The sequence below is a fragment of the Leptolyngbya iicbica LK genome (assembly GCF_004212215.1).
GTDB classification, from domain to species: Bacteria; Cyanobacteriota; Cyanobacteriia; order Phormidesmidales; family Phormidesmidaceae; genus Halomicronema; species Halomicronema iicbica.
On sequence record NZ_QVFV01000002.1, the window covers coordinates 209794 to 267464 of the forward strand.

The following is a 57671-nucleotide window of genomic DNA, read 5'->3' on the forward strand; positions in this document are numbered from 1 at the left end:
GGGAGCCGGAAAGCTTTGTCTGGCCTCCCCCTCGCCCATTTTTGGGAGAGGGGGACTGAGGGGGTGAGGGCCGAGATGTGTATACACAGGAGCTGGTTTTGGGGATGGCTGGGTAATTGGGACCATTGCTGGTCAGATATGGGGGCCGCAACAGGCAACTTGTAATGTGCCGAACTAAAGGTAAAAATGCTGCCCAATCACGCTGTTGGTGGTAATGGCTGGCTGCACCTAAGCGCAAATCGTGAGATCTCAAGGGCGTTCTGAGGTTGCCTTGATGCGGGGATTTTGGCTAATCTGCCCAGTAGTTTTATCGGCTGTCTCGACCTTATCCATGACTGCGTTTACCCAGTGCCCCTGTGGGAGTCAACGACCGTTGCTCCGCTGCTGCGAACCTTATCTCTCTGGGCAACAGGCTGCGCCCACCGCCGAAGCACTGATGCGATCGCGTTACACCGCCTATGTGCAGCAAAATATCGACTATCTCATGGCGACGCACCATCCCACCCAGCGCCGCTTGAGCGATCGCGCCACCCTGCGCCAGAGTATGCAAAACACGACGTGGCTCGGGTTAACCATTCTCTCGACTCAGCAGGGACAGCCAGATGACGATACTGGCATCGTCGAATTTGTCGCCCGGTTTCAGGCCGACCAACCCGGACAAATCCACGAGCGATCGCGCTTCCAAAAGCAGAAAGGGATCTGGTTTTACCTTGATGGCGAGCACTTGCCGCCCGTAACACCCAAACGCAATGAACCCTGCTGGTGCGGCAGCGGCAAAAAGTACAAACAATGCCACGGCAAGGCTTAGCTTTACCACTGCGGTCAATGGCTAACGTCAGGCCCCCGGTCCCTGGGGCATAACTTCAAACTATCGTGTTACCCAACAAGGGGCCGGGTTGCTTTTACCGGCTAGTTACCGATCAGAAGCGTCCTGATGCGGTTGTTGCGCCCTGGATAGATCGGATAGAACAGACATACAGCTCTTCGCCAACTTTTCTCCCCGTTCTCCCAGTCGCATGATCAATCCCAACAAGATTCTCGGTAACGCTTTTGTTGCCGAACTGCGGTCCAATTACACCCAAACCTACGGTGGGCTCAAGCCTGACTACGCCGACATCATTGCCTGGGTCGGCAACATGGGAGTGGAAACCATCGCCAACAGCAATGCCCTCTATCACGACGTTGAACATGCCATCTTCGTAACTTTGGTGGGCCAGCAAATTTTGCGGGGCAAGCACATTCGCGAAGGGCGAGTCTCCTGCGAAGACTGGCTGCACTTCACGATTTCGCTGGTGTGCCACGACATTGGCTACGTCAAAGGGGTGTGCCGTCGAGATGTCATTTCTGGCCGAACCTATGCCACCGGCAGACAAGACGAAACCGTACAGTTTCCCGAGGGACACACCGACGCCAGTCTCACGCCTTACCATGTCGATCGCGGCAAACTCTTTGTGCAAGAGCGTTTTGGCGGCCATGCCTTGATCAACGCAGAAGTCATCAAACGCAATATTGAGCTCACGCGGTTTCCCGTGCCATTGGATGGGGATCATCAAGACACGACGGAGTTTCCAGGGTTAGTGCGAGCGGCTGACCTGATCGGGCAGCTATCAGATCCTCGCTATTTGCACAAAATTCCCGCCCTGTTTTATGAATTTGAGGAAACGGGCGTCAATCAGCAGTTGGGATATCGTCATCCCGAAGACTTGCGGCGCAACTATCCCCGCTTTTATTGGAAAACGGTGTATCCCTTCATCAAAGATGCGATCGCCCACTTGAAACTCACCCAAGAAGGTAAACAGATCCTCTCTAGCCTGTATGGCCACGTCTTTGAAGTGGAACATGAATCTCACCCCGAGCCATTCCCTCCGGATGAGCCGGGGGCGAACCTCTAGCCCAAGGCAATATCCAGGCACATCATCACCACAAAGCCCGCCATGACGCCCAGGGTGCCGCTCTGGCCCAGGCTCTTTTGGGAGATGTCGGGAATAATTTCATCCACAATCACAAACAGCATGGCACCGGCGGCCAAAGCCATGCCCCAGGGCAAAGCTTCTTGAGCGATGCTGACAAGGCCCGCCCCCACCAGGCCGCCCACGGGTTCGACCAGTCCCGTCAGGGTCGAAATGCCGAGGGCATAATAGGGAGAATATTGCAGGCTCTTGAGCGACCAGGCGACAACCAACCCTTCCGGCATATTTTGCAACGCGATGCCCAGGGCCAGCGTTAAGCCTTGGGTTGTATCACCAGAACCAAACCCGACTCCGACGGCCAAGCCTTCGGGAAAGTTGTGCAGGGTAATCGCGGCGACAAACAGCCAAATCCGCTTCAAATTTTTTGCTGCTGGTCCCTCCAGCCCTTTAAAGACGTGCTCGTGGGGAAAGCGGTTGTGGACGAGCCAGAGCAAGCCGCTCCCCAGACAAATGCCGAGACCCATAATCAGCGCCGCGATCGCTTCGGAATAGCCTAACTCCATCGCTGCGGCAGTGCCTGGCACGACGAGCGAAAACGAGGTTGCCGCCAGCATAATGCCGCCGCCAATGCCCAACAACACGCCTTCCACCTTTGCGTCGGGCATCCAGGGCAGTAAGACTGGCAAAGCACCGATGCCGGTGCCGAGTCCGGCGATGAGGCTCGCACTCGCCCCTAACGCTACTGTGTCCACGCGGGTCGTCTCCTTTTCCAGGCTGGATGGGTGGGTCTCCTACAGGCTAGTCGATCTTGGCCATCCTGCCCGATCGCGTTTAGGGGCGACTAGTTGGCGAGGGTTCTAAGCGGGCGCGATCGCCCACCGCAGTGGCTTCCCCGATTTCCTGTGCCCATGCCGAATCAAGAATGTTATTCTGGCAAGACTCGCTCACCGAGTGGCCGCGATCGCGCGTCCATCCCTGCCCTTCATTGGTTGACCTATGAATCCTGCCCTGACCCAATTTGGCGATCAAATGTCTCACCTAACGGGGGTGAGAGCCATTATGAAAGACATTATTGAAACCTTGCGAGCGGGCCAGGGGCAGTCTTTCATTAATTTGAGTGCCGGTAATCCGGTGATTTTGCCCGAGGTCGAGCAACTCTGGCGCGACTGCACGGCTGACCTGCTGGCCAGTGCCGAATATGGCGAGGTCGTTTGTCGTTATGGCTCTAGTCAGGGGTATGAACCACTCATTGAGGCCGTGCTGGTAGACTTTAATCAACGCTACGGGCTCAATTTGACCGAGCGCAACATCCTCATTACACCGGGCAGTCAATCGCTGTACTTTTTTGCGGCCAACGCCTTTGGCGGCTACACAGCGGACGGGCAACTACGGGAAATTGTGCTACCGCTGAGTCCTGATTACACCGGCTATGGCGGCGTCTCGCTGTATCCAGAAGCGCTGCGGGCCTACAAACCGACGTTGGATATTGATGTCGCCGCTCACTCCTTTAAATATCGCCCTGACTTCAGCCAGCTAGAAATTACCGATCGCACCGGATTCGTCTTATTTTCGCGACCCTGCAATCCCACGGGGAATGTGTTGACGAATGACGAAGTCCACCGTATTGCTGACTTGGCTGCGCCCCACAACGTGCCCGTCTTTGTGGATTCGGCCTATGCGCCACCGTATCCAGCGCTCAACTTTACGGAAATGACGCCGATTTTCCGCGACAACATGGTGCATTGCCTCAGTTTGTCGAAGGCGGGGCTGCCGGGGGAACGGATTGGGATTGCGTTGGGCGATGAGTCGATCATTCAAATCTTGCAGTCGTTCCAGACCAATTTGTGTATCCATTCGTCGCGCTATGGTCAAGCGATCGCGGCCCGAGCGATCGCCTCGGGTGCCCTCGCTCACCTATCAGAAACGGTGATTCGTCCCTATTACCAGAATAAATTTGCCGTCCTTGCCGACAGTCTGGATCGGCATATGCCTGGAGATGTGCCCTGGTATTTGCACCGCGGTGAAGGGGCCATCTTCGCTTGGCTCTGGTTTGACCAACTGCCTGTGACCGATCGCGAACTGTATCAGCAGCTCAAGCAATATGGGGTGATCGTGGTGCCCGGTGATCCGTTCTTCCCCGGCTTGCAAGAAGATTGGTCTCACACTCGCCAGTGTATTCGTATTAGCCTGACAGCGGCCGATGGCGAAATTGACCAGGCGATTCAACATTTGGCGAGTGTGGTGACGGCTCTGTATCAACCCAGTCTGACCGCAGTGGGTGCTTGAAGACGGTGATGAACGAAGCATTGTCCGATGACTGGATTGAAATTGGTCGCATCGTCGCCCCCCAAGGACTGAATGGCGAGATGCGGGTGTATCCTGACACCGACTTTCCGGAGCGGTTTTTGGAGCCGGGCGATCGCTGGCTCCTGAAACCGGGCCACACCGAGCCTGAAACTGTAAAGCTGATCTCCGGTCGCTATTTAGCGGGCAAGGGGCTGTATGTCATCAAGCTCAAAGGGGTAAATTATCGCGACCAGGTGGAAGCTCTGCGAGAAGCACGTCTATTAATTGCGGCGAGCGATCGCCTGGTTCTCGAACCGGGGGAATTTCATGTGGCTGATTTGGTGGGACTCACCGTTCGCCTCCAGACAACGGATGAGGACATCGGCACAGTGGTCGATATTTACTCAGCGGGGAACGATTTACTCGCGATCGAACTCTTCTCCGACCTGGCGGCGGTCACCGCAAAACCTGACATTGGTCAGACAAAAAAGCACAAATCCAAATCGGCTCCGCCTGTCCTCATTCCTTTTGTCGAAGAGATTGTCCCCGTCGTGGATATCGACGCTGGCTATGTCGTGATCAACCCGCCGCCAGGGCTATTGCCCGGTTAATCATTAACTACACTCACCATGGAATCAGGCTTCTGTCAAGATAGGTGGTTCCCTACTTAACCGGAGTCGCTAGATTGGGTACGTTAAGGCAGTAAATGCTAACCATTGCGTCAAGCAAAGTTGGCGCAGCTTCAGCATACGCAGTCTTTTTCAGGGTAATGGTTATGGATTTGATACTGGCCGCGATCGTCTTTGGCGCTATTCTCGTTCTCTTCACCAAAGAAGTGTTCGGCATTTAGACAGTTTCGGAAGCTGACTGTCGAGTGCCAAAAAAGTCAATGCGATATTCAGTAATCTTAGTGCCTGTTTGTGCTTCTACCTGACGAATCAGCTCAGGGGGCAACTCGACGCGCACATCGATAATTTGCTCGGTATCCAGGCAGTTAACGTGGCTATGGGCGTCGTTGATGTGCCCATACAGCCTGCCATCGGAGCGCTCGACGCACTCAATAATATTGTGCTCAGAGAGGGCTTCCAGGTTTTGATAGACCGAGGTGTGGCCGATCTCGCACCCCTGACGATTAAGGCGATCGTAGATCTCGCGGGCCGATAAATGCTCTTTGGCTTCCCACAGCAGTTCTAAAATGTAGCGGCGTTGTCGGCTCAGGCGCATTTTCAAGACCTGACAGCGCTCAAAAGCATCTTCTAAAGAACGGATCGGTTTAGCAGCTGTCGGGCTCTCCATCTTACGTGTACTCCACAGATCGACAACAGATAGGGAATGCCATGGGTTTAGCTAAGTTACTGCTGGTTATTCACCCTAGAGGCAAGGAACAGCAAGTAGGGCATCCCATCACTGACATGAGTACAGGGGAGATAAGTATTCCATAATCCGTACTCAGTACCACTTTAGCTTGTGCTGACCCAAATTTGCCACGCCTACAATAGCGCTGCCCTCGATTCGTGTCATCCCCGAGCTAAGGAAATTTACGGTGCCGAGCGAGGCGATCGCACAATTACGCGACCGTCCGCTAAGTCAGGATATTGAACCGGACTCTCTGGAAAAGCGATTTTCCCTCCCCGATCAGCGACTTAGTAGGTCGTCTAGCGCGGTTAATTTGGGAGCGGTAATAACGGAAAATCGCTTTGTTGCGCCGCTATTTTGAAGCATAGGGATTAGTCCTGCACTAATGCTCCAAGGCGATACCCGGCAATTTTGGCAATCTCGGCCAAGGCGGTTTGACGCTCCGTTGCCGCGTCGTGGGTCAAGCGCTGACGAAAGGCAGCCAAAATTGAGGTTTTGGTGTGTTCTTTGACGGCGACGATAAAGGGAAAATGGAAGCGATCGCGATACGCCTGATTCAACTCCGAGAAAGTGGCAAACTCCTCTGGCGAGAGGCGATCAAGGCCAACCCCGGCTTGCTCTTGCACGGATGAGTCGGCCATTTTGGCTTTAGTGCCCAGATCGGGATGCGCTCGGATTAGCCGTAACTGATCTTCGGTTGGCAGGGCTTGCATCACTGTCACCATCGCCTGATGCAATGCTTCCACCGTCGCAAAGGGACGCTGGGGCCAAGCCTTTTGAGCGATCGCGGGCGTGTGCTCAAAAATATCGCCTAATGCCTGGGTGAAATGCACTTCATCCATTTCGTTCAACGCCGCTAAAGTAACTTGCCCCATTGCTGCTAGCTCCCCCGATAGGTACTGTAAGACCAGGGCGAGACTAACAGCGGCACGTGATAGTGTGCCTCGACATCCGCAATGCCAAACCGCAGCGTCACTTCGCCTAAAAAGGCTGGTTCTGGTAGCTCCATCCCTCGCCGCCGAAAGTAAGCATCAACTTCAAACACCAGTTCATACTGGCCGACCTTGAACTCTTCGGGGCTCAGCATTGGCGCATCCGTGCGTCCATCGGCATTGGTGAAGGTGTGCTTGAGCAAAACGGATTGCTGCGTAGCGGGGTCGATAAACCGCAGGCCCACCCCCATTGACGCGGCTGGACAACCATTCGCTGTATCCAGCACATGCGTCGTCAATTTTCCTGTCATAAAAATGCCTCTCAAAATTGTTTAGGGCCAGACTCATGCTCGATTTAAGAGCGGCTCGTCTGGCTGAGAAAGTGGCCCTTTGACTACCGCATCGGGCCCCCTAAGATGACCTTGGCTAAGGCCCCAGTCACCGCCTCGGGTGATTCCTGTTTGAGTTCTTCATACCAGGCTTCCGTCAGTGCCGGATCTTTGCCATAAATGGTGTCCGTCCGCTTGCGGGCTTTGAGCACGAGGGCAGCGGTGCGGTCTTTGCGCTCCTGTTCGTAACGCTGCAAGGCATCCGACACGCTGATGTTGGTGGTGACCAGATAGCGGGTGAGCACCTCGGCATCTTCTACCGCTTGGCAGCCCCCTTGCCCCAGAGTCGGAGTCGTCGCGTGGGCAGCATCACCAATCAGCACCGTTCGACCGCGAGCTAAGTGATGGGGCGGATCGATATCGTGAATTTCAAGACGATTGGTGTTGAGCGGATCCAAAGCTTGAATCAAGGTTTGGACAGGAGCGGGCCAACCCGCAAAAATTTCGGCTAATTCATCTCGGCGCTGGGCCGGTTCGACGTGAGTGCCTTTGGGCATGGGCGCCCCAAAAAAGAAGTAAAAGCGATCGCCCCCAATGGGCATCATCGAGGCGCGTTTGCCCTGTCCTACATAGATCACCCAGTTATCAGCCTCACAGAGACCGGGTTGGGCATCGACAATGCCGTTCCAGTTGACGTAGTTGGCATAGCGTGGGCTGATCGATGTCTCCAAAACATACTCCCGCACGCGGGAATGAATGCCATCCGCTCCGACGAGCAGATCCCCCGTCGCACGGTGACCGTTTTCGAAAATTGCGGTGACCTGATCAGCAGTTTCTTCCACCTCCACGCAGCGCATCTGCAACTGCACCTGGTCACGTCCCACTGCGTTCAGCAACATGTCCTGCAAGTCGGTGCGCGAGACCGGGTAAGGTCGCTGCCCCACCTGATGAACCAGCGGCATCAGGTCGATGTGGCTAAGCGGTTCGTCTTGGTGGCTGCGATATTCCATCCGGTTCATGGTGCCACCCAAGGCCGCTAGCTGCTCACCCAAACCCAGGCGGTTTAGCACTTTGACCCCGTTCGACCAGAGCGAAATGCCCGCCCCTGCAGGGCGTAAGGCGCTGACTTTGTCGTAAATTTCGACCGTGTAGCCGGCTTGTTTGAGGGCGATCGCGGTCGTGAGTCCCCCAATGCCAGCCCCCACCACAATAGCTTTCAAGTTATACATAGTTGCGTTTGCAATAAACTCAGTGAGAATCCAAAAGTCAATAGCGCAGCGCTTGGCTACCAAACAGCCTGCTTGCCGCTTAGGGTAGTCTATTCATCCTAAAACTAAAAACCTGTGAAACACCGTTGAGGCTGAGGCCATTTCGGCTCAAATCTCCCCCCATCAGAACAATTTGAGTCTGAGATTTTTTTGCCTTGCCAAATGTGGTTAAAGAATTATCTCGACCTCTGAAACAGCCGCTCTCTGCTTGCCCGTTTTCTTAGGCGCACTGTCTAATCGCGACCAGTGGTGAGCAAGCTAGCTTCGTTGCGCCTGGTTATCGCTGTCGCTCATCTCAAACTGGCGACTACCCTGCATGATGCAAGTCATTGAGGGGAAACTGGCCCACCGCCTTGATCACAATGGCAATTTCGCCCTGGCGGTGTCACAACTGTTAAAGATCGTTTATCAAACGCATAATCACGACTCAACTTGTAGCGAACGGTGCGACACTGAAAAAGATTATTTGTGCTGAGGTTTCATGGTCGCTACTGCTGCCCACTCCATCATGGATCGCTTGCCCCAATTGATTGACGATATGCCGCCTCTCGCGGGGTGGAGCGATCGCCTTCAAGCCGCTACCCAGGGCACCGATCCGCTGTATTTAGAGCACACCAATCTGCGGTTATCCGATATTTCGGCGGGGTTTGCGATCGCCCTCCACATGCACCAACCGACGATCCCCGCTGGGCAAAATGGGCAACTCATCAGCAACCTGCAACATATGTTTGAGCACCCCTACGACGGGGATAACCATAATGCTGGGCCATTTGCCTATTGCTACGCTCGCATGGGCGACTTCATTCCCGAATTGGTGGAGCAAGGCTGCAATCCCCGCATCATGTTGGATTACTCCGGCACGTTGCTGTGGGGCTTCCAGCAGATGAATCGCCACGACATTCTTGACAAGCTGAAGCGCATTACCTGTGACGCTAAATATCAACCCTATGTGGAATGGCTCGGCACTTTTTGGGGCCATGCGGTGGCGCCCTCGACCCCCATTCCGGATATTGCGTTACACATTCGCGCTTGGCAACATCATTTTGCGGCCCTATTTGGCTGGGAAGCGCTCTCTCGAGTGCGGGGCTTTTCGCCGCCAGAGATGCACCTGCCAAACCACCCCGATACCCTTTATGCCTTGGTTAAAGCGCTGAAGGACTGTGGCTATCAGTGGCTGATGGTGCAAGAGCACACGATCGAAACCCTAGAAGGCCACGGCATTCCTCAACCCCATCTCCCGCATCGGCTGGTGGCCAAAAATTCTCAGGGCGAAGTAGCAGAAATCACGGTGCTCATCAAAACCCAGGGATCGGACACAAAACTGGTGGGCCAGATGCAGCCGTTTGCTGAAGCCAAGACGCTGCAACCAATGACGCTGGGGAATCAATCGGTGCCACCGCTAGTCTCACAGATCAGTGATGGCGAAAATGGTGGGGTCATGATGAATGAGTTTCCCAGTATGTTTAAGCGCTGCTGGCATGAAATGCGGCAACATGGCTGTGGTCGTGTCGGTACGGTCGGCTTCCTTGCTACAGAATACCTGGAACTGTTGGCCGCCGCTGGTGTCACGGAAGCAGACTTCCCAACCTGTCAGGCGATTGGGCAACATCGGCTGTGGCAGCTGGTGGGCGATCGCCCTACCCCCGAAGCCGTGCAGACCGCGATCTCCTCTATCCAAGCAGAAGATGGCAACTTCCACATGGAAGGTTCATCTTGGACGAGCGATCGCAGCTGGGTTGAGGGGTATGGCAATGTCATGCAACCTATGCAGCAGCTCAGCGCTCGCTTTCACCAAGCAGTGCAAGCGGGCAAGTTGGGAGATGAGCGATCGCCCGCCTATCACCGCGCACTGCTGCACAATTTGCTGTTAGAGACGAGCTGCTTCCGCTATTGGGGGCAGGGCGCTTGGACAGAATACGCTCAAACCATCTACCGCCGGGGATTGGCAGCCCTGACCAGTCACTAGACCTCATCTCACCCTGAGCATGAGGTATTCGTGGTGCAGTTTCAGTGTCTGCTTAGCGTCAGGTTGCTACTGATCTCCCTAAATCCCCCTTAACAAGAGGGACTTTGAGCCGGGATACTCTGAGCCCCCTTACCAAGGGGGCAGCGACAGCTGGGGATCCCAAGCCCCACTAAACAGATATCGGTTTCAACCTGCATCACGGTAACGGTTTCGGTCCTTAGCCAGGCGCGATCGCCGGACGCGGCACTGGCTGCATCCGGTCAATATCTCGCTGCTAAGGTCAACCGCAACCGCGCGCGATATTGATGGCGGTGTGAGGAATGCTAAAGTAGCCCGGCTTCCTCATCAGTGTCTGCGGCAACGGCGAGTTCTTCTAACGCGAACTGGAGGAATTGAGTGGCGACTTCGATACTGTCATTGTGGGCTGAAAATACCAGCAACATGCTGGAATCCTCACCCCCGGTGTAACACAAGATGCGAAAAACGCCGTCGTCGAAGTAACCAGTCCGGTCAATATCTCCCGCTTCGTTCGGCACATTCAGTTCGCGGATAAAGTCATCGGCACGACTGAGACACTGTTCTTGGTCGACACCTTCGAGCCATTGATCGCCACTCGCGATTTCGGGGCGGGCCTCAGCTGGCAAACTCACAGCGGCTAAACTTAAGCCGACAATACTGGCTGCAAAATATCGTAAAACCATTGAATCTATGACAGAGAACTAAAGGGTGTAGACGCACAATTGAGGTGCCAGGTTGCTGATCAGACAAAAGTCTGTGGCCCGCACATGTGCTTATCCTCAATAGACTAACTGTTACCGTCCACAAAAGGCGCAAACCCGATCGTTACAGCAGTTAGCCACGAGCTTTATTGTTTACGGGATTATGTCCTTCCCATCCGGAGGTGTTGGGCGTCAGTCCTGAGAAATAACTCTTTTGTCAGGTGCCAAATCTAGACATAATCAGTTATCAAGAAGCTTATGGATGTCATCCCAGCAGGGTCTGTGCGAGTCGTTGGCAACCATCACCGCTGAAATTGAGGATCGCCAACATGTTCATCGCACCCGGATTTGAGCAACGCTCTATCGTCACCGACTTAGGCGCGATCGCCTATGCGGCTCCCCAGCCAGAGTTTTGGCCGGTGGCTGATCATCCCGACCAAACCCTGCTCTTTCTACACGGTTTTGGTGGCGGGTCATCCTCCTATGAATGGTCGAAGGTTTATCCGGCGTTTGCAAGTGATTATCGGGTGTTTGCCCCTGATCTCATCGGGTGGGGCCAGTCTGATCATCCTGAACGCAGCTATCAAATCAGCGATTACGAAACGACCATTGTCCAACTGTTGCAAAAATTAGCCCCGCAAGGAGCGATCGTCATTGCCTCGGCCTTGACTGCCGCCATCATGGTGCGGGTGGCGGTGCAGCAGCCTGAACTGGTGAAGGGGCTAATTTTGGTCACCCCAGCAGGACTGTCAGATTTTGGTAAAGATTTTAGCGAGAGTTGGTTACCGCAAATTTTGCGCGTCCCCCTGCTGGATAAAGTGCTTTATCAGAGCGCGATCGCGACTTCGGCGGGCATTAGTGGTTTCTTGAGTAATCGCCAGTTTGCTAACCCTGACCTGATCACAGGTGAAATGGTGGAGGCATATCTGGCTTCCGCTACCCAACCCAATGCGGAGTATGCGGCGTTGTCATTTGTGCGCGGCGATCTGTGTTTTGATCTGGCGGAGTGGCTACCACAACTGACGGTGCCGACGGTCGTGTTTTGGGGCCAAGCAGCGCAATTTACCGATGTGGAATTGGGCAAACGTCTGGCAGCACTGAATCCTGAGGCTATCCAGCAATTCGAGATCATTGAGAACGTGGGGCTGACGCCGCAGTTAGAACAACCTAGCTTGACGATCGCCCTGATTCAGCGATCGCTGCGGCAGCTCTTGGCTATCCCAGATCCGGCTACCAGTGCTCACTGATTTAGTTGATGCGGTCAAAATTCAGGCTATTCCAGTGATTCAATCAGGCCTGCGATCGCAAACAAACTCATCAATCCGGCAGTGAGCCGCAAAAACACTGGCATCACTACTCGCATCAGCGCTTCTGTTTGCTCAACCGTGCCGAATAAAGCCCAGAGCAGGCAAATACTGATAAACCCAACCACCATGAATGCGAGAAGCTTCAGCCCTTCGCAGGCTGCCCGGAACAATAGGTTATGTCGCTGAGGTTGTCGCATGGATCTGTTCCCATAAATAAATGTTGCTGTTAATGCAAACCGCCATCACAAAATCAGGGCGGCGGCAACCAAAAAGCCACCAATGGCAAACACCAATTCACCCAGGCCACCTTTTGCGGGCAGCAACTCGTTTTCGGTGCTCAGGTCACGCTCAAAATTGCAACTCAGGCATTGGTAAATCCCATTTTGGTGACTCACAATGGTGTTCTTGCTGCATTTCGGACATTCAAGTGAAGAGGACAGATTTAAGATGGGAGATGACATCGCTGATAGAAATCGGTAACGACAGTGAGCCAGCAAGGCTGACCACGTTTTCATCATGTCTGACTTTTTTTGATGAGTCGATAGGGAAATCTTCAGGAAAACTCTGCTCAAGTTCAGGAATTCTTGGGGTTAGTTGGTGGCTGCCTCTGATCCCGGTTGATGCCGTGCTCAACGCTGTCCGTTTGCGGTGCAGAGATCTGACGTTTAGCGGACTGTGTGAAGGGAGGATAAAGCCTTGTGAAGCAACGATGAAGCGACGCCGATGGAGTTTTCTGTTCTTAAACAGGCGTGATGTAGACTCTCTAGGTTAGGTCGTGGCGATCGCCTTGCCCAGCCAGCACTTGCAGGCGAGAGACATATACCCCGTAGCAGCTAGCACATGGCGTCTCAAGCCTTATTAATCGTCCATTGACAGCTAACTGGGGCATCGAGGTCATTCTCACCATCAGCCATCCCCCAGTCAGGAATGCAGTTTTCTCAAGGCATCATTGCACCCAATGCCACAGCCTCAATTGAGCCGTGTATAAAACTTGTTACTTTAAAGACACAAGACCCTGGCAGCCAATATTCGATAACCAGAGATGGCAAATTCTTCTTCGCGATACCTGATCACAGTCTGTCAGCACCGCTCTTGTCTACGCAATGGCGCTGCCGAGACGCTGGCGGCGTTTCAACAGCATCAGTCGGATCATTTGCTGGTGCAAGGATGCGAGTGCCAGGGGCAGTGCGGTTCTGGGCCGACTGTGCGCGTGATGCCTGGTGACACCTGGTACTGTCGAGTGCAACCTGCTGACGCCCAAACGATCATGGAGCAACATTGCACCCCGGGCGGTCAGCCCGTAGAGTCGCTGCTCAATCCGCGACTGCATCAAACTCAGTCAGCCTATGCCAATTTGGCTGAGCAGTACCAAGCGTTTACGCAATCTCAGCCGGCAGATTAATGCAGTAATGGGCGCGATCGCGTCCATCAGCAGGATGAGGCCATCAACAGGATGACAATGCTACTGGTTGGTAGAGGTCGCTTGGGTCGGCACTGCTGCCGATGGCAAAGTTGGTGCAGCCCCAGCCGATAGCAAACCATTCTGCGGATCACTCGGCAAAGCTTGAATTTGTCCCATCAAGCTCGACATTTCTAGTGCGCTCATGGCGTAGCTCCACCCCAGATTGCTCTTAATGCCAGCTCGCTCCAACGCTTGCTGCATTGTGTCAGTCGTGAGGACGCCAAACACAATGGGCACCCCAGTCTGAAAGCTTGCCGCGGCTATCCCTTTGGAAACCTCAGCGGCTACGTAATCAAAGTGGGGCGTTTGCCCTTTGATCACTGCGCCTAAGCAAATAATGGCGTTATAGCGCCCAGTAAGCGCTAACTGGCGGGCCACCATCGGAATCTCAAAGCTTCCTGGCACCCAGGCATAATCGACCTGCTCACCATGGGGATCAACATCGACCCCGTGACGCTTCAAACAATCCTGGCAAGCACCTAAAAGCTTTTCCGTGACAAGGTCGTTAAAACGACCAATCACCAGAGCAAAACGACGGGGTTCGCTCTGGTGAAAATTCCCTTCCAAAACAGCCATGAAAAATCAATGCCTAAAAATATGGCTACACCACAAGGTAGTTGAGACTACCGACAACTACAACCAAAATCCCCCAGACGACAGACCCTAGCAGGATCAAACGCTTGGACTGCTCCCAGTTTTGAGGCGAGGCATAGGCGACAGGTACGCCGACCACCATCACAAAAGACAGGAGAACCAGCGCAAAGAGTGCCAACTGGAAAACAATTACCATCTTGATTAAATCTCTCTATCTCAACACAACAGTAATGCGGAACCGTGCAGTCTCGGTGGTCTGCTAGCTACCACATTATTATTAGTAAGCTATCAGAAATGTGGATGCGACGGAAGCCTTAATCCTCAGTAACTCAGCGCAGTTAATTGGTCACAGGGGGTTAGGGAGGCGAACTACATTTGCTAGCGACGATGCCACCACATATTGGTTGATCCTATGGATCTGGTCTTGTGCCATACCACCGCTGACTTTGATACCCTCGGTGCCGCCGTTGGGGTCGCGCTACTATACCCGGCGGCTCGCATTGTGTTGGCAGGCGGCTGCCATCCAACGGTGCAGGCTTTTTTGGCCCTGCATCGCGACGAATACCCGTTGATTGAGCGGCGGGCTGTCGATCTCGATGCGGTTGAGGCGATCGCGGTGGTCGATACCCAATCGTTAGAACGACTTGGTCCAGTGGGATCGTGGGTGACCCGCGTCGCGGAGCGGGGGGGCGAGGTGCAGGTCTATGACCACCACAGCGGGGGCGATCGCACTTTGCCCGCCACTGAATTGATCGTCGACGAGGTGGGCGCAGCAACTACGTTAGTGGTGGAAGCCTTGCAAGCCCGTGGTCTGCAGTTAAATACCAGCCAGGCGACTGTGATGGCGCTAGGGATTCATGTGGATACGGGATCGCTTACCTTCACGTCGTCGACGGTGCGGGATGCGGCGGCACTGGCGTGGGTGATGGGCCAGGGGGCGAGCCAGAGCGCGATCGCAGAATTTGTGGAACCCAATCTTTCCCCGACGTTGCAGGATTTGTCCGAAACGGCGATCACTCAATTGCAGCGCGAGCAGCAGCCGGGGCACACCCTGGGTTGGGTGTTGCTGAAAACCGCTACCCACGTTCCTGGTTTATCTGGACTGGCTGAGCGGTTGCTCACCTTTCTAGATTTGGACAGTTTGCTGTTTGGGGCGTGGTTTCCTTCGCGGGAAACCACGCAGAAACTGGTGTTGATTGGCCGCACTCGGGGCCGAGTCGCCGCGACTCCAGAACACCCTGGCATTGATTTCAATGTGCTGCTATCCCGGCTGGGCGGCGGCGGTCATCCCACAGCGGCGGCGGCCACCTATATCACAGACGATGCGCAAGGGGAATTTGAACGAACTTTGGCAGAGCTCCGCCAACAGATTCCCCCGATGCCGACCGCTCGGGATTTGATGTCGTCGCCGGTGCGCACTATCCGCCCCAGTACCCAAATCACCGAAGCCCAACGGATTCTTTTGCGCTACGGCCATTCCGGCCTATCGGTGGTCGATCGCAATGGTGAGTTGGTTGGGGTGATCTCCCGTCGCGACATCGACTTGGCGCTCCATCATGGGTTTGGCCACGCGCCGGTCAAGGGCTACATGTCCACCCAAATCAAAACGGTGCAGCCACACACGCCCCTGCCCGATATCGAAGCGCTGATGGTGACCTATGACATTGGCCGACTACCTGTTTTGGAGGGCGATCGCCTAGTTGGGGTCGTCACCCGCACCGATGTACTGCGGCAGCTACACCAATCTCAGCAAGCTCAAGTCACCGTTGCCGAACCTGTGACTGCGATGGTGCGGCCTCCCAGCCCGTCCCAACTTTGGCAAACGCTGCAGGCCCGTCTGGCCCCGGCGTTGTGGGAGATGTTGCAGTCGATGGCGGCGGTGGCCCGCGATCGCGGTTGGCAACTCTATCTCGTGGGCGGTGGCGTACGAGATTTGTTTCTGAGTGAACCGGACACTTTGCTCGACTTGCCAGATGTCGATTTGGTGGTGGATAGCGCTTATCAAACCCTCGAAATGGGGGCCGGGGTGGTGCTGGCAGAGGCCATTAAAGCGCAGCATCCTGACGCTGAGTTGCAGGTCTATGGCCGCTTTCAGACGGCTGCATTGGTCTGGCACACATCACCGATGGGGGGCGACGGCTCACTCATGGTCGATATCGCTACCGCCCGCACGGAGTTTTATCCTTACCCGGCGGCCAATCCCGAAGTGGAGGCCAGTTCGATCCGCCAAGATCTGTATCGCCGCGACTTTACGATCAATGCGCTAGCCGTGAGTCTGACGCCCCCCCAACCCGGGCAGCTCCTCGATTTTTTTGGTGGCCTGGTTGATCTCCAAGCGCGCCATATCCGGGTATTACACGCCAACAGCTTTATTGAAGATCCGACGCGCATTTATCGGGCGGTGCGCTTTGCGGTAAGGCTGGGTTTTACTTTGGAACCCCAAACGGAAGGCTTTATTCGCCATGCCATTGATAGTGGTGTTTACAAACGGCTGCAAACAGAGATTGCTAAGCTGCCCACCTTGCAAACTCGGCTGAAAACAGAATTGCAATACATCTTGGCGGCAGATTATTGGGAAGCCGCCTTAAGCCTGCTGGATGATTTGGGGGCTCTGGTGTGTTTGCACCCCGAGTTGGCACTCAGCGATCGCCTCTGGCAACAATTGCGCCGATTGAGTCGTTGGCTCGCACAAGTGGACTTATTGGCGGCGCTCTCGCCATGGCAACTGCGGTTGGAATTGCTGCTCACAGGCATTCCGACCCGCGATCGCGAATCAGTGGCCACCCATTTGCAGTTGCCCCAAACCAGCGTGCAACGGCTGGCCCAGTTAGCGTCGGCAGAGGTCGCGATTTTGGAGAAACTCCCCCAGTGCGATCGCCCTAGCCAGTGTCGGCAACTGCTAGATGCCTATGACTTAGAATCCCTCGTGCTCATCAGTCTCCGGCATCCTCGGCACACCAGCGATCGCATCTGGCGCTACTTGACCCATTGGTCTCAGGTCAAAGCACCGATCAATGGTCAAGACTTAAAGCGGCTGGGCTATCCGCCAGGACCGGCGTATCGGGACATGCTATTGAGGGCTTTGTACGCCACTTTAGACGGCGAGTTGGCGAATCAGGCAGCGGCAATCGCGTTCATTCAACGCCAATATCCCCTCGAAAATGCCACCTCTAACATTCAGCGATCGTCCTGATACTTCACCGTCACCGAGAATCTGCTATTTAAGACACAACACGGTAGATTAAGAAAGTCTAAATTCTGTACGGTTTCGCAACTTCGCCAACGCCTATGCCACTCGCCCCCGGAACTGCGCTGCAAAACGGCCACTATGTTATCGACGCCTTGCTCGAAGCGGCACCCAATGGCGACCTTTACTGGGGAACCCATGTAATCGTGGGAATGCCGGTGTTCATCCAAGTTTTTCCCATTGGCGAGTTGGCCCAGAGTGATTTGGCGACGCTGATTGCCCGTCTAGAAGGCATTGCCTTTTCACCCCAGTCGCCGCTACCCCAATCGTTTCAACTCTTCCACGGCGATGATCAGACCCTGTGTCTAGCGATGAGTACAGCCGTCGGCTTGCCGTGGTCTACGGTGCGCAAAAGCCGGGCTCCGCTGTCTCCTCGACAAGCGTTAACTACCATTCGTCAGCTTGCCGATCACCTGAGCTGGCTCAAAACTCAGGACCTAACGGGGCTTGATCTTTCACCCAATCGGGTTTGGCTCTCGCAGGAAACAGATACCGTCACGGTGACTGGACTGCCCCATACCTACTTGCAAAACGCTGTCACCCCTGACACCGCGCCCGACACCTCGGTGCCAGCCCTGGCAAAACTGCTGTTCAGCTTTTTGACCGGACAATTGCTGACCTGGCCGGTCTCCGAAGATGGCCTCACGATCAAAGCGCAGCTGCAAGCGCACTGCCCCAACGTCAGCCCGATGATTATCACCGCGATTGAACAAGCGCTTGCCCCGCAGCCACCAGATGAGTCAACGCTGACTTTGCCACAGTGGTTGCAGCAATTACCTGATGCTGGCCCCATCGTGCGAGTGTCTCCTCCGAGTCAATCTCTAATCTCTTCCGCTTCTCCTAACCCCATGACTGAAGTTGCTCGTCCCACTCCATCAAACAAGCAAGGCTCCTGGCTATTACCCTCGTTGGCGGCCACGGCGATGCTGGCGGCCATCTCCGGTGGTGCCCTGGGCACGTACTGGCGATTAAATACGCAGTCGATGCCGGGCGCCATTCGGTTAGACCCGAAGCAATCCTTTCCCGCCCAAGCCGACTGGTCAGGCGACACCCCCGAGGCTGAATTTGATACCCCCTACGTCCCGGCAAGCAATGCGCCGATGCGCCGCGATCGCTGGTATGAGTCTCCGACACTCAACCGCACCAACAGTATTTCGAATGACCCTCTCAACAGCGAAGTTGGCGACCTGACAGACAGCTTAAACTCGCCCTCTGATTTCAGCGGCGTGGACTCCCCTAATTCTTCTGATGCGACGCCTCTAAATCAGCCCAGAGACGGCTCCACTGGCGGCTCGTCATTCACCAATACCCAGCCAACAGCGCCCTCAGAGAAGCCCAATGCTGCGCCTGTTGGCCTGGAAGCAGTGGAAGTTCCAGACGCGATCGCGGTGCCTGAGGCGCGTCCAACCGCTCCTTCAGAACCGATGGAAACATCACCAGCGCCGTCTTCAATGACAGTGCCGAAAGCTGATCCCACCTCAGAAGCCGCAACTGAAAGTTAACTGTTCAGTTTCTCAACCACCGCTATTAATGCGGATCAATAGGGAGATAGAGGACTTTTGGGCCAGAACGTTATAATCTGAACGACAGGTGTAACAAAGTGTGACATTATGAGTAGCCCCGTTGTCCATGCGTTCTTTATGGGTCGCGCGCTAGCGTCTGCGATCGCTGAGCAAGCCGAGCAAGCGATGACCGAAACCCTCAGTAATTTGGGGCGATTTGACGCTGAGCAGCGAGAAAATCTGCGCAACTTTACTGAAGATGTGATGGCGCGGGTACAGCAGCAAGAAGCCGCCGTTTCGCAAGGAACAGCCAGTAGCGACTTTAGTGCTTCTGCTAATTCCGGCAATGCCCAAGATTTACAGGCAACGATTGACAATTTGAGAGCCGAGATTGCTCAAGTTCGTTCAACTTTGCAGCAGTACCGGGCATCCTTGAATTAACGCCGTTCTTGACCGCTGTGACTGAGTGTGTGTTGTCCCCCTTAGAGCGTAACCTGGGAGTTTGAGTGTCTGCTGCTTACGATTCTGAAACTGCTTTGCCAGCCTTTCCTGAAAACAAATCAGGCAACGGCAAAGCTTTTGGTGCTCAACCGCCTGATCCGGAAACGTTGACATCGGCGGAGCTCTCGACGCCGACGAATGGCGATAGCCCTGGCGAAGCTCATGCCCGAGAGGGCCACGATATGTCACATGAAACCCACTCGGATTTTGCTGCATCGAGTGCCGCCGCTAACTTAATGAAACTGGCTGCTCCGCCTACGACTAACGTGACGCCAGCCTCAAACCCGCAAATGACTGTTCAGCGTCGCCAAAAAGCTTACAAGTGGAATCGCAAGCGTTACTCCCGCACTAAGCGCTCCATCGATATTTGGTCGTTCGTTTTTCGGTTTTTGGGCGCTCGTTGGTTGCATAAGCGCCCTTGGAGCTATCAGGGCGACATGACGCCTGAAAAAATGGCGGCTCGTCGACGTAAACAAGCCATTTGGATCCGTGAAACATTCCTTGAATTAGGGCCGACATTCATTAAGCTTGGGCAACTTTTTTCGACCCGGGCTGACCTCTTTCCTACTGAATACGTGGAAGAGTTGTCAAAACTGCAAGACCGCGTGCCCGCCTTCAGCTATGAACAGGTTGAGGAAATCATTCAAGCCGACTTTGGCAAGTCAGTTCCAGAATTATTCAAGAGTTTTGACCCCATTCCGCTGGCTGCCGCTAGCTTGGGCCAAGTGCATCGGGCTCAACTCCACTCTGGGGATGAAGTTGTCGTTAAGGTTCAGCGTCCTGGCTTAAAGCGTCTGTTCAAAATTGATTTGGCGATTTTGCGGGGCATCGCCGTCTATTTCCAAAATCATCCCTACTGGGGAAAAGGGCGAGATTGGATTGGCATTTATGAAGAATGTTGCCGCATTCTGTGGGAAGAGATTGATTATTTAAATGAAGGTCGCAATGCCGATACCTTCCGACGTAACTTCCGCAAGCATGACTGGACTCGGGTGCCGCGGGTATTTTGGCGCTATGCGACCCCTCGAGTACTGACGCTGGAATATATGCCCGGCATCAAGATTAGTCACTACGAAGCTCTGGAAGCGGCTGGATTAGATCGCAAGGAATTAGCCCATTTGGGAGCCAAAGCCTATCTACACCAGTTGCTGGATGATGGTTTCTTTCACGCTGACCCACACCCTGGCAATATTGCGGTCAGCCCAGAAGGCGCGTTAATTTTTTACGATTTCGGCATGATGGGTCAAGTTAAGCCTGTGACCCGTGAGCGTCTTATGATAACGTTCATAGGAATCGCTCAGCGAGATGCAAATTTAGTTGTCTCATCGCTGGTTGATTTGGGTGCCCTGCAAGAGACTGAAGACATGGGGCCGGTGCGTCGCTCTGTCCAATATATTTTGGACAATTTGATGGACAAGCCCTTTGAAGAGCAATCAGTCGCTGAAATTAGCGATGATTTATATGAGATTGCTTACGACCAGCCCTTTCGATTTCCTGCCACCTTTACCTTTGTGATGCGGGCCTTTTCAACCCTCGAAGGTGTAGGCAAAGGACTGGACCCAGAGTTCAATTTTATGGAAGCGGCTAAACCCTTTGCCACCAAGCTTATGAGTAACAACGATCTTTCTAACTCGACAGAATCTCTCTTTGGCGAAATTGGTCGTCAAGCGGCTCAGGTGGGCTCGACCGCGTTTGGCCTACCCCGACGGTTGGAAGATACGCTGGATAAGTTGGAGCGCGGTGATGTGCGGGTGCGGGTTCGTTCCATTGAAACAGATCGGATTCTGCGTCGGGTGAGCAACGTCAACATGGCTACGAATTACACGCTGCTGGTAGGGGCTTTTGTCCTGTCGGCAACAATTCTGCTGGTTTATGAGTTTTTGTGGTTAGCGATCGCAGCGTTTCTGGTGGCGGGGGTGGCAGGTTTTGCCCTGCTGCGTTTAATGCTGCAAATGGGTCGCGCTGATCGGCTTTAGTAAGGGAAACACGGGTCGATGCTCAAGCTACTCTTCTCTGGGATGACTGATCCTGGTTTGGTGCGTTCCAGCAACCAAGATGCCTATCACGTTGATTCTCAGGGGCGCTTTTTTATTGTGGCTGACGGTATGGGCGGCCATGCCGGCGGACAAGAGGCTAGTAGTATCGCCACTGCAACCATTCGCACGTATCTGGAAGAGCATTGGGAATCAGATTTGGCGACGCCACAGATTCTTGAGCAAGCAATGGTGCTGGCCAATAAAGCCATTCTCACGGATCAAAAGCAACATCCAGAGCGGGGCGATATGGGCACCACTGCAGTGGTGCTCACCTTTCGCACCGATAAAGACGACCAGCCTTGGTGTGCTCACGTAGGTGACTCCCGACTGTATCGCTTGCGAGGGCCTAAAATCAACGCCCTGACGGAAGACCATACCTGGATTGCTCGGGCTGTTAAAGAAGGCGAATTGACCCCGGATCAGTCGCGCAATCATCCTTGGCGACATGTTCTTTCCCAATGTCTGGGGCGGGAAGACATGCATCGCATTGATGTGCAATCGATTGAAGCTCAACCTGGCGATCGCTTTCTGCTCTGTAGTGATGGCCTAACGGAAGAGTTGCCGGATACTGTGATTGCTGCTCACTTAAAGTCTATTCGTGCGGTTGAGAGTGCCGCCCAGGCATTGATTAACTCAGCTAAAAAGCATGGCGGCCGCGACAACATTACCGTCGTGTTGGTGACCCTGTTACTGGATACTGCTGCTCACGAAACCACTGGTGTTGAGACCGGCTTTATTGTCGATTAGGTGACGTTTCCAACTGGTCCTAAGGAGATCTCTGAAAAAGAAATCACCCGAAAAATTCGTCGTGTAGGTTGGGGTTGACGTCAGGAAACCCAACAGTAGGAAGGATTAAAGCCTGTTGGGTCTCGTTCCTCGACGCCAACCTACGACGGTAAATTTATTTCTGGAGAACACCTAAGTCCCGGATGCTCGAGGGTCAGTGCGATCGATTAGGGCAAGCGTGAGCCTGACTGAACCGTCATTTTGAAGGAGATGAAATTTGCTCCGTTTCCAGGCATGATGATCGGGCAGTGGCCATAGGACTCGACCATGACGCGATCAGGCTTGACCGGTAAAACGCAATTATTGGGAATCATCGGTTATCCAGTTGAGCATTCTTTATCACCGCCGATGCAAAACGCGGCTCTAGCAGCGCTTAGCGTCGATGCTGTGTACGTTCCTTTTGCTGTAGAACCGGCAGCTTTAGAGACGGCGATCGCGGGGCTGTGGTCATTAGGCATTCAAGGCTTTAACGTCACCATTCCCCATAAGCAGACTGTCCTGCCTCACCTGGCCTCGGTGACTGACATCAGTCAAGCTGTGGGGGCGGTCAATACCGTCTGGCGGACCGATGATGGCTGGGCGGGCACCAATACCGATGTCACGGGTTTCATAGCGCCCTTGAAGGCAAGCAAGCGCAATTGGGCATCCTCAAAGGTCGTCATTTTAGGCAATGGCGGTGCCGCGAGAGCCGTGGTCGCGGGCTGTGTCACTCTGGGCTGCGCAGAAATTTGGCTAGTTGGCCGCAGCGCCGATAAGTTGCAACAGTTTGTTTACAGTTGGCAAGACTCCCCTCTGCAGCCATCTCTGCACACGTGTTTGATGACTGAGTTAGATACGGTGTTGCCCGACACGACTTTGCTCGTCAACACGACGCCGGTAGGGATGCATCCTCAGGTCAATGCAACTCCGGTCACGGCCGCGCAAATGGCCTTGTTGCCGATGAACGCGATCGCCTATGACTTAATTTACACACCGAGTCCCACTCAATTTCTGCAACTTGCCACCCAGCGAGGACTAGCCACCTTTGACGGCACGGAAATGTTGGTGCAGCAGGGGGCTGCCGCCCTGCAAATTTGGACTCAGCAGTTGCCCCCCATTTCTCTCATGCGTCAGACCCTGCGATCGCAGTTAGGATTACCCTAATCGCTGCCGCTGCCTGCGATTTCACGATAGGCTAATGAGTGGGATGTTACTGTTTGCGCAAAGGAAAATCTATGCTCCGCACCGGACTGAAAACAGCACTTTGGACAGGACTCATCACGTGCTTGTTTGCACTGACATTTGTGTTGACACCGTCGGCTCACGCCATGACACCAATTGAGTTGAAAGACCTCAGTTACGCTGCTTGCCCCGAAGAAATGTCAGAGGGGATCGTCGCGCCGGGTTCTTTACAAAAAGCCAACTGTTATCTCATTTCAGGCACGGCGGTCAATCGCTCTGGCAAACCAGTCTTGAACGCTGATATTTTTGGCCGCATCTACGACGCCAATAATAATCCGGCCATGATGAATCGCACTCGACTGGGAGCTATTGATGAGGTTCCCCCCGGCGAAAGCCCATTCGAGCTGCGAATTTCGGTCGCTGCAAATCAGCCAGAGCCCCTCAAGCTAGAGCAATTCAAAGCATCAGGCTTCACCGGCAAAGTGCGCCGATAATCGGGCTCATCTATCCGGACAGCGTGCTTTCTTGTTTTTATTGTTTCGGCCTGAGCCCATGAATCTTTTCAAACAATCTCGTCCCACCGCCAACCCCGGAGCGGTTCAACAAATCAAAACTTGGGTTTATGAAGGGCTAGCTTTATCGACAGACGTGCCGATCTCAATCAGTCAGCTACAGTGCCATGAACCAGGATGTCCCCCGATTGAAACGGTGATTGCCGTGATGGCGCAGCCTACGCAAACCTACAAAATTCACGCAGCAGCGGCTGATATCACTCAGGCGCAAGTTTTGGCCGCCTTGCATGATGAGACGCCCCATTGTAACTAAGGGATTCAGAATCGAGACTCTAACTCTGGTTCAACAAATACAGCGCTTGGTCGTGAGCTGAGAGGACTGTCAAAGCTTTATTTATCCCGAATCCTCAGAGGAGGATGGAGCGAACTCGTGAGCTGTAATGTTCACTACGAACTTTCTCAAGGAAACGGCGACCTAGATAATGCCAAACGTCCCTGAGATTTTATGTTTGAAGGTAAGAAGACACCATGGTGACGACAGCAACGGCAGGTGTGCCAGTAACCGTTTTGACCGGTTACTTAGGCGCTGGCAAGACCACTCTGCTCAACCGCATCTTGACTTACGAGCATGGCAAAAAGGTTGCGGTCATTGTGAACGAGTTCGGCGAAGTGGGGATTGATAACCAACTGGTAATCGACGCCGACGAAGAAATTTTTGAGATGAATAATGGCTGTATTTGCTGCACAGTGCGGGGCGACCTGATCCGCATTATCGGCAACTTGATGCAGCGTCGGGACAAATTTGACCATCTAGTGATTGAAACAACGGGGCTTGCCGATCCGGCTCCGGTCATTCAGACCTTCTTTGTGGATGAAGACATCCAAACGCAGCTGAACTTGGATGCGGTAGTCACCGTCGTTGATGCCAAGCACATTGCCCAGCACTGGGAGAGTGACGAAGCCCAGGAGCAAATTGCCTTTGCCGATGTGATTTTGCTGAACAAAATCGACTTGGTGACTGAAGCAGAGTTGAATGAACTGGAGCGACGCATCAAAGAAATGAATGCGATGGTCAAAATCTATCGCACCCAAAACTCTGAGTTAGACATCGAGTCAGTCATTGGCGTTAAAGCGTTTGATTTAGATCGTGCTTTAGAGGTTGACCCAGACTTCCTGAATGAAGACGCCCACGAGCACGACGACGAGGTGTATTCTTTCGCCATTGTGGAAGAAAAGCCGCTCGATAGCGAAAAACTTAGCGCCTGGGTCAGCGAATTACTCCAAACCAAAGGGCCCGATATCTTTCGCACTAAGGGGATTTTGAATCTGGCTGGGGAGAATGATCGCTTTGTGTTTCAGGGCGTCCACATGATTTTTGACGGACGTGGCGATCGCCCCTGGAAACCAGATGAAACCCGCCGCAGCGAGATGGTCTTCATTGGCCGCAACTTGGATGAAGCAGAAATTCGCCAAGGATTTCGGGCGTGTTTGGCGTGAAGACAGCAAAACTGCAACTGACGCCTCAATGGCAACATGCTTTGTCAGATTATGTCACCGCCTTGCAGTGGTCGTCCGTTGGCGACCAAGCAGCGGCTGCAACCGCCGCGGGTGAAGTGGTATTGTTTGCGGCTACGGGGACAGCTACGCCACTGCAATCGGCTCAGGAGCAAGCGGTCAATTGCCTGGGTTGCTCAGCCCAGGGTGACTTTTGGGCTTGGGGCGGCCAAGCGGGTGAGCTCTGTTTATGGCGAGAGCAAACCCATGAACGCAAAGTTCTTGAGACTTATGAAGGCGCCTGGATTGACACCTTGGCTTGGCATCCCACGCGCCCTATCTTGGCCTATGGAGTTGGCTCAACTGTGCATATCTGGGACGCGAAAGAGGAGAGTGCGATCGCAACCCTCGATTTTGAAGCGTCATCAGTTCTGCATTTAGACTGGCATCCCCAAGATGATCGCCTGGCAGCGAGCGGGCACGGGGGTATCAAAGTCTGGTCACAGTCTGATTGGAGTGCTGGGCCAACTGTGGTGGAAGTACCTGGGGCCAGTTTGTTTTGCGCCTGGTCAGCCGATGGTCGCTATCTTGGTTCAGGCAACCTTGATCGCACCCTTACGGTTGCCGAATGGGGCAGCCCGCCTCCATGGCTGATGCAGGGGTTCCCAGGCAAAGTTAGACAAATTACCTGGTCAATGCCGAATACCGCTTCAGGGTCGCCGTTAGTGGCTGCCGCTTGCGTAGAGGGCATCACTATTTGGGAGCGGGGCAAACAGGTCAAAAAAGGCGGTTGGCAGTCCCAGGTTTTGCAACACCACCAAGAGCGCGTGAACGAGATCGCTTTTCAGCCCGATTCACTGCTGTTAGCATCCGCTGGTCAGGATGGCCGCATAGCGCTGTGGCGTGAGGGACGCAAGCTCGATCAGTCGCTTAAAACATTTTCTACGGGTGTTTCAACCCTTGCTTGGTCACCGACAGGCGATCGCTTATTGGCTGGAGGCAGTGGTGGCGAAGTCGCATTATGGCAAGTGTCGCGCCGCGCTCAGGGCTTTGGCTAACATTGATTTGCCCCCCGAGTCCCCCTTTTTCGACAGCCCCCTGGATTATTATTTCTGACATCAAGGCTACCCGACAGTTCTGAACTAGTCCGGGGGCTGAGCATGGTCATTCTGAGGGATGGAGATTTGACACTGTCGATTCTTTGTCATCGCTTCAGCTTAATGTTCTCAACATGCCGTAGACATCGTTATCGCGCCATCATCAAATCTGCGCTATCCATCTTTACCCATGTCAGCGATCGCTGCCGCCAGCCAAACCGTAGTATTGCATTTGATTACAGATAGCAATGGTTCTTAATCAGCCATATCAATGGCGAGTAAATGACCTCAAAGCCTTGCTGAATAGGGCGAAGAACCCACAATCCAAACTTGAGAACCACTCTGATTGTTGCGCAATGTAAACAAAATGACGTCATGCCAGCATTCTGTCTTGACAGTCCCGGTGAATTGTCGCTACCTTGTCATCCATACCCGGGTCACGTCAGTTGGAATGCGACATGGAAGACCAGCAAAAAGCTACTAAAGTTACGCTCTACCTCACATCAGATTTGCATCGTCAATTGAAAATTCGTTCGGCTGTTGATGGTGAGCCGATGTCTTCCCTCGCTGAGAAGGCGCTCCAGTTTTATTTGTCACATTCTGATGTTGTAGAAGAAGTTGGAAGCCACGGTAGCACTTATCGAACTTATAGCTGTCCCAGCTGTTCTGATGCGGTTGTGGTCAGAGATGGTGAGTTGATGTCGGTTAAAGAAGTGGCTGGGTCGTCGTCGGATGACGAATTGACGGTCGGAGTTTCTGATGTGATTGCGGGCGGTTCACGTCCTGAAGAAGGTCAGTTAGTTCACTGCTAGGTTAGTGGCCCTGTTTATAGGGGTTTTGTTCGCGCTTTGTGTTGATGTTTCGCCGTTTTTCAGGCGAATGTAGTGTCAGGAAGAAGTCATGAGAGAAGATCTCAACATACTCGTACAGGCGCAATATCCCCTCGTTTACTTGGTGACTTTCGAGGAAGAGCGAGCGGAGCAGGCGGTTTCGAGCGTAGCTCAGCAATTGCGGCCACAGCGACGGATTTTTACGTGGACAATGACTCACGGCATCGTCGAGTATGGTCAGCCGCGTAACGTCACTCAGCACAACAGCACCGTATCACCCGAAGCTGCCATTGAGTGGGTCATGCGGCAGCGCGAACCGGGAATCTACATATTTAAGGATTTGCATCCATTCAAGGACTCGCCGGCAGTGACCCGTTGTTTAAGGGATGCGATCGCAAGCTTCAAAGAAGCACAGAAGACCATCATCTTGATGTCGCCAATTCAGGAAATCCCTGTCGAACTCGAAAAGGAAGTTGTTGTCCTTGACTTCCCGCCGCCCACGATGGCCGAGCTGAACACAGTTCTGAGTAGTGAACTGGATGTTGCTAAGTCATCTCGAATTACAACTGAGGTGCGTGAGAAGCTCTTGAAAGCAGCTCTCGGCCTGACGCGAGACGAAGCTGAAAAAGTCTATCGTAAGGCTCGGGTGTCAGCTGGCAAACTCACCGAAGGTGAAGTCGATATTGTCTTGACGGAAAAGAAGCAACTCATTCGTCGCAATGGCATCCTGGAGTTCATGGAAGTCGATGAAACCATCAATTCCGTCGGTGGTTTGGAAGAACTGAAGCATTGGCTGACCCAGCGTTCTAACGCTTTTACCGAGCGGGCACGAGAGTATGGGCTGCCCCAGCCAAAAGGCATGTTGATTCTCGGGGTTCCAGGCTGCGGCAAGTCGTTGATTGCCAAAACCACATCGCGTTTGTGGGGACTGCCCTTGTTGCGATTGGACTTAGGGCGAGTTTACGACGGCTCTACAGTGGGTCGTTCAGAAGCTAACTTACGCAACGCTTTGCGCACGGCTGAATCAATTTCTCCAGCCATTCTCTTTATCGACGAAATTGATAAAGCCTTTGCTGGCAGTTCAGGTTCATCAGATTCCGATGGCGGTACCTCAAGCCGCATCTTTGGAACGTTCCTGACTTGGATGCAGGAAAAAACTTCCCCAGTTTTCGTCATGGCAACCGCCAACCGAGTAGAGCGATTGCCCGGTGAATTTCTTCGGAAAGGACGATTCGACGAAATTTTCTTTGTCGATTTGCCGAACGAAGAAGAACGTCAAGAGATTTTCAAGATTCATTTGCAGAAGCGACGCCGCGACATTGAGCGGTTCGATCTGCCTCAGTTAGTCAAAGTTTGTGATGGGTTCTCGGGCGCAGAAATTGAGCAGGGCATCATTTCAGCGATGTATGAAGCCTTTGCTCAAGACCGAGAGTTTACCCAACTCGATATTATTGCTGCGATTCGGTCGACGATGCCCCTGTCGAAGACGATGAATGAGCAAGTGACTGCCCTGCGCGATTGGGCACGTCAGCGGGCTCGGCCAGCTGCAGCCTCCGTCGCTGAATATCAGCGTATGGAGTTTTAAGGCTTTTTCTCTGCTTCGTCAGAGAAAAAGGCTAGCATTTTGCTAGCAATTACCTCGAAGGTTGATTAGGGATTCATCCCCTGTCCGTCTTCATCTCTCTCAAACCTCGTTGTCTCTCTCAAGTTCTCTCCAGGAGGAAACACCATGTCTCACTTCAGCACCTTGCGCACGAAAGTGACCGATGCTGCAGTTCTCAAGCAGTCCCTCTGCGATCTCGGCATTTCGGTGAAGACCGAAGCTGATGTCCGGGGTTACAACGGTCAGCGCGTTCGTGCCGACATCGTTGCTGTTCTCGAAGGCGAATACGATCTCGGCTGGTCTCGCAATGCTGATGGCAGCTTTGATCTCATCGCTGACCTCTGGGGTGTTGCTAAAAAGCACAACCAGACTGAACTGATCAACTCGATCAACCAGAAGTACGCAGTTAACAAGACCTTGGCCGAAGTCAAGCGTCCTGGCTTGCAAAACGCTAACGTCAAGTTGGTGCTTCAGTAAGCTAAATTGCGTTCCCAGATATTTTGGGCGGCTCTGTTATGCAGGGTCGCCCATTTTTTATGACTAATTGTTGTCAATCAATTCTAAAGATTCTCAATCTGGGAGGTCGCTTCTGCGGATTTCTCAGGGGGGAACTATTCGTCAAAACTGCCGCTTTCCGATTGGATTGAGAATCTTTGCTGTTCTCGCACAAGTCATTCATTTGATTAGGAAAATAGCAGGATAGCCGACGCATAGATTGCACCATGCTGGTCCCACATTTGAATTTGTGCTGGAGTAATCTTTGAGCCGCTAAACCCTATCGGTAAAGGTGAATTTATGTCTTTATCCACCACAACAAGCCATCCATATTTGTCTCGAAATTTGATTCCTTCCAGGCATCTCAATCTGATGGGAACGATCAAGAAGTCGGAGGTGAATGGCCCAGGCTGTCGGGCAGTAGTGTGGGTGCAGGGATGTGCGCGGGCCTGCGGTAGCTGTTTTAATCCGGCTTCGTGGGAGTTTGAAATTAATCAGCTCGTGTCCATTGACCAGGTGGTCGAACTGATTTTGAGTGAGCCCAGCCATGAGGGAGTTACATTTTCAGGGGGTGAACCGTTTTGGCAGGCGACAGCGTTAGCGGAGGTGGCGCGTCAGGTCAAGGCACACGGTCTCAACGTCATGTCGTTTAGCGGATTTACTCTGGACGAGTTGCAGAGCGATCGCGCTCCGGCGGGTGCCCACGATCTGTTGCAGGAACTGGACCTCTTGATTGATGGCCCCTATGTGGAATCGCAGGCGATTAACGACCCTACTTCCCTAGTGTCGTCCCGCAATCAAAAAGTGCGCATTTTCAATGAAGCGATGCGCGATCGCTTGAACTGGGCCAGCGATCAAATAGAAATTCACATCTTGCCTGATGGGAGTCGCATTGTGACTGGTTATCTGGGCAGCTTGAATCCCCTGAGTGCTGAGGTCGCGGAGTAAATGACCGGGACACCGTGATATAAGATTCTCCGAATTTTGCCAGTGATTGCAGCAGAAGATTAACCAGTAAGACGTGAGAGTGGTATCGCGACAGCTGCGGTCGAGTCGGAGGGATTGCCAGCAATCGACATTTTGACTAGTGGGCATTGACGATTTTCTAGCGATCGCCGATCAGTAAATTCTTAAATTGGCAAATTCACCGATAGCTGAAGGCAGGCCATGTCAGGGTGATGTAGTGGTTTAATAGAACTGCTTTGTCGGTTTTGATGTCTGGTTATGGTGAAGTGTCCGAAGGAACTGAAGGTCGATCTCAATGATGGGATGTTGTCGGGTGAGCTGCCGGCCCTATGTTGTCCGGACTGTGATGGCGCGTGGATTCGGCCTGAAAGCTATGCCGAGTGGCAAACTCAGCGTGGCATTGAGCGTGACGCTGAGCCTGAGGTGGCGGTGGTGCCGAGTCAAGCGGCGATCGACTTTCAACCCTCATCGCTGGATAATCGGGCGGCGCTCTGTCCTGACTGCAAGAACTATTTAGTGCGGGGGCGGGTACAGCTTGCGGGGACGCCATTTTTTGTGGAGCGGTGTCCCAATTGTCGCGGCTATTGGTGCGATCGCGGTGAATGGGCGGTGTTGCAACAGCTGCGATTAGATGAGCATTTGGACTATATCTTTAGCGACCCGTGGCAGAGCAAGGTGAAAGCGCTGGACTTTGCGGCGCGGGAAAAAGCCGCCACCATTGACAAATTAGGATCAGAAATTGCGAGCAAAGTTTTTGAACTGGCCCAACTCCTGGAAGCCCATCCGGAGGGCGATTTTGGTGTGGCGTATTTGATGCGGCGGTTTGAAGATTGATCAATTAACCGACTCGGTGTGAGGAGAAACGCAGTAGCGATCGCGTCCTTGTCGTTTGGCCTGATAGAGCGCTGCGTCAGCTTGTGCAATTAAGTCTGTGGGAGTGCTGTCGGTTGCCGGAATCTGGCTGGCGATGCCCATGCTAAGAGTGACGTAGGGCGCAACCTCCGACTGTTTGTGGGGGATGGCCAAGGTCGCAACGGCCTGCTGGACTCTGTTGGCGATCGCAATCGCCCCGGCGGCAGTCGTCTCAGGTAAGACAATGGCAAATTCTTCGCCGCCATAACGGGCCACCATATCTGTCGATCGATTGACGACTTGGGTAACGGCCTGAGCCAAGCGCACCAAGCAGGCATCGCCCGCTTGATGACCATACTCGTCGTTGTAGCGCTTGAAGAAATCAACATCAAACAAAATTAGCGAGAGGGGCATTCGGGTCCGTTGTAGGCGTCGCCATTCAGTGTCTAGTTTTTGGTCAAAAGAACGACGATTGGAAACTTGGGTCAGGCCATCAACATTCGCGAGCCGATGCAGCTCTTGATTGGCCAGCAACAATTGCTCTTGTGCCCGCTGACGTTCTTTCACTTCTTGCGCTAACTCGGTGGTGCGCTGCCGGACGGCCTGTTGCAACTCATGAGAGTAATCGGCCAAGAGCTTTTGGGCGCGTTGGCGTTCGGTAATGTCTTGAAAGACGGCAATCACATATTTGAGCTGTCCCGCCTCGGTCATGATCGGGGCGCTGTGCAGCTCAATGGGAATGGTGCGATCGCCCGCACGAATGGCTAAATCATCCACCGCACTGGCGATGCCCCGCATCGCTTGGTGAATAGGCAACTTGTCAGCGGGATAGCGATCGCCGGTTGCGAGCACCTGTGCCTTAAAAAGTTGGGTTAACGGTTCTACGGAAGCCTTATCAGTTGCTGCCCCGTTTAACAAAATCTGGGCCTGCTGATTCATGTAATGGGGCGTGCCATTACCTTGAAAAATGCCCACTCCGATCGGCATCGCTTCAATAAATTGCATCAGCTGCCGTTCACTCTCGCGTGTCTGTTCGTACAGCCGGGCATTGTCGAGCGAGATCGCCGCCTGGGCGGAAATCAGATTCACCAGCTCTAAGCGTTGGGGCGTAAATGCACCGACGACCAAATTGTTTTCCAGGTAAACAATGCCAGCTAATTTGCCTTGGTGGTGGAGGGGGGCACACAGCAGCGATCGCGGCTGCTGAGTTTGGATGTAAGGGTCTTGTTCAAACTGGTCGGCTTGAGTCGCGTCGTTTAACACGACGTTGTCGCCTGTGCGCGCCACATAGTTCACCACGCCAGTAGAGAGGCGATCGCTCGCTGCCGTCAACATGACACTGGTCAAGTCAACCGGTTCAGATGCCACCTCATAGCTGGCGGCAATGGCTAATTGGCCATCAACCTCAAACAGCAATAGACCGCGCTGGGCCCCAGCATTTTCAATCAGCAACTGCATCAGGGTGGTCAAAAGCTGGTCCAGATGAATCTCTTCGGCAATAGTTTTGGCCGTTTCAATGACGGTCAGCAGATCTAAGTCTTCGCTGCGATGATTGCCGGTGGTGGAATGCTGACGACCCGATGTCAGCGTTTGAGGATGCTTGAACGAGGCAATCGATCCCTCCAGTTGAAGATGCTCGCCAAAGCTCGCTTCCAGTTGGCCGACTTTGGCCGTAGCTCCCCACTGGCGGTACAAATACACGGCTTCTTGAAAATAGGCGCGGGCCACAATTAAACGCTGTCGGGCCAGATAAAATCGAGCCGCCCGCTCACAAGCCAGGCCCGCCTCGGCAATAAAGTCGTGTTGTAGGGCCAAGTCAATCGCTCGATCATAGGTCTTACCCGCCGCGCTGGGTCGGCGTTGTAAACGATGCAGTTCGGCATCGACCAGAGCCAGCTTATGACTATAGTTGGCGGGGGCTGACTGGGCCCAACGTTTGAGCTGACGACGGTGTTGGCGCACGGTGCGCAGGAGCGATCGCCGCTGGGCTAGATTTGCCGTGGCAGCAAGCTCTAGCCGGGCCAGGGCATCATAAAAAGTGAACCAACCCGAAATGTATAAAGCAACGACAGCTTTGAGGTAAGGCTTGGCTTGATCAGCACTCACAAGGGCCTGCTGGGGCTGATCAAACAGATAATGTAAAAAGAGCTTGTAGCTATAAAAATAAAAAATTGCTGTGCGGTAATCGTCTTCAAGGTGTTGGGGTAACAGCTCCGCTGCGTTATAAAAAGGCCCCTCCAGGCGCAAAGGCACATCCCCATTCGCGGTCAAAACATGGATAACCTGCCGCGATTGTTGAATGAGTTCATAAATGGGCTGCTTCTTAAACTTCAGGACTTTGGTAGCCATCCTGTCGGTATATTGGGCCAGCTCAGGCAGTGATTCCCCGAGGAAGAAACGATGCATGATCGACATTTGCCCGCAAAAGCTGGCGTATTCCAAATCCCCGGTTTCGCACCCGACCTGAAATCCTTGCTGTAGTTCTGGTCGGGTGCTGGAGAGGGGCTCTCGCCAGTGACGAATAAAAGCATTGACGACAAATAGTGTGCGGGCTGATATCGCTCGGGTTTCAAAGCGATCGAGCAGGGCCATCGCCAATTGACCAAACTGATAGCCATCGTTCAAGTCGCCAATGACGCCACACAAAATGATGCCGTACATGGCGTATGAAAAGGCTGAAACAGGCAAATTACCCTGCCGCGCCGAGAGTTCTACCTGTTTAAAGACTGTCAGTGGGAATAAGTTAGGTACTGCCAAGTAAGTGGCAGAAGCAATGCTGGCTAATACCTGTGTGGCCGCGATCGCTTCTGGAGCTTGCATGGTCGATAGTTGAACGAGCGCTTCGGGCGATTGTCCTAAGAGGGCGATTTTGGTTCGTCCTAGCCCCCACAAAATCTGGATTTGGTTGGGCTGCTGCGGTAGTCGCACCCCCAATTGTCGCAGCACCCGCACTCCCAATTGGGCGGCGGCGGCCAACTCATGCCTTGCCATTAACGCCTGAATCTGCACGGTGTAAACGGGCACGCAGTCGAGAATGCCGTTTGCGTGACTGACGACCGTCGTGATGAGCTGATCCATCTGCTCAAAGTCGCCATTGAGAAAGGCGGCCTCGGCGGCGGCTTGGGTCAAGGCCAGGGTGAGCGCATACTGCTGCTGCCAGCCCTGCTCGCCGAGGCACTGCAGCCCAGTATTGAGATAGCCCCAGGCCGGGCCGTAGGCGGCGGCCGCTATTCCTTTTTGCCCCGCAGCAAGATTCAGCTGCGCGAGGGCTAACCGCTCAGACGGTTCGTGTAACTGTTGCCATCCGTAATTGAGATGATTTAGCAGGTCAAAAAGACATTCCTGCTGCTGGTCGGGGGTGAGTTGTTGCTGCCAGGTGCGACCAATGCGCCAGTGTAGTGTCGCTAGCTGCTCTGGGGCAATGAGCGAGTAGGCGGCTTGTTGCACGCGATCGTGCAAAAATCGATAGCTGACTTCAGCGGGCTGCTGGTCAGCGGGTAACGTCAGGTCACTGTCGGCGATCGCTTGCCAAAGCTTGTAGTTGTCGTTTTCAGGAATGATGAACCCGGCTTGGGCGGCTTGCCAAAGGTGAGCTGCCGTGATGAATAAAGGCTCTGCCTGCACAGCAGCCAATAGTTGCAGCGTAAAGTGGTTGCCGATCGCTGCCCCGACTTGCAGTGCCGCTTGGGTAGCTGGAGGTAACTGCTGGAGTTTGCTTACCATCAGCGCTACGACGTTATCCGTCATGTTGGCAGCTTCTATGTCGCTTAAATGCCACTGCCAGCCTTGCTGGCGATCGCAGGTGATCAACCCCGCCGTCTCTAGCGACTTCAAAAATTCCCCCATAAAGAATGGATTGCCGCCGGTTTTAACTTTCAGGAGACGCGCCAATTCGTCCCGCGCTGCCGTCGGCGTTTGCGGAAAGGTGTCATGCAAGAGCTGCCCAATCTGCTCAAACTTTAGGGGTTGCAAATGCAGCTCCTGCATCCGCACTTGGGCTTGCTGGAGCTCCGCTATAACTTGTCGGAGTGGATGCATCGCATCGACTTCATTGTCACGATACGCGCCAATGAGCAACAGCGCTTGGTGCGCCTCGGCTTGCAAAATCACCTTGATGAGCTGGAGCGAGGCATTATCGGCCCACTGCAAATCATCCAAAAAGAGAATCAGTGGACGCTCAGGTTGACTAAACACCCGGATAAACTGCTCAAACACCCGGTTGAGTCGATTTTGGGCGGCGGTGGCACTTAAGGTGGGGACGGCGGGTTGTGGCCCGAGAATCAGCTCTAAGTCTGGAATGATCTCGATTAAGACCGCCGCATTGGGGGTGAGGGCTTGTTGCAGGTGACTGCGCCACTGTGCGACCTCGGCTTCGCTGCGGGTCAGCAATTGTCGCACTAGGGTCGTAAAGGCTTGAATCAATGCACTGTAGGGCAGATTGCGCTGCAGTTGGTCAAACTTGCCACTGGTATAGTTGCCCCGCTGGGCCGTGATGAGTTTGTGAGTTTCTTGCACCAGGGCAGTTTTGCCAATGCCCGAGTAGCCCGAAACTAATACATACTCAGCTGGCGTATCGGGTTGAGCGGTGCGATCGCACGCGGCCAACAGCGCCGCGACTTCGGTTTCTCGACCATATAACTTGGCAGGAATTTGTAAGCGATCGCGATAATCCGCCTGCCCTAGTTCAAACATCGGGATCTGCCCGTCGGCATTCCAGGCCGTCAGACATTGCTGCAAGTCATGCACAACGCCATCTGCACTGTAGTAGCGTTCCTCCGCATTTTTGGCGAGGAGTCGCAACACCAACCGTGACACCATCGGCGGAATTTCAGCGTTCAACGCTTCTGGCCGCAACGGTGGACGCGCCAAGTGACTATGAATCATTTCTGCCAAGTCCGCCCCCACAAAAGGCGGTCGCCCGGTCAACAGGTCGTATAGGGTGGCGCCCAGGGAGTAAAAATCTGTGCGATAGTCCAGCGGACGATTCATGCGACCCGTTTGTTCTGGCGATAGATAAGCCGGGGTGCCCTCGATCGCTTCCAGCGATCGCAGCGATAGCGTTTCACGGCTGAGTTGGGTCGAAATTCCCAAGTCGATAATTTTGAGTTGCATGGATGGCGGATGCAGCACCACATTTGCTGGATTAATATCCTTATGAATGACATTGTGGCGATGCAGTTCTGCCAAAGCCTGGGCGATTTTGAGGCCGATTTCCAAGCCTGCCGCAATTGACACCGGCCCCGCCTGCTGCGATCGCCATTGCTCTAGGTCAATGCCACCAAAATCCTCAAAAGCAATGACCAGGGTCTTACGCCAGGTCTGTAGCTGATAGGCTTTGATCACCCCAGCACAATTGAGTTCTTTACATAGCCGATATTCCTGCTGATACCGTTTCAGTTGCTCTGTCGTCGGGTAATCAGCCTTCAAAATCTTGAGGATAACTGGCCGCGCGTCCGCGATCGCTTCAGCCCGATACACACGGGAATTAGGGCCATCATAAAGCGGAACAAAATTACGATATCTAGGAAGGCTAAACATCCGATTAGACTGAGACTGTCAAATATTTATTAGCCTGCATCAAAGCGGATATGCCTCGCTACATTCACTAACGTCAATGAGGGTTAAATAATAATCTAGGACCGTGCCAATGAAGCAACATTCTAATTTCAAGTGCAGCTAATGTGTGGAGTTGCGATCTGTCAGACCGAATGATGCGTTAGTCTCACGGTTCAGTATTTTGCCACATAATGCGTGAACATAAAGGCCCTGGTTACAGCCATAAAATAAGCCAGGTAGCCAAACTACCTGGCAGCGATAAAAAAACGACTAGGGTACTAGCTGAGGAGTGCAATTGTCTCAATCGCCAAAATTGCTGCATTGCGGCCGCATTGAGTCCCCTGAGAAGAATCTAGGCCTAAAAAATACTCCGTCGTTTGCCTGATTTGCTCCAACGTTGTGCCCACCAAAGTAGGCCATAGACAACGAAAAGATAAGCGATCGCAAGCATTAAAATCCAAGTAGTCGGCGTCAGGAGGAAGTTCATCGTGGTGTGCAGGGAGGTGGAGTGAACGGCGGCAACAAACAGCACTGCCTGACTGACAAGACAGTTGCGGCTACAGCTCCAATAGCTCTTCTGCTTCACGCGGCACACACGAGATCAGTATGAATCGGGCAAACTACTTAAGCCGCTTTGGTCTCCCGAAGGTTAACCAAAACAATCACAAAATCATTTGCACCTAAAACTAATCGCTTGCTTTGCGATAGGCCAACGAACTCCTAAGAGATAACAACAACTGCTTAACAATTTTTGCAACTGAACAGGTTCCTAGAACCAGCAACAAATTGAAGTGCAGTACTATTCGGTTTGCTTCAAAACTTGTGTACAGTCTAACACACCTGTGAGTGCTTGCAGACCTTTCCAGTCAAGAGATTCGCATGTTTTGTGAAAATGTCTCGACTGCTTAACTTTTATTTAAGTTTTGCAAGCAAATAATGCTGCAGCGGATGACGGTTGTCGGTGTGCGACTATTGACCGCGATCGGCGGCATGATGGCTCACATCGTCAGCGTTCTCTGTGAACCGGGTCTCTCAGCGCCACTTTTCACCTCAAATGGGATAGGTTAGCGCCCCAAAAGGACTTAAGTAGAGTGCCTGCCGCGCTAGCGTGGGGCAAAAGCACGATAAAAAGCTCTGCTTTGTGCAGGTGGCTATCCCAATTGCCCAGTCCTCCAGCTATCCGACCACCTTGTCATTAACCGACTGTCAGGAGATTGACTTCTCATTCTCGGCCCTGGCTCGCTAGCGTTAGCTCCAATTCACAAAGTGCCGCTATTTGGTGAATTGAGTGCCAGGGCGACCATCCTATTAAGAGTTTTCATGGCTGTGATTTCCACCTGCTGGTGTGGTTGCCTTAGAATAGACTGAGAACTGTAAAATTTCGTAAACCTCCGCCTGGGTCGGCTTATCCATGGTTTCAGTGACATCTCTATTTGCGCCAGTCGAGTCCGATCTTCAAGTTCTAGTTGAAAACTTGAAGAATCTGGTCGGTGCAAAGCATCCCATTCTGTACGCTGCTGCTGAGCATCTTTTTGGCGCAGGCGGCAAACGCATTCGCCCAGCTATCGTGTTGCTGCTGGCCAGAGCTGTTTCAACGGGGACTGATATCCTGCCGCAGCATCGCCGCTTGGCGGAGATTACCGAGATGATTCACACGGCGAGTCTCGTGCATGATGACGTGGTGGATGAATCGGATGTGCGGCGGGGAGTGCCGACAGTTCACAGCAGTTTTGGCAATCGGGTGGCCGTATTGGCGGGTGATTTCTTGTTCGCTCAGTCTTCCTGGTATCTGGCTAATTTGGATAACTTGACTGTAGTCAAGTTGCTGTCTGAAGTGATTATGGATCTGGCAGAAGGGGAGATTCAGCAGGGACTCAATCGGTTTGATACCGATTTGACTTTAGAAGCTTATCTAGACAAGAGCTATTACAAGACGGCGTCGCTGATTGCGAATAGTGCTAAGTCCGTCGGGGTCTTGAGTGGTTTACCGAATCACCAGCTGGATAATTTATATGCCTATGGCCGTTCTCTTGGGCTAGCCTTTCAAATTGTTGATGATATTTTAGATTTCACGGGTTCTAGCGAGGTCTTAGGTAAACCCGCCGGATCAGATTTGAAGAGTGGCAACCTGACCGCACCCGTGCTGTTTGCCCTTCAAGAGAAGCCCTATCTGAGAGGGTTGATTGAACGCGAGTTTGCCGAAGCGAGCGATTTTGAGCAGGCGCTTGATTTGATTCACCAGAGCGAAGGGATTGCCAAGTCTCGGGAACTTGCTAATCAACAGGTGCAGCAAGCGATCGCCTGTCTAGAAGATTTGCCTGCGTCAGAGTCGCAGAAGGCTTTAGTGGAGTTGGGTAATTACGTTTTGCGGCGTGTGTATTAAATTGCCCTAAGCTGTCGTAGCTGCTGTTTGGGTGCGCCTGTGCTGAATAAGGACGGTCTGGTCATTTGCCTGGGGGAAGTGCTGATCGACCAGGTGGTAGATACGTTGGGTCGTCGCCAAAACTATGCTGGTGGGGCACCCGCGAATGTTGCGGTAGCGCTGGCTCGTTTGGGTCTGCCAGTGGGTTTTGTGGGTGGCGTGGGTCGAGATGCCGAGGGACAATACTTAATTCAGACCTTGCAGCAGCAAGCGGTTGATTGTGGTGGCTTGCAACATTGCGATGCCCCGACGCGCATTGTTGAGGTGACTTGTACGGCAGCGGGCGATCGCACCTTTGGCGGGTTCATAGGGGGTGCAACCACCGATTTTGCGGACACACAACTGGCGGCTCCGCAGTTGCCATTCACTTCGCTATCCACTGCGGCCTGCTTGGTGACGGGGACTTTAGGGTTGGCGTATCCCACCACGAGAGCCGCTATGCGGCAGGCGGCAACGACAGTCCAAGCGGCTGGCGGCAAGTTAGTTATTGATGTGAATTGGCGACCGACATTTTGGCCGGATGTAACCACTGCCATGGATTTACTGAGGCCGTGGTTGTGCCAGGCTGATGTCATTAAAGTTTCGGCTGATGAGGCGATCGCCCTATGGCAAACCGCTGATATCGACTGCCTGAAGGCGCAATTTCCTCAGGCTGATTGGCTAGTGACCGATGGCGATCGCGGTTGCCAGGCTGTATTGGGTGGTTATCGAGCTGTCGTGCCTGCGTTCGCCGTGCCGGCAGTGGAAACGACGGGAGCGGGTGATGCCTTTTTGGCCGGAATGCTCTATCAACTCCTGCAGCATGATTGGCAGTTTGAGTCGGTCGCGCAGCTCACCGATGCCTTAATTTGGGCCAACGCGATGGGGGCGTTGACGACGCTGAAATCTGGCGCGATCGCCGCCCTGCCCACTCCGGTGGAAATTCTCAGCTTTTTGCACACCCACACTGGCAAAGTCTGGACGATGGGAGGGGTATGATCAACGTGTCTAGTGCGGGGCAGCAGCAATGGCACAAGAAATTGAGCGTAAGTTTTTGGTGACCGATGTTGCCTGGCGCCAGTACGCCAAGGGCACACTGTATCGTCAAGGCTATGTGCCCACTCAAAATGGGACGACGGTGCGGGCTCGGGTGGTGGGCGATCGCGGCTATCTCACCATTAAAGGGCCGACCAACGGAGTATCGCGCCAAGAGTTTGAGTATCACATTCCGCTAGCCGATGCCGAGACCATGCTTGCGGATCTCTGCCAGCCGCCCCTAATTGAAAAATGGCGCTATCGCATCAACGTCGGTAGCCATTTATGGGAAATTGATGAATTTTTAGGTGACAACGCCGGTCTGGTCATGGCCGAAGTCGAGCTGGAAAGTGAAACCGAAATCTTTGATTTGCCACCTTGGGCCGGAGCGGAAGTTTCTCATGACGCCCGCTATTACAATTCCAACCTGGCAAAGACCCCTTATCGCTCCTGGCCAAAGGAAATATCTGCCACCGATGTTTCTTGCCCTGAGTAAGTCATCACTTCACGCAATTTTTTGTGCCTAAAGGTTTGAACCAACGGCATTATTGATATAGGTTTTAAGGACGTTGCTTGCACGCCCGCGTAACATTTCACTTAGCTTGTTGTTAGCCGTTTGGAGCTTATGGCCTCTACCTACTCTTTCGATGTTGTCAGCGAATTTGATCGCCAGGAACTGGTCAATGCGATCGATCAGGCGCGCCGCGAAATCACCAACCGCTATGACCTCAAAGACAGCAAAACTGCGATTGATCTGAGCGAGAACACCATCACGCTTGAAACCGATAGCAACATGACCTTGCAATCGGTGCAATCCATCTTGCAAACCAAAGCGGCTAAACGCAATTTATCGCTCAAGATTTTTGACTTTGGCAAAGCCGAATCAGCAAGCGGTGGGCGGGTGCGGCAGGTGGTGACGCTGAAGGAAGGTATCGATAAAGAAATCGCCAAAGACATTTCTAAATTTGTCCGTGACAATGTCAAAAAAGCGCAGGCCTCGATCCAAGGGGATGCGGTGCGCGTGTCGGCCAAATCCAAAGATGATCTGCAAACTGCCATTCAGCTCTTAAAGTCTGCGGACTGGCCAGTGGCGTTGCAGTTCACCAATTACCGTTGAGCGTGGTGCGAGCTTTGACTGATCCGGGCTGAGCAAAAAGGGACGGCTGATTAGCCATCCCTTCCTGTTCATGAGGCCTCAGATTCGAAGCGGGGATTAAGAACTCGCTGTGGCTACCCGGCGAGGATTCCAGCGCGATCGCGACTCTTCAATATGCATGTTCTTCTCATCTTTTTTGAGGTGGCGAGGGCTGCTCTCAAAGGACAGCGAAGACGGCAACGGATCAGTGCCATAGGCTTGCTGAATAAAGGCCGACACGGTGGCATAACTCGGTGAAAACGGAGCGTCGATCGCGGCTTGCGTTTCCATTAAAGCCGCAGAAAACAGTCCGGTGCCATCGTCAAAGAACCGTTCTGTGGTTGCGCCATAGGTTTCATAGGGGTGGAATGCCAGATCATCAGGAGCCGTCGCGGCTACCCAGGACGAATAGATCCAATATTCGCCGTAGGTGCCGAACTCATTAGCCGATCGCATCATCAACTTCAGCCAATGTTCGTCAGAACCGTAGTAGGCTTGCACCCGCTGGGCCATCGCCTGCAAGTGCGATCGCTTCATCCACATGTGATGGGGAATAAATGTTCCCGCTGCATCGATAATCGCCTCGACCTTGAGGACGGAGCGAATCCAATTGGCCCAGGTATCCACGATTTTGGCATTCCCCGTTTGGTTACTTTGCAACAGAGCAAAGGTATGTTTGGTTGCCCCATCCACTGTTTGGAAAATTGGCCAGGTAGCCACTGGCAGCAAATCACTATCCCACACTAAGTACCATTCGCTCAGGTCAGGGATGCCCTCGTAAGCCCCCAGCTTTAGAAGCTGCTGGTAAAACCAACCTGGCGTGTACAAAGATTCTCCTAAATCTAACTCCGCGCAGATGGCTTCTTTGGAAAGGCCGACGGGACTAAAGAACAGCTCCTCTTCGTGCACCACAATCGGAGCGGTCTGCCAGCTTGCGGCCTGAGTGCGCAGAGCTGCCGCTTCGGTTGTGGGCGTAATGATGTGGATGGTGCGGGGCTGGTAGTGCTGGGTCAATCCCTCCAGCACCGCCCGCGTGTTCCACCGCACTTTAAAGAGCGGAATGACACAGTCAAAGATTTCCGTTGACATCGGCTTACGCGATCGCCTCCTGCACTGACGACAATATCTCGGCAGCCGCGGGAGTGTGATGTGCCACCGTAGAAGGATCTTCCAGCCCCACATCACTACAGAGCGGATCGATGCCCACTCCACCCCGGGGATACTCCGCACAGATGGCTTGATATTCCGACACGGCAATAATCAACTCATCTTGGGTCATGGCGTTGAGGTAGCCACACTGACCAATCGTGCCCTTTGGCAGCGGAGCCACCAAATTATTTCCGCGCTTTTGCACCATTTTTTCTTGGGCTTCCCACATGAGGTCGCGATCGAGCAGCACATCACTCCACAGGCTGAGCCCAAAGGAGTTAATCAAATTCAAAATGCGATGGAAATCGGCTTTACTAATCCACTCATGGCGATAGCTCAGGTAAGCGCCAAAACCCATGCCGATCGCGACCGCGTGACCATGCAGCAAACCCGCCGCAATTTCAAACCCAGGCGACCAGGTATGACCGTAGGCGTGGGGGCGGCACTGATGGGTTTCGTACAGATTGTCGTATTCCGCCTCGACATAGCTGCGCATCGCTGCGCCGAGGATTTTCTGCGACAGTTCGCAAATGGGCGCATCGGCTGGACAGTCCAACGTGCCAAAGCGAGTGGCGATGAGCTCAGGTCCCGCCTGCTCTAAATACGCAAACAGCTCGGCATCCTTGACCGTCGCCATTTTGATGATTTCCGCAATGCCGTGACGCAACCACCCTTCCTTTAAAGTCTTGAAAAAAGCGCGATCGGTAATCGACAGCACCGGGGCGTGGTAAGCCCCAAACAAATTTTTATAGCCAAAACCGTCGCAGCAGGTGCGGGGCGAGGGGCCAGCATCAATGCCCGCCACAATGGAAGTGGATAGCATGACGTAGGGCGTATTGCGGTGATACAAAGCGCAGGCTAAACCGCCCGTATCCGTCAGAACGCCACCCCCGACAATGAGCACGGGCTCATTTCGCGAAACGCCCAAGCGCTTAAAGTCGCCCAGCATTCGCTCTACGGTGTGAATGCCCTTATCGACTTCCATCGCCCGATACACCAGTTTGTCCAACTGAATATCGTGATGGGTAAAGTAATGCTCAATCTGTTCGCCATAAAAGCGCTCAACGTTTTGATCCAGCAGCGCGACACAGCGACCCGCCGAGATGTACATGTCGCGCAGAATAGTTTGCTGCGGATCAAGCACATTTTCCAACACGCGAATAGAGGTAAAGGTGCTGGAAGTCATGACCGCTTCGACCGTCTGATCGTCATCGGTGCTGACCACAAAGCCCTGACTCTGACGATAGCTAGAGGTGGGATAAATGGCGTGGGGATCTGCTTCCACCAGATGCTCGGCCAGTTGCCGGTAAAACTCCCCAGCAGAACCATGAACCAGCACTTGCAGAAGCTTTTCTTGCCCGAGCGAGGACCGACGAATTTGCGTTGCCATCTCAGTCCATAAGACCCCAGACGACATGTCAAATGCGCCTAAGAGTTCGGACATGAGGCCAAAAAAGTGACTGAGAGAGCCATTCAAACAGCTGCGCAAGCGCCGACAAGCCGATAGCCCTGTGATGGCCCCGGCCATGGCAAATTCTTGTCCGAGTTCTGGTGCAAAGGCGGGCGCATTAATCAAAGCCAGTAGCAAATCACGAAATGGCAAACTCGCAAAAAGCTGATCGGTCGCCTTTTCCAGGTCTTGACCGAGTAAGGATTGACCGTCGTACGCTGCGATAAAGGTCTTCACTGCTGAAGTAGTCGAAGTCATCATGAATTCCTGCAAAACGTTGGCAACAGTACAAAGGGCAAGTCACCCACTGTTTACGCAACTTAACACAGCCGCCAGAGAAAATCTTAAAAGAAGATTACAGATATGAAGCTACTCTCAATGTTATGGTGTTGAGTCAGGGCATAGTAAAATTGTTCTGCTGTATGGATTTGGGCTGTCGGCAACAGTTGCGATATCTGGAATTACCAGCCCTGGCGGTAGGCGACTCCGCATAATGGACTCCCCATCAGATGAGAGAATTGCCACACGAATTGCTTGAGTTTTGAGCAACCACGGCGTTTAGCCGATGCAGTTGAATAAAGGTTGAAGGTTGTGCCATGTCGTCGACGATCGCCCACCAAGCCGACGATCACCGTTGGATGCAGCGTTGCCGTGAACTGGCGCAACAGGCAATCGGCAAAACGTCCCCCAATCCTCTAGTCGGATCGGTAATTGTTAAGGATGGGGAAGTCGTGGGCGAGGGTTGGCATCCCGGTGCCGGACAGCCCCACGCCGAAGTGTTTGCCCTCAGAGCGGCGGGCGATCGCGCTTCCGGCAGTACTCTGTACGTCAACCTCGAACCGTGCAACCACACCGGACGGACTCCCCCCTGTACCGAAGCCATTATGGCGGCGGGCATTCGTCGAGTCGTTGTGGGCATGATTGACCCTGATCCGCGCGTGGCAGGCGGTGGCGTTGAACGGCTGCGACAGGCTGGCATTGAGGTGACTGTTGGCATCGATGAAGCCGCATGTCAACAGTTGAACGAAGCATTTTGCCACAGCATTTTGCAGCAGCGGCCCTTTGGCATTTTGAAATATGCCATGACGCTGGACGGCAAGATTGCTGCCTTGACGGGGCACAGCGCCTGGGTCACGGGTCCCGACTCACGGGCCTGGGTGCATCGGCTGCGCAGCCAGTGCGATGCGGTGATTGTTGGGGGAGAAACCGTGCGCCGCGATAATCCTCGGTTAACGAGTCATGGGCAGAGCGATCGCAATCCCCTCCGAGTGGTGATGAGTCGCCAGCTTGATTTGCCCGAGCAGGCCCATCTCTGGGAAGTTGAAGCGGCTCAGACAGTGGTCTTTTGCAGTGAGCAGCATTCTGCCAGCCGCGCCGCAAAGCTCGCACAGCAAGGGATAGAAGTGATCACACTGCCCGCTTTAGAACCGCGAGAAGTATTACAGGTGTTGCAAGGGCGGGGGCTGCGATCAGTACTCTGGGAATGTGGTGGCCAGTTAGCGGCCAGGGCGATCGCGCAAAGCTGCGTCCAAAAAGTCTACGCATTCATTGCCCCCAAAATTATCGGGGGTACGAACTGCCCAACCCCTGTGGGTGACTTAGGCATTGGCAAAATGAACGAGGCAATTGGCCTGACCGATGTCACATTAACGCCAATTGCCTCTGACATTCTGATTGCAGGATATTTGCCCTCATCGGTCAGCGGTCTCGACCAATGAGATGGCAATGCTGACCTAAGCTTCGGTGTAAGGCTGAATTTTGATTGCGGGTTCTAAGCCGACAAGCTGATGACTACAAGCATTCAGATACTTGGCTAAGGAAGCCTTGAGTCCATCACGGCTGTTGATGCCCTCAATGCGGTGGCAAAGCTCACCATTCTGAAACAGCAAAATCGTGGGTAATGTGGTCAAGCGATACTGGTTTGCCAACCGGAAGTTCTCATCAGCATTGACATCTACCAACCGGAAATTGCTTAACCACTCATCTTGCAAGCTCAGCAGCAGCGGCTCAACTAAGCGGCATACACCACACCAGGGAGCCCAAAAATGGACGAGGACGGGAACAGGTGATCCCAGCACTTCAGCCTCAAAAGTCGATTCGTCAGCCTTCAAAGACATAGGATTGTAAAGCGATTCATTAAAAAAATACTTTTAAAGTCATTGTATCGGAATCAGGTCACCATCATCTGGTTTTCCCGAGGTTTTGTGGGCTTCCGATAACATCTGGCAAGGGTCAAAAATTTGACTAAGTATTTTTACTCTCGCGAATGACTATTTTCAAATTGGCTTGATCCTATCAGTTTTAAAGTGGATTGCCTGCAAACTGCGCTGATCTCTGCCCCTCTCAAACGGTGGCCCTTAATCTTTAGTTATCTCTTTGTCAGATTGCTCGACACTAGCTGAGAAAACTGGCAAAGAGATTCCAACAAACTTTACAAAAATCACTCAAGGTTTTGCTGCGGCGTCATGAAAGGAGCCGTGATGAGAACATGTTTGGTGATAATTTGCATCTTTTCAGTCTGAGCGAAAATCGGCGATTTTCAGCATTTTCGGGACAGTCCTGGAAAATGTCCTGGATATCCGCTGTTCACTCTCTCTCAGGGGGCCGCAGCAGCCTTTCGGTCTTTTCGTCGGGGGCAGGGACTGATCTCTGTGGTCAGAGTGTTATCTTGAGCCACAAGCACTGGTCACTTGCCAAATCTGAGCGCGTGCCTTTACTGATTGCTCAACCAGATATGAGCAATATCTCTGGGTCTAGCTTATTTAGGAATGCAGGGGCGCAATTAGCGGCGTTTGATCTCTCGGCGATAACGGAAAAACGCCGAAATACGCGCCTAAGCCCATCGCACTTGTACGGAAGTTTTCGGCGATCGCTTGGCGTATTTGCTCTAGCCTTGGGTATTCTTACGAAGGTGACTGGCGGCAGGCCAAGGTGACCAACAATTGGTCGACCACACTTTTGTCAACCTTTGCGATCAGTCGGGCGACAAATCCTCATCCACAGCTCAGCGGAATTTTTTGGAGGCAACCATGCAGGCGATTATGGTAGTGGGTACTACATCCCACGCAGGCAAATCCCTAGTGGCCACTGCCCTTTGTCGTATGTTGAGTCGTCGCGGCTGGCGGGTAGCCCCATTCAAAGGGCAAAACATGGCCCTCAACGCTTATGTCACGAACGCCGGAGCCGAAATTGGGTATGCCCAGGCGGTGCAGGCTTGGGCTGCTAAGGTTGCACCCCAGGCAGAAATGAATCCCATTTTGCTCAAACCCCAAGGCGATATGACCTCACAGGTCGTGCTGCGGGGACGGGCTGTGGGTCGCATTGCCGCCAAAGATTACTACGAAAAGTTTTTTGACACAGGTTGGCAAGCGATTCAAGAAAGTCTGAGTCGCCTGGAACAAGAATTTGATTTTTTGGTGTGTGAAGGAGCGGGCAGCCCCGCCGAAATCAACCTCAAACATCGTGACCTGACGAATATGCGGGTGGCCAAGCATCTCAATGCGCCTACGGTATTGGTGGCAGACATTGAGCGAGGGGGGGTGTTTGCTCACATTGTGGGGACGTTAGAACTGCTTGATCCTGATGAGCGGCAGTTGGTCAAAGGCATCATTATCAATAAATTTCGTGGGCAAAAAGACATCCTGCAACCGGGTATTGACTGGTTACAAGAGCGTACGGGGATTCCGGTGATTGGGGTATTGCCCATGCTCAATCAGGCATTTCCGGCTGAAGATTCCCTCTCCTTGCTGGAACGAACGACGAACAAAGCAAATGCTTCGATTACGATCGCGGTAATCAAATTACCGCACATTTCCAACTTCACTGACTTTGACCCGCTGGAGTCAGAAGAGTCAGTGCGCGTGCGATATGTCAGTCCTGGCGAAGATTTGGGCTATCCCGATGCGGTGGTGTTGCCCGGTACCAAAACTACGATCGCTGACATGCTGGTCTTGCAGCGATCGGGATTGGCCGAAGCGATTCAAAATTATATGCACGCGGGCGGCACTGTCCTCGGCATTTGTGGTGGCTTCCAAATGATGGGGGAATATTTGGCCGACCCAGAAGGCATCGAGGGACAAGATGGGCGTTATAAAGGTTTGCAACTGGTACCCATCCGCACCGTGATTACCACTCGTAAAATTGCCCGCCAGCGCGAGACCAGTTCACAATATCCGCAATTGGGCTTGCCGATCACCGGATATGAACTGCATCAAGGCCGCACCCAACTGGTGGCCCCGGAAGAAGCCACCAGTAGTCTGAAATTTGATTTCCTCTTTGAAGACAAATCGCTGGGCATTGTGGATACGCGGCAAGCTTTGTGGGGCACCTATCTACATGGATTATTCGACAATGGCCCTTGGCGGCGGGCTTGGCTTAATTGCTTGCGCCAACAGCGAGGGCTAGGGTCACTGCCGACTGGCGTTGCCAACTTTCGCGAACAACGAGAAATCATGCTGGATGGCTTGGCGGATGAAGTGGAAACTTACCTCGATTTAGCTCCCCTGTTGCCGTCGTCTAAGGGTGGAACTGGAGGTTAAATCCAACTAGGTAGGGGAACTTGCAAAACCTGTTCGAGATAGGTGGTTACCTCTGATTAGCTAGCTTAGGGGTTGTAACGGTTTTTGGGGTGATAACTCAGCCAGCAAGTCTTCTGTCGAGGTGATGGTGTGAGTCTGGTCTACCCAAACGAGGTGCGATCGCTGTACCTGCTGCTTAGTCAAGGTGACCAGGGAAAAATTGTGGGCGCAGGTCGTGGCCGTTTGCACGATACGGGGAACGCAAGCGACATTGAGATAAAGCGTGTCAGCAGAATCGCGACTGACTCGTTGTCGCAGCCGATCTTGCCGATGGCGCAAGTGGTGATGCATGTGGCCAAAGGTCACGAGAGGCACTGATTTGCCAAGCCGCTGAGCATAGGCGATCGCCGCCGCAAAATCAGGATCGCCAAAATCACCGCCCAGGGGTTTCCAATCCCGTCCGCAGGGAGATTCGGGCGCATCGCCTAGCCCCGTTGGTCCGCAGTGACCGACGAAAATTAAAGTGTCAAAGGCCGCAGCATCAATGGCCGCTTTCATCCGCGCCAGAGATTCCTCAAAACTGTGGACGCCGTAGCGATCGCGATAAAACGCCTCATATTTCCACTCAGAGCCGCCCCAACTAAAAGGCCGCCCCCCAATCACCGTCACCCCCAACTCCGGAAAATCGCGTTTGCTGTAGCTAACATCCGCTGGCCCTAGCAAATCGATTTGCTGTTGGACCCAATCTTCGCTCTGGCGATCATAAGGACATTTACGGCGACCCCAGGGAGTGGCCGTATACCAAGCATCGTGGTTGCCAAAAATTGCGGCTTTGGGCAAGGGCAGAGAGGCGATCGAGCGCACTACATCCACTGACTCATTGCCAAAATCGCCCACAAACAGCACTAAATCGACTTTCAGGCTTTGTAATGCCGCGATATCTTGCTCATCCCATTGGTCATGGACATCCCCAATCACAGCAATTTGCAGAGAGGGGTTGGGAGCAGCAATATCTATCATGGGTCTCAGGGCTTTTATTTATCTTTACTTAAGGATAAAGGGTCAACGCAAGACTTGATGGGGGCTTAGCCTCCAGCCAGTTGCGTGGTGCTGTAAAATGCTCACTCGATCAAGAGACTAGTGCAACGTCAACGCAAAGAATTAGGGTAGTCAATACTGTTGTAGAAGATGAAACTGAGACGATGAAAGCCTTACCCCATGCCCAAGAAATATATTGTCCGCCTGAGCAAATGCGAACAAGAGGAACTACAAAGCGTCATAAAAAAGCTCAAAGGCAGTAGCCAGAAAGTTCGCCGGGCTCAAATTTTGCTGAAAGCGGATGCCTCAGGACCAAACTGGACTGATGAACGCATTGCCGAAGCTTTTTGCTGTCGGACAAAAACCGTTGAGAACATCCGTAAACGTTTAGTAGAGCAGGGGTTCGAAGTCGCCGTAAACGGCCTGAAACGGCAGAGTGCGCCAACGCCAAAGTTACTTGATGGGGAGCAAGAAGCGCAGGTGATTGCGATGCGTCTAGGCAAACCACCCAAGGGGTATGGTAACTGGTCACTGCGGCTGCTGGCCCGCCAAGTGGTTGAGTTAGATATTGTTGAATCAGTGAGCCACGAAACCATCCGCCAGACGCTGAAAAAAATGGGATGAGCAACCGCAAGATAGAGTATTGGGTGATTCCACCTGAGGCCAATAGCGAGTTTGTGGCGCAGATGGAAGAAGTCTTGGATGTCTATGCTCGGCCTTATGACGCGAGCTGTCCGGTGATCTGCATGGACGAGCAACCGATTCAGTTCCACAAAGAAATTATTCAACCGATTGAAGCCACTGTGAAGCATCCTAAACGGGTCGACTACGAATATGAGCGCGCAGGAACCGCCAGTATCTTCATGTTCACAGAACCGCTGAGCGGTTGGCGGCAAGCAACGGCGCGAGCCCGGCGGACAAAGGTCGACTGGGCGATAGAAGTGGCCGCTTTGCTAGAAGGGCGCTACGCCAAGTGCGAGCAAGTTTTACTGGTCTGCGACAACCTCAATACCCACACCAAGGGAGCTTTCTATGAAGCCTTTGAACCTGAGCGGGCCCGCCAATTAGTCCGACGTCTTCAGTTTTGCCATACTCCTAAACACGGCAGTTGGCTCAATATTGCTGAAAACGAGTTGAGCGCGATGACACGTCAGTGTGTTGACGGCAGGCGCTTTGGCGATATTGACACCCTCAGAGATGAAATTGCCGCTTGGTCGACCGACATCAACAATGCTCAGCGAGGAGTTGATTGGCAGATGAAAGTTGATGATGCCAGAAGCAAGTTGACCTCTGTCTACCCTAAAATCAAGCTTTGACGCTGCACTAGTGGGCGCGAGCCAGCGCAATCTGCGAAGGAGTGCGATCGCGTTAACTCGTGGCAAAATGCTGCTCTAGGATTTGCTCGGCTTGGACCTCAGTGAGGGGCTCAGAAAACCAGTAGCCCTGCCCCAAAGCACAGCCTTGTTCTAATAAAAACTGTACCTGCGCAGCCGTTTCGATGCCCTCGGCGACGATGTCAAGTTCCATATTTTTCCCCAGTGCCATAATGGTTTTGACGATGGCCTGACTGTCAGAACTCTGCTCCAGAGTTGAGATGAATGACTTATCAATCTTGAGGACATCTTTGGGAAAGCGGAGCAAATAACTCAGAGACGAATAGCCCGTCCCAAAATCATCCATCGCCACTTGAATATTTTTCGCCTTGAGCTGCTTTAACGTCTCTAAGGCGGCTGTTTCGTTTTGCATCAGTGCGCTTTCAGTGATTTCGATGCGCAACTGCCGAAAGTTGATGCCGGTATGGCTAACAATGCGGTCAATTTGGCCGGGTAAATCAGGCTGCACAAACTGCATGGGAGAAAGATTGACGCTGATGTTACCGCCCTGTTGCAACTGCGGCCAGCGCTGTATCCATTGCTGCCATTGACGGCAGGCCTGCCAAATCACCCATTCGCCCATCGGTAAGATCAGTCCAGTTTGTTCGGCAATGGGGATAAAACTGTCAGGCGATCGCATCCCTAACTCGGGGTCATGCCAGCGAATCAGAGCTTCAAAGCCGCACAGTCGGTGCTTTTGCTGGGGCGACAGCCGATAAATGGGTTGATAAAACAGGACAAACTCATCTTTATTTAAAGCGCGGCGGAGGTCGTTTTCTAGTTGTAGTCGCTGCTTGACCTCTGTATGCATCGTCCAGTTAAAAATCTGATAGCTGTTGCGCCCCTTATTCTTCGCTTGATACATGGCGGTGTCGGCATCGCGGAGCAACTGCGAGGCATCATCATAGTTGGGGGCATCGATGACGATGCCGATGCAAGAGCTGATGAAAATTTCTTGTGATTCCAGGGTGATGGGCTGTTGCAAGATCGCTTGAATGCTTTCCACCACTACCAGCACATCATCAATGCTGTTGATATCTTCGAGCAAAATGGCAAACTCATCGCCGCTGGTGCGCGCCAGGGTATCACCTACCCGCAGGCATTGATCCAGGCGAGTTGCGACTACTTGCAACAAAAAATCCCCAGCATCGTGGCCCAGACTGTCATTAACAATGCGAAAGTCATCCAAATCTAAAAACAACACCGCAAAATCTCCCAACTCATGGGGCGCGGTTTCGGTCTGGTCGCGATGGGCGATTTGGCGGGCATGGTTGAGCCGATCTAAAAACAAGGCCCGATTAGGAAGACCCGTTAAACCGTCGTGAAAGGCGTCATGACGCAGTTGGTCTTCGATTCGTCGTCGTTGTTCTAATTCGTTTTGGGCTTGGGCATAGAGTTTGATTTGATAAATGGCGATCGCACATTGTTCTGCAACTGCTTGCACCAGCGATCGCTCCGCCCAACTCCACTGGCGGGGTGAGTCAATCTGATGTAACGTCAACGCCCCCAAATACTCTTGTTGGTAGTTGAGTGGCGTTAACAGGGCCGATTGCAGGCCATATTCTTGCAAAAAATCGGCTTCTATTAGTGACAGCGCCGTATCTTCGACCGTGAGCATAAGCTGCTGCCCGGCCTTTAACTGGGGCGCAAAATGACGACATAGCTGACAAGCCAATCCTTGGAAACTGGGCAATTCCGGCGAAGACAGACTGACATACTCAACAATGACCTGTTCTCCGTCGAGGGTTGGCTGGGCCACGATGCAGCGATCGACTCCTAAGGCCGCTTGCAATTGATCAACGGTTGTTTGCAGCACCTCTTCAGAAATTAGCGTTTCGCGAATGGCCTGAAAAATCTGATTAAGGATGGACTCTCGCCAAGCTTGTTGCTCAATCTGTCTTAACGCCCGACGCTGCTGCTGTTTAAGTTGAGCCTCAGCTAACGCTCTGCCTAATACGGTTGGTAGACGGTAAAGCCGATCTTTCAAGACATAATCGGTCATGCCCGTTTTGATGCATTCAACTGCCGCCTCTTCGCCTAAGCTGCCGGTCACTAAAATAAAAGGCAAAAACGGTTTTTGTGCCTGTACTGCCTGAAACACATCCGGAGCATGCAGCCCTGGCAGTCGGTAATCAGCTAGCACTGCATCGAATTCCTCATTTTGCAGCAGTGATTCGCATTTCTGTAGAGAATCGGCAACTTGTATGGCGCAGTCAATGCCAGCAGTATTCAGTGCTAACTCAATGAGTTCTACATCTTCTTGGACGTCTTCGACAATCATTAACCGCAGGGAAGATGGCGTAGCAATCGGTTGATTGCTGTCAGAAAGATCAGTAGTCGCTCCTTGAATGGAGAGAAAACGATTGGCCATGAATGCGGAGATCCCCTAAGTTGCCCTTATGATTCCCGTTACGGCGTCAAAACGCTAAGGGGGAATTAATCGTCATCCAATAGCTTCCAACCGATTTCACGAATTCCTGAAATCGATAAAAATCTAATGGTTTGACGACGTAGCTATTTACGCCTAGTTCGTAACAGTCCCTGATATCGCTATCTTCTGACGATGAAGTCATAATAACAACCGGCAAAGTTCGTGTCCGACGATTTTGACGAATTGCCTGTAAAACTTCAATCCCCGTTAATTTTGGCAGCTTTAAGTCCATCAACACAAATTGTGGCAGTGAGGGTGCGGGTTGTCGATTTTGGTTGCCCACTAAGTATTCGAGGGCTTGAGCCCCGTCGGTCAAAACATCTAAAGTTTGAATAAAGTTGAGGTCTTGAATCGCTAGTTGGACGAGTTCTATATCGTTGGGATCGTCGTCTATCAACAGCATTTTATATGGATCGATTGTCATCGCAAACCTACAGGAACGATTTCAGGGAACTACTTTCGAATCTAGTCTAATCAAGAAAACTTGCGAAGAGACTAGGTTACAGTCGTCGAACTGACCGCTTTCTCATTTTCAGCGAAAGTTTAGTCAGAGTGATGTCGGTTTATACAGCTATGACTCAGGGTTTTCCGAATTTTAGAGTCAAAAGGTTTTCTCTGAAATACCTTCTCAACTCTGTCATGCGGTTATTTGGCAGATACCAGGCTTGGACGTCGCGGTTCTATTGGCTATTTTGGTGTTTTTATTGATACATTGTCGATGCTCTGATTGACCGGCCTGTTTGGGGGGCACGGCGATAAGCTATCGACCCCTGATTTTAAGTCCTTTGGTGAGCATGTAAGTCTTGGACTTTACCTAAAGGGGGGTGGTGTTGTGGCGGTTATGTTTGGGGTCAGTCATGATCTGGCCTGCCTGGACGGTACAGATTTGCGATCGCTGGAGCCAATCGGCGTCAAACGCGCCCAGATGGGTGGTGGTAATGAGGGTTTGAAAGCGATCGCCGATCGCCTCTAACAGCTGATTTTGCCGCTTTAAGTCGAGTTCGGCGAGCACATCATCCAGCAGCAGCAGAGGTGGTTCGCCGACGACGGTTTCGATCAGCTCCAGTTCCGCCAGTTTGAGGGCGAGGACGAGGGTGCGCTGTTGTCCTTGGGAGCCGTACTGCCGGGCGGGGGTGTCGTTGATGGTGAAGTCGATGTCGTCGCGATGGGGGCCGACGAGGCTGGTGTGCTGGTGCTGCTCGGCGATCGCTCGCTGCTGGATTTTCTCTAAAAACGCAGCTTGAATCACTTGGGGGTCATCTTCAGTAAGAGGGACGTTGGGGGCATATTGCAGCACTAGATTTTCGGTTTTGCCGCTGATGGCGCTGTGCCAGTATTGGGCGATGGGCACCAGGCGGGCCAGCCCGCGCGATCGCCGCCGAATCACGCGGGTGCCGAGGGCGGCCAGTTGGGCATCCCACAGGGCCAGTTGCGCCGCATCGGGGGTGCGATCGTCTTGCTTCAGCAGGGCGTTGCGCTGCTTGAGGGCTTGCTGATACTGCCCCAAAATGTAGGCGTAGACGGGTTCTAGTTGGGTGAGCAGAGTGTCGAGCCAGACGCGGCGTACGCCCGGCCCGCCGCGCACCAAGTCCAGATCGAGGCTGGAGAATTGCACGGCGTTGAGGGCACCGAGAAAGTCCAGTTGGCGGCGCAGCTTTTCGCCACTGCGGGCGACGGTGCGGCGGCCTTTTTCCCGCAGGGTGATGGCGAGGTCGGCGTAACTCACGTCGCGGCGGACTTCGGCGCTGATGTGGGCGGTGGCGAAGCCATCTTGAATCAGGTCGCGATCGCGGCTCGTGCGATGGGATTTCAGCGTGGCGAGCAGTTCCACTGATTCCAGCAGGTTCGATTTGCCCTGGGCATTTTCGCCCAGCAAGATAGTTTTCGGGGCCGTGAACTCGACCCGTTGGGTTTCGTAATTGCGAAAATGCCTCAGCTCTAACGTTTTGAGGAACATGGCCGCTGCCCGCTACCGTGAATATCGATTCTGCAAACTAAACCTCATCCAGGTTCAGAAGTGGAGTTTTGACGCTTGTCCGACCTCACCGCCTGCGGCACCTCTCCTTCTGTATCTGTTTAGCGGGGCTTGAGATCCCCCGCTGTCGCTGCCCCCTTGCCAAGGGGGCTCAGAATATCCCGGCTCGAAGTCCCCCTTGTTAAGGGGGATTTAGGGGGATCAGTAGCAGCCTGACGCTAAACAGATACCTCCTTCTCAAGGAGAGGCTTAATGACAGTCTGGTTCCTCTCCTTTTCAAAGGGAGGTTAGGTGAGGTTTTGATGACCAAACATGACTCCAGTTTTCAACTTAGACGCGGTTTAGCACTACAGATCGAGGCTCCCCCGCTGTCGCTGCCCCCTTGCTGAAGGGGGCTTGGCCAATGCTGGAAACGTTGTCCAGTTTCGGAGAATTGGGGGACACCCACGCCTTAGGGTAAGCGACGCCGGGGATTGGGGAAAGCGCTGGTTAGCGAGCCCCGTTAGTTGACAGCAAAAAGGGCGCTTTCTCGATCAGCAGTTGGGCGGCGGCGGTCGGGTCGTGGCCAGCAATATCCAGTTGGGGAATGACTTGATTGCGGCGTTCTAAATCGTAGCGGTAGGTGCGATCGTAGTAGTCGAGCACGATTTTGCAGACTTCCCGCAGTTCGCCGCGATGGAGACAGTCCACCGCTGCTTGGGTGCGCTGTCCGCCGAGGCGTTTGCGAATGCGCTGGGTGGCGTCGATGAGACCCTGGCGATCGGTTTGGCCGTAAATTTCTACCAGGATGTCGAGTCGTTCTTCGAGGGGGCGGACGACTTCGAGGGTGGGGGCGGCTTCCATCTGGTCAAAGAGTTCGGGGGGCACGCGGCAGGTGCCGACTCGCTTGCTTTCGGCTTCAATCCACACGGGGCGGGCGGGATCGAGGTGGGCGAGGCGATCTCCGATTAGATTCTCAAATTGTTCGGTGCTGGGTTGGGGCGGCATGTCCAGACTGCCGTAGCTGCTACCGCGATGGTTGGCGAGTCCTTCGAGATCGAGCACTTGTTCGCCCAGTTGTGCCAGGGCATGCAAAATCTGGGTTTTGCCGGTGCCCGTCATGCCGCCGAGCACAATGATTTGCCGGGGCGTGCTGAATACCTGCCGCGCCCAGCGGCGAAAGGCTTTGTAGCCGCCCTCCAGGGTTGCCACTTGCAACCCAGCGGTTTCCAGGCACCAGGCGACGCTGCCGCTGCGCATGCCCCCGCGCCAGCAGTGGATGCGCAGACGGTGATCTGGAGCGATCGCTTTGCCCTGGCGCACGATTGCCCCCAGCTTTGGCCCCACCAGGTCAAACCCCAGTTCTACCGCCGCATCGCGCCCCTGCTGTTTGTAGCACGTCCCCACTTGCGCCCGTTCGTCATTGGTGAACAGGGGCAAGCTGATGGCTCCGGGGATGTGTCCCTGCTCATATTCACCGGGACTGCGCACGTCTAGAATCGGGCCAGCCGCCGTCAAAAAATCTTGAATGTCTAAACGCTTTACCATGCCTCAATTGTAATGGGCGGTTGGGCCGCGCGAAACGGCTGCACAGTGCCGATGCGGGTGGCGGCGGGGTAGCCGCGATCGCGCAGCTGGGCCACACAATCCGTCGCGCGATCGCTCGGCACTGTCGCCAACAAGCCCCCCGCCGTCTGCGGATCAAACAGGATGGGATAGTCGGGGCGCTGGGCGTAGGCTGCCGCATTGGCTAGCGCCCTCGCCGCCTGGAGATTTTGCGGCTGCAGGGAACTGACGAGGCCCTGTTGTAGCGTGTTCATTGCGCCCTCCAGCAGCGGCAGGTTGGTCAACTCCAACGACACGGCGACCTGTGCCGCTTCCACCATTTCCAGCAGGTGCCCCAGCAGGCCGAATCCCGTGACATCGGTGCAGGCGGTGACGCCATGTTGTCGGAAAACTTGCATCGCTGTCGCACTGGGCTGAATCATGTGGGCGATCGCGTTCTCGATCCACCGACCCTTAGCTTTTTTCTGCATGTCAGCCGCGAACAGGGTACCCGTGCCCAACGGCTGGGTCAAAATCAGTGCCTCTCCTGGCTGCATTCCCCCCTTCGGGAGCAGGGCCGATTCTTCCACCAGACCATTGCAGGCCAGACCGAGGGCCAGTTGCTCGCCTTCGGTGGTGTGGCCGCCGACGAGGGGCGTCTGCGTTGCCATGAGGGCTTTTTGGACGCCCGAGAGCAGATGAAACAGGGTTTCGGTTTGCTTGTCCGTTGTGGCGTGGGGCAGGGTGGCGATCGCCAGCACCGTCTGCGGTTCGGCCCCCATGGCGTACAAATCATTCAGGCAGTGCTTCACCACGATTTGCCCAAACACAAATGGGTCATCCACCAAGGCGTTAAAAAAATCGACGGTATGCACC

The 57671-nt window shown here is 53.4% G+C and carries 50 protein-coding genes (1 of these 50 running past the window's edge); 30 read left to right on the forward strand and 20 right to left on the reverse strand.

Annotated elements, in window-relative coordinates; all coding sequences use genetic code 11:
* Positions 1–331 precede the first annotated feature (331 nt).
* Complete coding sequence (locus tag DYY88_RS08035) at positions 332–808, forward strand: YchJ family protein (protein ID WP_039730288.1); 477 nt, start codon at positions 332–334, stop codon at positions 806–808.
* Between the two features lie 208 nt (positions 809–1016).
* Positions 1017–1892, forward strand: a complete 876-nt coding sequence (locus tag DYY88_RS08040; RefSeq protein WP_044151365.1) for an Npun_R2479 family HD domain-containing metalloprotein — start codon at positions 1017–1019, stop codon at positions 1890–1892.
* Here the strand turns inward: DYY88_RS08040 and DYY88_RS08045 are convergent.
* Positions 1889–2662 carry a ZIP family metal transporter gene (locus tag DYY88_RS08045; RefSeq protein WP_039728570.1) on the reverse strand — a complete coding sequence of 258 codons (774 nt, stop codon included), beginning with the start codon at positions 2660–2662 and terminating at the stop codon, positions 1889–1891. The two genes, DYY88_RS08040 and DYY88_RS08045, sit on opposite strands and share 4 nt — an antisense overlap.
* A 244-nt stretch (positions 2663–2906) precedes the next feature.
* Here DYY88_RS08045 and DYY88_RS08050 point away from each other — a divergent pair, with 244 nt between their 5' ends.
* Together DYY88_RS08050 and rimM are read left to right on the forward strand one after the other, a co-directional pair.
* Positions 2907–4196 (forward strand): valine--pyruvate transaminase, encoded by a 1290-nt coding sequence (locus DYY88_RS08050; protein WP_039728569.1) that lies wholly within the window; start codon positions 2907–2909, stop codon positions 4194–4196.
* Positions 4197–4204: 8 nt separating this feature from the next.
* Entirely contained in the window at positions 4205–4807 is a 603-nt protein-coding gene (rimM, locus tag DYY88_RS08055) for a ribosome maturation factor RimM (RefSeq protein WP_039728568.1), read from the forward strand.
* Between the two features lie 235 nt (positions 4808–5042).
* Here the strand turns inward: rimM and DYY88_RS08060 are convergent, their stop codons facing one another.
* The 4 genes from DYY88_RS08060 to hpxO all read right to left on the reverse strand — a co-directional run bounded on the left by DYY88_RS08060 (position 5043) and on the right by hpxO (position 8042).
* The gene (locus DYY88_RS08060; protein WP_039728567.1) at positions 5043–5492 is read right to left on the reverse strand and encodes a Fur family transcriptional regulator; all 450 of its coding nucleotides are present in this window, start codon (positions 5490–5492) and stop codon (positions 5043–5045) included.
* Between the two features lie 431 nt (positions 5493–5923).
* On the reverse strand, positions 5924–6427 hold the full coding sequence (gene uraD / locus DYY88_RS08065) for a 2-oxo-4-hydroxy-4-carboxy-5-ureidoimidazoline decarboxylase (protein WP_039728566.1): 504 nt from the start codon (positions 6425–6427) through the stop codon (positions 5924–5926).
* A 5-nt stretch (positions 6428–6432) separates the two neighbouring features.
* Entirely contained in the window at positions 6433–6795 is a 363-nt protein-coding gene (gene uraH, locus DYY88_RS08070) for a hydroxyisourate hydrolase (RefSeq protein ID WP_039728565.1), read from the reverse strand.
* 83 nt (positions 6796–6878) lie between these two features.
* The gene (hpxO, locus tag DYY88_RS08075) at positions 6879–8042 is read right to left on the reverse strand and encodes an FAD-dependent urate hydroxylase HpxO (RefSeq protein WP_039730286.1); all 1164 of its coding nucleotides are present in this window, start codon (positions 8040–8042) and stop codon (positions 6879–6881) included.
* 520 nt (positions 8043–8562) lie between these two features.
* On the opposite strand from hpxO, the gene DYY88_RS08080 reads away from it, so the two are divergent.
* A complete protein-coding gene (locus DYY88_RS08080; RefSeq protein WP_201279061.1) occupies positions 8563–10047 on the forward strand; it encodes a polysaccharide deacetylase family protein in 1485 nt (494 codons plus the stop codon).
* Between the two features lie 323 nt (positions 10048–10370).
* On the opposite strand, the gene DYY88_RS08085 is transcribed toward DYY88_RS08080, so the two are convergent.
* Positions 10371–10748, reverse strand: a complete 378-nt coding sequence (locus DYY88_RS08085) for a hypothetical protein (protein WP_044151364.1) — start codon at positions 10746–10748, stop codon at positions 10371–10373.
* 347 nt (positions 10749–11095) lie between these two features.
* Between DYY88_RS08085 and DYY88_RS08090 the strand changes: the two genes are divergently transcribed.
* Positions 11096–12013, forward strand: a complete 918-nt coding sequence (locus DYY88_RS08090) for an alpha/beta fold hydrolase (protein ID WP_039728564.1) — start codon at positions 11096–11098, stop codon at positions 12011–12013.
* A gap of 26 nt (positions 12014–12039) precedes the next feature.
* Here the strand turns inward: DYY88_RS08090 and DYY88_RS08095 are convergent, their stop codons facing one another.
* Together DYY88_RS08095 and DYY88_RS24055 are read right to left on the reverse strand one after the other, a co-directional pair.
* A complete protein-coding gene (locus tag DYY88_RS08095; RefSeq protein ID WP_130199368.1) occupies positions 12040–12270 on the reverse strand; it encodes a hypothetical protein in 231 nt (76 codons plus the stop codon).
* A gap of 45 nt (positions 12271–12315) precedes the next feature.
* Complete coding sequence (locus DYY88_RS24055) at positions 12316–12468, reverse strand: hypothetical protein (RefSeq protein WP_160299593.1); 153 nt, start codon at positions 12466–12468, stop codon at positions 12316–12318.
* 647 nt (positions 12469–13115) lie between these two features.
* Between DYY88_RS24055 and DYY88_RS08100 the strand changes: the two genes are divergently transcribed.
* Positions 13116–13475: a (2Fe-2S) ferredoxin domain-containing protein gene (locus DYY88_RS08100; RefSeq protein WP_063776199.1), complete on the forward strand. Its 360-nt coding sequence runs from the start codon at positions 13116–13118 to the stop codon at positions 13473–13475.
* Between the two features lie 60 nt (positions 13476–13535).
* Here DYY88_RS08100 and ribH read toward each other — a convergent pair whose 3' ends face one another.
* A complete protein-coding gene (ribH, locus tag DYY88_RS08105) occupies positions 13536–14111 on the reverse strand; it encodes a 6,7-dimethyl-8-ribityllumazine synthase (RefSeq protein ID WP_039728560.1) in 576 nt (191 codons plus the stop codon).
* Positions 14112–14136: 25 nt separating this feature from the next.
* A complete protein-coding gene (gene psbZ / locus DYY88_RS08110) occupies positions 14137–14325 on the reverse strand; it encodes a photosystem II reaction center protein PsbZ (protein WP_039728558.1) in 189 nt (62 codons plus the stop codon).
* A gap of 216 nt (positions 14326–14541) precedes the next feature.
* On the opposite strand from psbZ, the gene DYY88_RS08115 reads away from it, so the two are divergent.
* The 15 genes from DYY88_RS08115 to DYY88_RS08185 all read left to right on the forward strand — a co-directional run bounded on the left by DYY88_RS08115 (position 14542) and on the right by DYY88_RS08185 (position 31193).
* Complete coding sequence (locus DYY88_RS08115) at positions 14542–17322, forward strand: CBS domain-containing protein (protein ID WP_039728557.1); 2781 nt, start codon at positions 14542–14544, stop codon at positions 17320–17322.
* A 95-nt stretch (positions 17323–17417) separates the two neighbouring features.
* Positions 17418–18878: a protein kinase family protein gene (locus DYY88_RS08120; RefSeq protein WP_039728556.1), complete on the forward strand. Its 1461-nt coding sequence runs from the start codon at positions 17418–17420 to the stop codon at positions 18876–18878.
* Positions 18879–18986: 108 nt separating this feature from the next.
* The gene (locus DYY88_RS08125; RefSeq protein ID WP_039728555.1) at positions 18987–19319 is read left to right on the forward strand and encodes a DUF6825 family protein; all 333 of its coding nucleotides are present in this window, start codon (positions 18987–18989) and stop codon (positions 19317–19319) included.
* A 65-nt stretch (positions 19320–19384) separates the two neighbouring features.
* Positions 19385–21355, forward strand: coding sequence for an ABC1 kinase family protein (locus DYY88_RS08130; protein WP_367889275.1), 1971 nt, complete (start codon positions 19385–19387; stop codon positions 21353–21355).
* An 18-nt stretch (positions 21356–21373) separates the two neighbouring features.
* Positions 21374–22162, forward strand: a complete 789-nt coding sequence (locus tag DYY88_RS08135; protein ID WP_044151363.1) for a PP2C family protein-serine/threonine phosphatase — start codon at positions 21374–21376, stop codon at positions 22160–22162.
* A 306-nt stretch (positions 22163–22468) separates the two neighbouring features.
* On the forward strand, positions 22469–23344 hold the full coding sequence (locus DYY88_RS08140) for a shikimate dehydrogenase (protein ID WP_039728553.1): 876 nt from the start codon (positions 22469–22471) through the stop codon (positions 23342–23344).
* Between the two features lie 164 nt (positions 23345–23508).
* Positions 23509–23856, forward strand: a complete 348-nt coding sequence (locus DYY88_RS08145; protein WP_367889276.1) for a hypothetical protein — start codon at positions 23509–23511, stop codon at positions 23854–23856.
* Positions 23857–23914: 58 nt separating this feature from the next.
* Positions 23915–24187, forward strand: a complete 273-nt coding sequence (locus DYY88_RS08150; RefSeq protein WP_039728552.1) for a hypothetical protein — start codon at positions 23915–23917, stop codon at positions 24185–24187.
* Between the two features lie 215 nt (positions 24188–24402).
* Positions 24403–25371, forward strand: coding sequence for a CobW family GTP-binding protein (locus DYY88_RS08155; protein ID WP_039728550.1), 969 nt, complete (start codon positions 24403–24405; stop codon positions 25369–25371).
* Positions 25368–26426, forward strand: a complete 1059-nt coding sequence (locus tag DYY88_RS08160) for a WD40 repeat domain-containing protein (protein ID WP_052288700.1) — start codon at positions 25368–25370, stop codon at positions 26424–26426. Before DYY88_RS08155 ends, DYY88_RS08160 begins: the two co-directional genes overlap by 4 nt.
* A 497-nt stretch (positions 26427–26923) precedes the next feature.
* On the forward strand, positions 26924–27277 hold the full coding sequence (locus tag DYY88_RS08165; RefSeq protein WP_039728549.1) for a slr0373 family blue light stress response protein: 354 nt from the start codon (positions 26924–26926) through the stop codon (positions 27275–27277).
* Positions 27278–27365: 88 nt separating this feature from the next.
* Entirely contained in the window at positions 27366–28880 is a 1515-nt protein-coding gene (ycf46, locus tag DYY88_RS08170) for a stress-responsive protein Ycf46 (protein ID WP_039728544.1), read from the forward strand.
* A gap of 144 nt (positions 28881–29024) precedes the next feature.
* Positions 29025–29375 carry a DUF1257 domain-containing protein gene (locus tag DYY88_RS08175; protein WP_039728542.1) on the forward strand — a complete coding sequence of 117 codons (351 nt, stop codon included), beginning with the start codon at positions 29025–29027 and terminating at the stop codon, positions 29373–29375.
* 390 nt (positions 29376–29765) lie between these two features.
* Positions 29766–30341 (forward strand): 4Fe-4S single cluster domain-containing protein, encoded by a 576-nt coding sequence (locus DYY88_RS08180; RefSeq protein ID WP_236146386.1) that lies wholly within the window; start codon positions 29766–29768, stop codon positions 30339–30341.
* Positions 30342–30617: 276 nt separating this feature from the next.
* Positions 30618–31193, forward strand: a complete 576-nt coding sequence (locus DYY88_RS08185) for a TFIIB-type zinc ribbon-containing protein (RefSeq protein WP_052288580.1) — start codon at positions 30618–30620, stop codon at positions 31191–31193.
* Here the strand turns inward: DYY88_RS08185 and DYY88_RS08190 are convergent, their stop codons facing one another.
* Complete coding sequence (locus DYY88_RS08190; RefSeq protein ID WP_084607145.1) at positions 31194–36749, reverse strand: diguanylate cyclase domain-containing protein; 5556 nt, start codon at positions 36747–36749, stop codon at positions 31194–31196.
* A gap of 1429 nt (positions 36750–38178) precedes the next feature.
* Here DYY88_RS08190 and sds point away from each other — a divergent pair.
* The 4 genes from sds to DYY88_RS08210 all read left to right on the forward strand — a co-directional run bounded on the left by sds (position 38179) and on the right by DYY88_RS08210 (position 41320).
* Positions 38179–39150 (forward strand): solanesyl diphosphate synthase, encoded by a 972-nt coding sequence (gene sds / locus DYY88_RS08195; protein WP_039728538.1) that lies wholly within the window; start codon positions 38179–38181, stop codon positions 39148–39150.
* A 39-nt stretch (positions 39151–39189) separates the two neighbouring features.
* The gene (locus DYY88_RS08200) at positions 39190–40167 is read left to right on the forward strand and encodes a carbohydrate kinase family protein (protein ID WP_160299592.1); all 978 of its coding nucleotides are present in this window, start codon (positions 39190–39192) and stop codon (positions 40165–40167) included.
* 28 nt (positions 40168–40195) lie between these two features.
* A complete protein-coding gene (locus DYY88_RS08205) occupies positions 40196–40699 on the forward strand; it encodes a CYTH domain-containing protein (RefSeq protein ID WP_039728537.1) in 504 nt (167 codons plus the stop codon).
* Positions 40700–40828: 129 nt separating this feature from the next.
* Positions 40829–41320, forward strand: coding sequence for a YajQ family cyclic di-GMP-binding protein (locus DYY88_RS08210; RefSeq protein ID WP_039728536.1), 492 nt, complete (start codon positions 40829–40831; stop codon positions 41318–41320).
* Positions 41321–41416: 96 nt separating this feature from the next.
* On the opposite strand, the gene DYY88_RS08215 is transcribed toward DYY88_RS08210, so the two are convergent.
* Both DYY88_RS08215 and DYY88_RS08220 read right to left on the reverse strand, forming a co-directional pair.
* Positions 41417–42427 carry a DUF6492 family protein gene (locus DYY88_RS08215; protein ID WP_039728535.1) on the reverse strand — a complete coding sequence of 337 codons (1011 nt, stop codon included), beginning with the start codon at positions 42425–42427 and terminating at the stop codon, positions 41417–41419.
* 4 nt (positions 42428–42431) lie between these two features.
* Positions 42432–44195, reverse strand: coding sequence for a sedoheptulose 7-phosphate cyclase (locus tag DYY88_RS08220; protein WP_039730273.1), 1764 nt, complete (start codon positions 44193–44195; stop codon positions 42432–42434).
* 338 nt (positions 44196–44533) lie between these two features.
* On the opposite strand from DYY88_RS08220, the gene ribD reads away from it, so the two are divergent.
* Positions 44534–45655: a bifunctional diaminohydroxyphosphoribosylaminopyrimidine deaminase/5-amino-6-(5-phosphoribosylamino)uracil reductase RibD gene (ribD, locus tag DYY88_RS08225; protein WP_039728533.1), complete on the forward strand. Its 1122-nt coding sequence runs from the start codon at positions 44534–44536 to the stop codon at positions 45653–45655.
* A 15-nt stretch (positions 45656–45670) separates the two neighbouring features.
* On the opposite strand, the gene DYY88_RS08230 is transcribed toward ribD, so the two are convergent.
* Entirely contained in the window at positions 45671–46054 is a 384-nt protein-coding gene (locus DYY88_RS08230) for a thioredoxin family protein (RefSeq protein ID WP_044151360.1), read from the reverse strand.
* Positions 46055–46966: 912 nt separating this feature from the next.
* On the opposite strand from DYY88_RS08230, the gene cobQ reads away from it, so the two are divergent.
* Positions 46967–48475 (forward strand): cobyric acid synthase CobQ, encoded by a 1509-nt coding sequence (cobQ, locus tag DYY88_RS08235; RefSeq protein WP_039730271.1) that lies wholly within the window; start codon positions 46967–46969, stop codon positions 48473–48475.
* Between the two features lie 60 nt (positions 48476–48535).
* On the opposite strand, the gene DYY88_RS08240 is transcribed toward cobQ, so the two are convergent.
* Positions 48536–49474 carry a TIGR04168 family protein gene (locus tag DYY88_RS08240; protein WP_039728531.1) on the reverse strand — a complete coding sequence of 313 codons (939 nt, stop codon included), beginning with the start codon at positions 49472–49474 and terminating at the stop codon, positions 48536–48538.
* Positions 49475–49672: 198 nt separating this feature from the next.
* Here DYY88_RS08240 and DYY88_RS08245 point away from each other — a divergent pair, with 198 nt between their 5' ends.
* Entirely contained in the window at positions 49673–50116 is a 444-nt protein-coding gene (locus tag DYY88_RS08245) for a helix-turn-helix domain-containing protein (protein WP_039725219.1), read from the forward strand.
* A complete protein-coding gene (locus DYY88_RS08250) occupies positions 50113–50808 on the forward strand; it encodes an IS630 family transposase (protein WP_039728442.1) in 696 nt (231 codons plus the stop codon). The genes DYY88_RS08245 and DYY88_RS08250 overlap by 4 nt, the downstream gene beginning before the upstream one ends.
* 52 nt (positions 50809–50860) lie before the next feature.
* Here DYY88_RS08250 and DYY88_RS08255 read toward each other — a convergent pair whose 3' ends face one another.
* The 5 genes from DYY88_RS08255 to selD all read right to left on the reverse strand — a co-directional run.
* On the reverse strand, positions 50861–53236 hold the full coding sequence (locus DYY88_RS08255) for an EAL domain-containing protein (protein WP_084607143.1): 2376 nt from the start codon (positions 53234–53236) through the stop codon (positions 50861–50863).
* A 46-nt stretch (positions 53237–53282) separates the two neighbouring features.
* Positions 53283–53720 (reverse strand): response regulator, encoded by a 438-nt coding sequence (locus DYY88_RS08260; RefSeq protein WP_039728530.1) that lies wholly within the window; start codon positions 53718–53720, stop codon positions 53283–53285.
* A gap of 390 nt (positions 53721–54110) precedes the next feature.
* The gene (gene recF / locus DYY88_RS08265) at positions 54111–55253 is read right to left on the reverse strand and encodes a DNA replication/repair protein RecF (protein WP_044151359.1); all 1143 of its coding nucleotides are present in this window, start codon (positions 55251–55253) and stop codon (positions 54111–54113) included.
* Between the two features lie 507 nt (positions 55254–55760).
* The gene (gene mnmH / locus DYY88_RS08270) at positions 55761–56798 is read right to left on the reverse strand and encodes a tRNA 2-selenouridine(34) synthase MnmH (protein WP_039728529.1); all 1038 of its coding nucleotides are present in this window, start codon (positions 56796–56798) and stop codon (positions 55761–55763) included.
* Positions 56792–57671: the end of a selenide, water dikinase SelD gene (selD, locus tag DYY88_RS08275; protein ID WP_039728528.1), read on the reverse strand. Its footprint extends 1433 nt past the window's final position; 880 of the gene's 2313 nt are visible here — the last part of the coding sequence; the start codon falls outside the window, past its right edge — the gene reads right to left on this strand; its stop codon occupies positions 56792–56794. Before selD ends, mnmH begins: the two co-directional genes overlap by 7 nt.

Excerpts from the sequence above, each read along its gene's own strand:
- DYY88_RS08035 (WP_039730288.1), top strand. The coding sequence starts at position 332 with ATGACTGCGTTTACCCAGTGCCCCTGTGGGAGTCAACGACCGTTGCTC.
- DYY88_RS08040 (WP_044151365.1), top strand. The coding sequence starts at position 1,017 with ATGATCAATCCCAACAAGATTCTCGGTAACGCTTTTGTTGCCGAACTG.
- DYY88_RS08050 (WP_039728569.1), top strand. The coding sequence starts at position 2,907 with ATGAATCCTGCCCTGACCCAATTTGGCGATCAAATGTCTCACCTAACG.
- rimM (WP_039728568.1), top strand. The coding sequence starts at position 4,205 with ATGAACGAAGCATTGTCCGATGACTGGATTGAAATTGGTCGCATCGTC.
- DYY88_RS08060 (WP_039728567.1), bottom strand. The coding sequence starts at position 5,492 with ATGGAGAGCCCGACAGCTGCTAAACCGATCCGTTCTTTAGAAGATGCT.
- uraD (WP_039728566.1), bottom strand. The coding sequence starts at position 6,427 with ATGGGGCAAGTTACTTTAGCGGCGTTGAACGAAATGGATGAAGTGCAT.
- uraH (WP_039728565.1), bottom strand. The coding sequence starts at position 6,795 with ATGACAGGAAAATTGACGACGCATGTGCTGGATACAGCGAATGGTTGT.
- hpxO (WP_039730286.1), bottom strand. The coding sequence starts at position 8,042 with ATGTATAACTTGAAAGCTATTGTGGTGGGGGCTGGCATTGGGGGACTC.
- DYY88_RS08080 (WP_201279061.1), top strand. The coding sequence starts at position 8,563 with ATGGTCGCTACTGCTGCCCACTCCATCATGGATCGCTTGCCCCAATTG.
- DYY88_RS08085 (WP_044151364.1), bottom strand. The coding sequence starts at position 10,748 with ATGGTTTTACGATATTTTGCAGCCAGTATTGTCGGCTTAAGTTTAGCC.
- DYY88_RS08090 (WP_039728564.1), top strand. The coding sequence starts at position 11,096 with ATGTTCATCGCACCCGGATTTGAGCAACGCTCTATCGTCACCGACTTA.
- DYY88_RS08095 (WP_130199368.1), bottom strand. The coding sequence starts at position 12,270 with ATGCGACAACCTCAGCGACATAACCTATTGTTCCGGGCAGCCTGCGAA.
- DYY88_RS08100 (WP_063776199.1), top strand. The coding sequence starts at position 13,116 with ATGGCAAATTCTTCTTCGCGATACCTGATCACAGTCTGTCAGCACCGC.
- ribH (WP_039728560.1), bottom strand. The coding sequence starts at position 14,111 with ATGGCTGTTTTGGAAGGGAATTTTCACCAGAGCGAACCCCGTCGTTTT.
- psbZ (WP_039728558.1), bottom strand. The coding sequence starts at position 14,325 with ATGGTAATTGTTTTCCAGTTGGCACTCTTTGCGCTGGTTCTCCTGTCT.
- DYY88_RS08115 (WP_039728557.1), top strand. The coding sequence starts at position 14,542 with ATGGATCTGGTCTTGTGCCATACCACCGCTGACTTTGATACCCTCGGT.
- DYY88_RS08120 (WP_039728556.1), top strand. The coding sequence starts at position 17,418 with ATGCCACTCGCCCCCGGAACTGCGCTGCAAAACGGCCACTATGTTATC.
- DYY88_RS08125 (WP_039728555.1), top strand. The coding sequence starts at position 18,987 with ATGAGTAGCCCCGTTGTCCATGCGTTCTTTATGGGTCGCGCGCTAGCG.
- DYY88_RS08135 (WP_044151363.1), top strand. The coding sequence starts at position 21,374 with ATGCTCAAGCTACTCTTCTCTGGGATGACTGATCCTGGTTTGGTGCGT.
- DYY88_RS08140 (WP_039728553.1), top strand. The coding sequence starts at position 22,469 with ATGACGCGATCAGGCTTGACCGGTAAAACGCAATTATTGGGAATCATC.
- DYY88_RS08145 (WP_367889276.1), top strand. The coding sequence starts at position 23,509 with ATGACACCAATTGAGTTGAAAGACCTCAGTTACGCTGCTTGCCCCGAA.
- DYY88_RS08150 (WP_039728552.1), top strand. The coding sequence starts at position 23,915 with ATGAATCTTTTCAAACAATCTCGTCCCACCGCCAACCCCGGAGCGGTT.
- DYY88_RS08155 (WP_039728550.1), top strand. The coding sequence starts at position 24,403 with ATGGTGACGACAGCAACGGCAGGTGTGCCAGTAACCGTTTTGACCGGT.
- DYY88_RS08165 (WP_039728549.1), top strand. The coding sequence starts at position 26,924 with ATGGAAGACCAGCAAAAAGCTACTAAAGTTACGCTCTACCTCACATCA.
- ycf46 (WP_039728544.1), top strand. The coding sequence starts at position 27,366 with ATGAGAGAAGATCTCAACATACTCGTACAGGCGCAATATCCCCTCGTT.
- DYY88_RS08175 (WP_039728542.1), top strand. The coding sequence starts at position 29,025 with ATGTCTCACTTCAGCACCTTGCGCACGAAAGTGACCGATGCTGCAGTT.
- DYY88_RS08180 (WP_236146386.1), top strand. The coding sequence starts at position 29,766 with ATGGGAACGATCAAGAAGTCGGAGGTGAATGGCCCAGGCTGTCGGGCA.
- DYY88_RS08185 (WP_052288580.1), top strand. The coding sequence starts at position 30,618 with ATGGTGAAGTGTCCGAAGGAACTGAAGGTCGATCTCAATGATGGGATG.
- DYY88_RS08190 (WP_084607145.1), bottom strand. The coding sequence starts at position 36,749 with ATGTTTAGCCTTCCTAGATATCGTAATTTTGTTCCGCTTTATGATGGC.
- sds (WP_039728538.1), top strand. The coding sequence starts at position 38,179 with ATGGTTTCAGTGACATCTCTATTTGCGCCAGTCGAGTCCGATCTTCAA.
- DYY88_RS08205 (WP_039728537.1), top strand. The coding sequence starts at position 40,196 with ATGGCACAAGAAATTGAGCGTAAGTTTTTGGTGACCGATGTTGCCTGG.
- DYY88_RS08210 (WP_039728536.1), top strand. The coding sequence starts at position 40,829 with ATGGCCTCTACCTACTCTTTCGATGTTGTCAGCGAATTTGATCGCCAG.
- DYY88_RS08215 (WP_039728535.1), bottom strand. The coding sequence starts at position 42,427 with ATGTCAACGGAAATCTTTGACTGTGTCATTCCGCTCTTTAAAGTGCGG.
- DYY88_RS08220 (WP_039730273.1), bottom strand. The coding sequence starts at position 44,195 with ATGACTTCGACTACTTCAGCAGTGAAGACCTTTATCGCAGCGTACGAC.
- ribD (WP_039728533.1), top strand. The coding sequence starts at position 44,534 with ATGTCGTCGACGATCGCCCACCAAGCCGACGATCACCGTTGGATGCAG.
- DYY88_RS08230 (WP_044151360.1), bottom strand. The coding sequence starts at position 46,054 with ATGTCTTTGAAGGCTGACGAATCGACTTTTGAGGCTGAAGTGCTGGGA.
- cobQ (WP_039730271.1), top strand. The coding sequence starts at position 46,967 with ATGCAGGCGATTATGGTAGTGGGTACTACATCCCACGCAGGCAAATCC.
- DYY88_RS08240 (WP_039728531.1), bottom strand. The coding sequence starts at position 49,474 with ATGATAGATATTGCTGCTCCCAACCCCTCTCTGCAAATTGCTGTGATT.
- DYY88_RS08245 (WP_039725219.1), top strand. The coding sequence starts at position 49,673 with ATGCCCAAGAAATATATTGTCCGCCTGAGCAAATGCGAACAAGAGGAA.
- DYY88_RS08250 (WP_039728442.1), top strand. The coding sequence starts at position 50,113 with ATGAGCAACCGCAAGATAGAGTATTGGGTGATTCCACCTGAGGCCAAT.
- DYY88_RS08255 (WP_084607143.1), bottom strand. The coding sequence starts at position 53,236 with ATGGCCAATCGTTTTCTCTCCATTCAAGGAGCGACTACTGATCTTTCT.
- DYY88_RS08260 (WP_039728530.1), bottom strand. The coding sequence starts at position 53,720 with ATGACAATCGATCCATATAAAATGCTGTTGATAGACGACGATCCCAAC.
- recF (WP_044151359.1), bottom strand. The coding sequence starts at position 55,253 with ATGTTCCTCAAAACGTTAGAGCTGAGGCATTTTCGCAATTACGAAACC.
- mnmH (WP_039728529.1), bottom strand. The coding sequence starts at position 56,798 with ATGGTAAAGCGTTTAGACATTCAAGATTTTTTGACGGCGGCTGGCCCG.